The following is a 43,870-nucleotide window of genomic DNA, read 5'->3' as shown; positions in this document are numbered from 1 at the left end:
TTGCAATTGCTAACAAAATCGAAACTGGTTCTGTTCAAATTAACGGACGCACAGAGCGCGGCCCTGACCACTTCCCATTCATTGGTGTAAAAGGTTCAGGTATGGGCGCACAAGGTATTCGTAAGAGCCTTGAGTCTATGACACGTGAAAAAGTAACTGTATTAAACTTAGTTTAATCTTATAAAAAGAAGCTGATCTATTTTTAGATCAGCTTCTTTTCTATATAACTACTTCCGAAAAACGGAGTATTTAGTTCTACTTCCGATTTGGTTTTCCAAATCGAACTAAAACATGCCATAATAATTTTAATTCCTGAAGCACTTCTTCATAAGTTCCACGATCTCTCCAAGATAATGGATTGCGTTTCAAATCCACTACAGCAGAGCCAATTATATTTGCATTGATACAATTATTCCGTGCAATGCGTCTTGCTAAAGATGGCATTTTTGAACCTCTAAAATCCATCGGAACTTCGTCTACCATAAGTACAAAACCGATGTGCCAATACAAATCAATAGCATACTTCAGGCAAATTTCTTCTAAAACTCTTCCTACATCCGTACCCTTAAATGAAGGATCTGCAACAAGCACCTCTACGTCTTCTTTAAGAGAAATCTCTCCATGAATCTGCGCTTCAATATAATGATTAAGATTACGGGCTGGCTCTTTGCTTACTAAATCTATAAACGGCCTTTTCAGGTTAGCCAGTAAATGATTAATTAATATTGTTGGAGTCAAATTTCCTTCACCAATTGCAAAATCTCTTACAAATGTCTCTTCTAAAAGAGCAGCTAAAATCATATCAAACTCCTCATAAGTCCCCTTTTCTTTCGGATCTTGATGCGAATCTAAATACGTATATGTAGAGCGCGAAGAAACTTTTGGAGATAAGAGAAAATAACATGAACCAAAACGCGGAGCCGGCCCATCTGGATGTAACATTAAATTTAGCGCTCCGTATTTTGGCCGTTGATTATTCGTTACACCTTCTAATTGATATGCCCCTCCAAATATTCTCTTTTCCCAAAGGTCACGTTCACCACCAGGGTAAGCAGATACGCTTCCATTAGATAGCAATGTTTCAAATTGACTTTTATATATTCCTTGTTCAAACAATGCTTCAGCAACACTTTCCATACTCGAATCTAGTCTGTCTGGATGAAAGTGTAAAGCAATCCTTGCATGAGATTTTAAATTAGCGACAGCCTCTTCAAATATTTCATCTGTAATATTACACATGTTAAGTATATGATTAATTGTTGCTTTAGCCTCACGTTTTTCGTTCTCCGCATATTTTGAAATATACTCTAAAGCAAATAATTGAGATTTTGATAATTCCATAATCCAATCTCCCCTTTAATTGAACTGCCCTTAAACACTTCAATTAAAAGCTTATTCTTTCCTTCTTATGAAACGAACCTGATTTATAAAAAAGGAATTTACTAAATCTTAATTATGCATACACGCATTTTTCATGGGTAAATGTACACATTCTACAGAAATTTGATACCCTAGCCATCGCTCAGCAATATGTTCAAATGATAAAACAGATCCCGTTGTAAAAAAGCGATGCTTCGGATTCAAATTGTCAGACAAAATTCCTTTGTGCTGTAAAATGGTACTTAACTCTATCGCTGTTTCTTCTGCAGAACTAATAATCGTTACAGCCTCTCCTAGTTCCTTTTTAATATAGGACTCTAAAAGTGGATAATGCGTACATCCAAGAATTAACGTATCTATATCTTCTTTCGTTAATGGAAGTAAAGCTTGTTTCACTTGCTGCGTGACATATGCTATATCTTCTAATCGATTTTCTACAACTGTAGCTAAAGTCGGACACGCATGACTATACACTTCCAAATATGTATCAAGCTCATGTAATGCTTTTTCATACATATTAGATTTTATCGTACCTACAGTTCCAATTACTCCGATTTTCTCTTTCTTTGTTACTTTAATTGCCGCTCTTGCTCCTGGATGTATAACGCCAATAACTGGAATGGAAAGTGCTTCTTGCAGCGCAGTCAATGCAGCAGCTGCAGCAGTATTACATGCTACGACTAGCGCTTTTAATGGAAACTGTTTGAGGAACTCAACCATTTCAAATACAAAAGATTGCACCTCCTCTACACTTCTTGGCCCATACGGGCAACGCTTATTATCACCAATATAATAAATGCTTTCTTTAGGCAATTGTCTTATAATTTCGCTCGCAACTGTTAATCCCCCAACTCCCGAATCTAACACACCTATTACTGAATGTTTATGACATACAGACATTTATTTCATCCTCTTTTCAATCATCTAGCGCCAATAACATGTATTATATTACGAAAATTCAAATATCACATAACAATCCCTCTTACTTTTAATCACAAACTCTTCTCTATAATCTGATTATTAATATATCCATTGACGTATAAAAATACATTTGTTACTCTTAAAGACGTTAATTTAATATTTAAATCCTCATTCGTATCTCGGTGAGGTAGAGGTTGCAATCATTAAGAGTATCATTTCAGGAGATGTAGTGGCATTGATGAAGGAATGAGAAAGGAATGGTTGCCGAAGTAAGTCGTGTCCACCATGCACGCTTGCTGGGTCTGCATTTAATAAGTGCAGAACTGTCACAAACGTTTCGTTTGTGGAGAGCTATCGAGAGGTATGTCGTGGGTTTCTTATAAGATAGAAAGCATGTAGCGGCAGATTACGTGCTTTTTTTGTTTTGTTTGGGACTTCTCTTCTCTACTAAGAAGACATACATATCTCCTCGCTTGACTTGGTTATACTAACTTTGGAGGTATTTTCTATGCAACAAAAAAAATGGGGCTTTTGGGTACTAACAGCTTTCGTTGTCGGTAACATGGTTGGCGCTGGTATTTTCATGGTGCCAAGTACGTTGGCACAAACAGCAAGCCCACTCGGTGTCACTTTAGCTTGGTTAACAACAGGGTTTGGTGTTTTAATGCTAGCTCTTGTTTTCGGTAATTTAGCAATTCGTCGTCCTGATTTAACGACAGGACCACAAAGTCATGCATATGCTTTATTCTCAACACCAAAAAAGAAAAAAATGGCTGGATTCAGTATGGTATGGGGATATTGGGTTGCAAACTGGGCAAGTAACGTTGCCATCATTACATCATTTGCGGGATATTTATCACTCTTCTTCCCAATTATGAAAGATACGCGACTACTATTTTCAATCGGTTCTTTTAACATAGAAGTCGGAAAACTAATTACATTTACGATTTGTTCCATCTTACTTTGGGGAACTCATATTATATTAACAAATGGTGTAAGCGGCGCTGGAAAACTAAACTTCTTAGCAACAACAACGAAAGTAACTGGATTCCTTTTATTCATCGTCGTTACGTTATTTGCATTCGAAGCTTCTAAGTTTGGACAATGGTACACGCCGATGATTGATAAATCAGGTGTATCACATGGTCTTCTTTCACAAGTAAATTTAGCTGCTCTTACAACGCTTTGGGCGTTTATCGGAATTGAATCGGCCGTTCTTTTATCAAACCGTGCTGTTTCTCCAAAAACGGTAAAACGTGCAACAGTTGCGGGATTACTTATTACAGTTGCGATTTACTTAGGAATTACAATTTTAACAATGGGTGTACTTCACGTTGATAAATTACAAGCTTCTGAACGTCCATTAGCAGATGCATTAAACGCTGCAATGGGTCATGGCGGCGGGAAACTGATGGCATTACTTGCTCTTACTTCCCTGTTCGGTTCTATCTTAGGCTGGATTTTATTAAGCTCAGAAGTACCATATCAAGCAGCAAAAGAAGGTTTCTTCCCTTCCTTCTTCACGAAAACAAATAAAAAAGGAAGTCCAATTTATTCATTACGATTAACAAACATTATGTCACAAGTGTTCCTATTCTCAACATTATCAGGAACCATTGCGGAAGCTTATACATTCGTTATTACCGTATCAACACTGGCCTACCTCATTCCATATCTCGTTTCACCAATCTTCCAGTTAAAACTAGTCGCAACTGGTGAAACATATAAAAATGAAATGCGGGCAAGAATTACAGATGGCATAGTCGCAGTTATCGCACTTTGCTACGCACTATGGGTTATTAAAACTGGCGCATCCGATATAAAAACGTTCCTTCTCGGAATTGGTTTATTCGTAATTGGATTTGCTTTCTATCCATTAATGAATCGTGATCAGAAAAAAAATAACGAAAAGAAAAACGGGCAAGTTGCATAACGCAATTTGCTCGTTTTTTCTTTTGTAAAACATATATAATAGAACAAAGAGGTGAAAAACATGTCAATCGAATCGCTATGGAGCAGTCGCTTCCAACAACATATTCAAAATATCATTACATACTTTGCACGTATGATTAACGGTTTACTATATAGCTTTATCTTTATTTCATGCGTTGGTGCATATTATTATGCTCAGTTTCTAAAAGCATCTCCTTCTAAAGGAATATCTTTAATAATTATAACGATTGTACTTACATTCATTATAACGAGATGCCCTATCCGTACATTTATTCAAAAACCTGATGCTGTCTATTTACTAGCACTAGAAGAGAAATTAACATCTTATTTCAAAAAATCTCTTCTATACAATTACATCATTCAGCTTTTCCCATTGTTATTTACGTTCCTTATTCTCGTTCCACTTGCTATGCAATCATTGCAATTAACGGTTCCTTTTTTATGTACAATCTTTATCATGTTAATGATTACGAAAGCCTGGAACATGTACATACATTGGATGTGGCGTGATAGTCACGAAAAAAACATATGGCTAATCATTCGTATTACTTGTAACGCCTTAATCATTTACATGCTGTTTTATTCCGCAAATGTTCTCATATTGGGCGGACTACTCTTACTACTTGCTTTCCTACTTCTATATACGAAAAAACAGCCTACAAAACGAATACCTTGGGATTACATAATCGAGCAAGAAGAAAAAATGAACGTTCGTTTTTATCAATTTGCTAGCATTTTCACAGATGTTCCGCAACTGAATAAACAAGTAAATAAAAGAAAATGGCTTACAAATTGGATTGAACCTTTATTACATAAAAAACGAGCAACTTTCTTCTACTTACATACACTAGCATTTTTACGTGGAAATGATTATTTCGGTATATATATTCGCTTAGGATTGATCGGTGCTTTCGCCTTATATTTCATACCAAATATATACGTAAAAGGCGCTATCGCTTACATCGTTCTATATATGATTTCTATGCAGCTCCGTTCACTGTGGAAATATTTTTCAGGAAATATTATTGTAGCATTATATCCAATCCATACTGAAGAAAAGATGAAGCAATTTCTTAGCTTAATCTTTATATTGCTAAGCATTCAACTCATTGTATTTTCGAGTGTTATACTCATTGCTACAGGTCAATTTTTACATAGCCTTATCATTATGATTGTCGGGTTACTCTGGATCAAATTTATTATTGTACCAAAAACGAAGCAACGCGTTTCTTCGTTTTAACGAAAAGAAATATCTTAAAAGCCAAGGAGCAAATAAATTATCTCCGTGGCTTTTTTATTTTGCTTCCTCAAACAAGAATCACTGAAACAACCGATATTTTATGATTTTTACATACAAAAACGATAATACATGTTTACCTCCTAATAAAAAGGGTATTTATTAAATTAACAGGGCAAAGAAAGTGGAGGGAATGAAAAAATATGAATTAAAGTTTCACTTTATAAAAGGCATTGCTCAAGGATGATTCTGGAACCGACAATATAATGTAAGGAGCTGACTGCAATGAGTAAAAAAATTGCTATTTTAATAACGGATTATTTCGAGGACACAGAATACACAGAGCCGGTAGCAGCTTTTAATCAAAAAGGATATGAATTAACAACCATCGAAATGGAAAAAGGGAAAACAGTACACGGTAAGCAAGGAAAAAGTGAAGTCGTAATTGATAAAAGCATTGATGATGTTTCTCCAGAGAACTTTGACGCCCTCTTCATACCAGGTGGATTTTCCCCTGATATACTCCGTGCAGATGAGCGTTTTGTACGCTTTAGTAAAGCATTTATGGATGCGGACAAACCCGTTTTCGCTATTTGTCACGGACCCCAACTACTCATCACTGCACAAACACTTGAAGGACGTGATGTAACTGGATATAAATCTATTGAAGTCGATTTAAAAAACGCTGGCGGGAACTTTCATGACAAAGAGGTTGTCGTATGCCAAAATCAATTAGTCACAAGTAGACAACCAGAAGATATACCGGCGTTTATTGAAGAATCGTTGCGTATATTAGGATAGATATTATAGGTTAACCAAAATAGCTAAATGGCTATTTTGGTTAACCTTTTTATTTGTATAAAAAAACAAATAAAACCTCTTTTTCAATGATTTTGTGTGACACGCTCTTTTCTCGTCCCAAAATTTCTAATCACTTTTCATAGTCATTTTTCATATAGTGAAAATGACTATATAATTCCTATCCATAAGTTAAATAATGATTTCGCACATATAAACAAAAAAGATGGGAGCCTAACTATGAACAATAAGCCACCTTCTCCGCCCCAAGACAACTCCGAAAATAATAGCCGTGACATTACACTGCAAACATTACGAGTCATTGGACTCATCGTACTTATTAGTGGTTATATCCTCGTTGCTCTCTCAGAAGTAGGTGAGCTGAAAACCTTATTAACAAATCCGAATGCTAACCCTGATTTGGCTGAAGTTGATCCGTTTTAAAAATTATATAAAAAGCGAGTCCCAGTATAACTGGTTCGCTTTTATATAGTTTCATCCAATTTGAGAAACATTTCTCTCATCCTCATACTTCTCTCTTCCAATTGCCTTCATAAATAATAAAATACTGCTCATACCAACGATAAAATACAGAGCACTCATACCCCAAGATGCAATAAATGAACCTAGCATAACACCTAATGCTCCGTTCATTTTTGCCATTTGAAAGACCATTCCGTTAATCGCCATATATGAACCTCTTGCCTCATTTGGTACCATATCTGCCATAATAGACTGTCGTACTGGTACATACATCATCTCACCTACCGTTTGGAAAAGCCCTGCGATTAATAAAATCCATAGACTATTGCTCGTTCCAAGTATTGTAAATCCAATTGTATAAATGAATAAACCTACATATAAGATTTTCAAATCGTTGAAGCTTTTCAGTAATTTAATAAGAAGAGCTGAACATAATACAACTAAAATTGTATTCTCTGCAGAAATCCAGCTCAGCATGCGAATACCTGTTAAATCAAATGTAACACTATTACCGAAGAAAAAGTGCACCGTTTCAAATTCCTTCTGTAAACGTACTCCTAAATAATTATTAATTTGAAACTCTAAAGATAACGTACATATACTTGCTGCACAAAAAATTAGAAACGCTTTATCTTTCATCACGACTTTATAACTATCTGCCATATCTTTTAATACATGTTTCTTCTCTACCGTTTTTCTCGCTACATACACTTCTTCCATATATACAGCCATCACATATAAAGTAATAACTGCAATAACTGTTAATCCGATAAACAATTGTAATCTATAGTTTTCAAATAGTAATCCACCAAATATCGCTCCAATTGCAATGGATAAGTTAATAGCCCAGTAGTTTATGCTGTACATCACTTTTCGATTTTCAGGTGTACTCACATCAATTAACATCGCCTCTGTCACAGGATTCATAAGTCCAGACCCTAAACTATTCACTAACATAAACACAAATGTTAGCCATGGTGAGTCAACGTAATCCGAATTCGCAACTCCCATACAAGCAATGGAAATGACTTGTATACTTTGACCGATAATCATAACCTTTTTACGCCCAAGTCGATCCCCGACATATCCACCGTATAAACCAATTACTAATGAAGCTATGACATTAATGAGTAGTAAAGCACCAGCAATCGCACTACCTAACTTTATTGAAAAATAAATCGCCATAAATGGAAAAATCATCGTGGACACAGTACGTGTTAAAAACGAAGTTATAATTCTAATTTTTATATTTCGATGCATACTCCAAAATCCCATTGTTTCCCCCTCCTTATGTTTACTTATTTTACTTTGAAAAAAAGGAAGAAAAAGGTTAGAATATTCTAAAGAGTTTCCCCTTTTACGATAGAAGGAAGTGTATATATGAAAATTATGGACTATTACATTAGACTAAGACTACATGCACAAGATCAAAAATATATGCGAAATAGCTTACAAGAATTAGCGGATGTTTTATATTGCAGTACGAAAAACGTAAAGATTTTATTAAAGAAAATGAGCGAGGAGCAATTAATTAGCTGGACTCCAGGTCGAGGCCGCGGAAATAAAACGGAAATTCTATTTGTACATAATTTCGTAGAAGCAATTGAATCCCATACAGATGAACTGTTAGCGCAAGAAAAATTAAAGGATGTTTTTCTTCTTTTAAAAGAACCCCTACCCCTTGCACTTCAAAAAAAGATAGAACATAAACTACATCATCATTTTGGATACGAACCTTCAAATGATATGTACGACGTATTAAAGATTCCTATATCGAGAAAGATTTTCCCATTAGATCCGGCTTTTGTGGCTGTAACTACAGAGAGCCATCTTACGAGTCAAATTTTTGATACGTTAGTCGTCTATAACGATGTTACTGAAAAAATGGAGCCTCACATTGCGCATACGTGGGAATTAAGTGAAGATGGACTTACGTGGACCTTTTATTTACGAAAAGATATATATTTTCATAACGAAACAATTTTAACTTCTAAAGATGTACAATTTTCATTTGAAAGACTAAAGCAAGTTCAATCTCCTTTTGAATGGTTAACAGAAGAAATTGTTCAAATTGAAACGCCATCACCACTGCAAATTCGATTCCATTTAGCGAAACCAAATTTATTTTTCTTACACTATGTAAGTTCAATGCAGCTCGCCATTTTACCGCGTGATACGAGTATTCAAAATCATCATTATATAGGTACTGGACCTTTCAAACTTGCTCATTACTCTGAAGATAATATCGTACTCGAAGCGTTCACCCATTATTTTAAAGAGCGCGCATTATTAGACCGTATTGAATTTTGGGGTATTCCTGACCATGTGCAAATAGATGCTGATTATGAACTACCAAACCAAGAGGAAAATGAAAGGCATGATATACAAATAGAAGAAATAGGTTGTATTTATGCTAGCTTCAACTTTACAAAATCTGGTCCTCACCACGACATTTACTTTCGAAAAGCTTGGAGAGAACTATATGATGTTGAAATGATACTTCGTAACATAGAGGGTAGACGAACAATTGCTGCATCAAGCTTCTTCCCTGAAATAAGTCGCCAAGCTTCTAAAAGATCTTACTCTTTAGAAAAAGCGAAAGAGTATTTAAAAAAGAGTACATATAATGGAGAAACGATACATATTTACTTCTTCGCATTTAAAGATAGTGCAAATGATGCATATTTCTTAAAAGAACGATGTGAAAGTTTAGGTATACAAGTAGAGCTTCACCCATTTCCCGTTTCAGATTATATGAACCGTTCTATCGATCAACATGCCGATATTATTTTCATGGGAGAAGTGTTTGCTGCCAATCATGAACTTGCCTTCTTAAATGTATTTAAAAATAAAAGTTGCTTCGTAAATCGGTTCATGGACCCACACTACGAAAAACAAATTAACTGTTTACTAGATACATTTTTACTAGAAGAAAATAAAGAAAAGCGTTATGAACTCATGTATGAGATTGAAGAGTTTTTACAAGTAGAACACATCATTTTATTTAACTATCACGTTTTAAAAAGAAAAACATACCCTTCTTCTTTAAAAAACGTAACAATTGATTCATTCGGTTGGGCAAATTTTGCGAAGTTATGGGTACAGCCATCCACGTATTAAAGTGTGAGTTTTTATAAAAGGAGAAGGTACTACATCCTTAGTAGTACCTTTTTCACATACAAATATAAACTATTATTTAATTACTCCATCTAAGTGATCTTTCAAGTTTAATAAAAACTTCTCAATATCCGGATTCTTCACCACATCATAACAAGCAAAACTCTTTAACGGACTCATACCGAGAAACTTTTGCACGCGGTGTAAATGACTAAGCGCTGATTCTAAACTTTCTCCTTCAAAGAACTTCGTCTTATCTCCAAATGCTTTTTCAGGTGCATTCCAAGTTGTAGAGAACATATACTCTTTCTCTTCTAATAAACCACCTGTTCCGTATTCATCTGCACCTTTAAAGAACAAACCATATTCATATACTTCATCCATATACGTTTTAAATAATCCTGGAACACTAAACCAATAAATTGGTGTTTGATAAATAACAACATCCGCCCATAAAAACTTATCTTGTTCTTCTTTAATATTATACCCATCTTGAATCGTTGTTGTTTTCACATGATGATTCTCGCCTAATACCGTTACCATATGATCCACTAACGTTTTATTTAATCGTCCTTCCTTTGTACCGTATTTTTCATGTCCATTTATAATAAATATATTTTTCATTACTTTTCTCTCCCCTATATGATCTACCCTTCAGCTATTAAGCCGAGTTGCTGCTGTAGTGTAAGATTATCTTCTAAATGCCAATCTTCCGTTATCTTTCCGTCTTTCACATGTAAAATATCAATTGCAAAAAAATTAATTTTCTTACCATTATGCGTTCCTGTAAAAGAAAGACGTGCTGTTACTTTATCACCAACAACTAATAAGTCTTCAATCTCGCAATGTATATCAGGCACAACTTTACGAAAATTTTGCGCTGCAAACTTTAATCCTTCAATGCCTTTTGGTCGCCCTTTCGGCAATGTATTATCGAAGAAATCTTTAGTAACAGTCTGCGGAATAAGTTCCTCCTTACCTGTATCCCAAAATGCATAAAAACGCTGCGCCGCATGAACCATTTCTGTCGCTTCTTTTTTACTTAGTGAGGGATCAATTGTCATTGCTTTTGGCTTTGGCATTTCTTTTAATAACTGAACTTCAGTTTTTTGTTCCACACCACATGCTACAAGCACAATACAAATAACAAACAAACTAAGAAATCCAAATAACTTTTTTATCACCATGGAAATCACCACCTCCTTATATAAATCCTTTTTGTTTCGTATTGCTATTGTATATGCACTAACTTCCTTTATGGAAGTAGTAATATTTTTTTCATATAGTTACCAAAAGTATAGTTTTGTGATACTATAAAGCAAATTCATCCAAAAAAATTTTATGGAGGCTAGTTCCATGAACAATATAGATCCAGTTGAATTAACGAAAGGTTTACCTGGCATACCTTGTCCTATCGCTAAAACGCTTGATGTAATTAGTACAAAATGGACGTTTTTAATCATTCGTGATCTTCTTATCGAAGGAACATTACGCTTTAGTGATTTACAAAAATCAATGGATGGTATTAGTCCAAAAACATTATCGCTTCGACTAAAAGAATTAGAGTCTCAAGGCATTATAACGAGAAAAGTATATCCAGAAGTTCCGCCTCGTGTAGAGTACACATTAACGGATAAAGGAAAGCAATTAGAGGGGATTTTTATTGAATTAAAACGGTTTGGATTACGTTTATAAAACAAAAACCCCTTACCGTCGTAAGGGGTTTTATTACTTCGCAAAACTTTCAGCCAACTGTTTCTCTCTCCACATAAATGTAATGCCGAGACCAACTATTAAAACAACGCCTGAAAATGCATATGGATAATGAATATTCATATCAAATAATATTCCGCCCATCGCTGGTCCTGCGATATTACCTAAACTCGTATAAGTCGAGTTCATACCAGCGACGAATCCTTGCTCTTTTCCGGCTGCTTTTGATAAAAATGTCGTTAAAGCTGGACGAAGTAAATCAAATGCTAAGAAAATGAAGCAAGTAACGAGAAGTACAATCCAATAATTAAAGACTACAGTTGAGACGAATGCTAATACTGCACCTACAATTAAACATATTTGAATTAACACTTTCTCACCGAACATGTCTACCAATTTGCCAAACATAAATACTTGCACAACTACCCCAAAGATTGAACTAATTGTAATAATTGCTGCAATATCTTTCGGCGAGAAACCAAATTTATGATCAGAGAACAAGCTAAACACTGTTTCATACGCTGATAATCCGAATGCGAGTACAAATACGATAATAAATGCAATTGCATACATTGGATGTAATGATTTCTTTAAATCACCAATAAAACTTGATTCCTTCGTATTAGAAGAAATCTCTGCAAGTTCTTCTTTCGTTAACGGTTCTTTTAAAATAAATATCGAAATCACACATGCTATAAAGGCAATCGCTGCTGCAACGAAAAACGGCACACGTATACCGTATTCTGCAATAAATCCGCCGATTCCAGGCCCTATAATGAATCCAGTACTAATCGCTGCAGATAAGTATCCCATCGCCTTTGGACGTTCCTGAATAGATGTAATATCCGCAACATATGCCGTAACACCAGGCATAATAAACGCAGCACTAATTCCGCCTAACACCCTTGCTACATAAAGCATCCACACATCTTTTCCTAATCCAAAAAGAAGCTCTGAAACACCAAAAATAAATAATCCAATGATTATCATTTTCTTCCTACCGTAAAGATCAACCCATCGGCCTGTAATAGGTGAAGTAATGAGCTGTGCCATTGCAAATACTGCAACGAGATATCCCATCGTCTTCCCTGTTAAACCCATATCATTCATAAAGGACGGCATAACCGGAATGATTAATCCAATCCCTAGAAAAGCGATAAATATATTACTCAAAAGAATGATCAATACCATCTTTTGTTCTTTTATCGGTTTCTTCACTTTTTAACACCTCTTCCCGTAAGTTCCTCTCAAAAAATAATGCCCAAGAAGCTTTTTCTTTATCCTGCTCTTTGTGGGCTAGTAATGAGTGAAGATGCCTCCACTCATTAGAATTTCACTCTATCCTTCCACACATACATAAGTATTAGGTGAATGACTATCATTCAGTTTTCCTCAAAAATGAACCTACCTTTTCAGACAGGTTCATCTTACTACTTCTTTATATGTAGTGCATGTGTTAAAAAATCTAGTACTTCTGCCTTTTGTAGCTCGACTTGCTCATCATCTTTATGATCATATAAATAAACTTGTTCCGCTGCTGATTCAACAAGAGCGATAAATAACTTCGCTGTTCGTTCTGCGTGAACCGAATCACGAATTTCACCAGCTTCTTTCGCCTCACTTAAAAATTCGCTTAACCACATATAAAGAGGCTCATACACAGCTTCCCACTCTTTTATATGTTCCGTAGATGCAAGACCTGCATACATTAAAGCTTGTATTTCACGGTATTCCTCTATAAAGTGAAACACCGCATCGATTACTTGTGCCACTTTATTTGAAAAAGGTACATCTTTTTGTACTTTCTCTTTCACTGCAAGTATCATCTTTTCAACCATCACTTCTGCTATTGCAGGCATAACAGATAGCTTAGAAGGAAAATATAAATAGAAAGTTCCTTGCGCAATGCCAGCTAATTTCACGATATCAGAAATCTTCGTTTTTTCGACGCCCTTTTCCTGAAACACTTCAATAGCTGCATAGACAATTTTCTCTTTTTTATTCATCATCTAAACCCTTTCACACGCATATTGAATGACTGTCACTCATTTTATAAAATAACTAGCTGTACTGTCAATTATCGTGCACTTTTTATAATAAAAATCTCCTAACGATTTGTTAGGAGATACAGTATATCTTTACGAAAGTGCCTTTAATCCTGTCACTCCACATACAATAAAAGCCACACTAATAATACGCGCTTTGCTTTTCGACTCACCAAACAAGAACATGTTTAACAAAACTGCACCTGCTGTTCCGATACCAATCCAAACCGCATACGCGACACTTACTTGTAAAAATAAGAAGGAAGTATACAAAAATGCGAAGGATGTAGCAAACCCGCCTATATAAATTGCACCATTGGCTAATGTCTTATCTTTACTATACATTTTAAGTCCTATCACACCGACTATTTCACTAATTGCAGCACAAAATACGAAAAACCAACCCATTTTTAAGCAGCTCCTTCCAGAGTTTCTTCTTTATTGTCAGCTAACTTTAAACCGATAACGCCGGCTACAACCATTAGAATGAAGAATAATTTTCCTACGCTGAAACTTCCGCCGAAAAGAAATACATCCATTAAGAAAGTACCTACCGTACCAGCTCCGGCGAAAACAGCATATACAGTCCCTGTTGCAAGATGTTCACACGCTTTAGAAAGGAAGTGAAAATCAATAGCAATAACTCCTAAAATAATAATCCAATGCCACCAAGTATTAGCCGTATTAAAACCAAACACCCAAAAAATTTCAAAAATACATGTTAATATGACATATAACCAAGCTCTATTTTTCATACCTCTCACCTCTTATGACTGACTATCAGTCATTTTTGTTTTAAAAAAATATACTCTTTCATCACTACTATATAAACAACTATCATCCTCATTTACCATTGTATTTGTTCCATTTTTAAACTAACTGCATCCTGTCACACAAAATGACTGAATGTCATTCATAAATATTGTACACGAATATTTTATAAACTGTCAATGATGAAAGATTATTTAAATTATCGTTCATCCGATTGTATATTTCTCAATAATCTGTCAATAATACTAGTAACATAATATTTTCTCCACTCCCCCTTGGAGAGATCCCTTGAATGGAGCAGTTAGCTTTTGCTAGCTGCTCTTTTTTATTTATCCGTACACTATGATGAAATACTCATAGATCAAATCCATTTTTCATCACATAATAACATCTATTTATTTTCCAATGAGCCTTTGTATGCACTAATTTTATTCTCGAGCATCTTCTCTGTAACCTCTAAGTTTTCTCTTTGAATCTGAATAGATTTCCTGTGATCTTCTAGAAGCTGTAAACGAGCTTCTATTGTATGCTCCCCTTCTGTATATAGTCTAGCGTATTCTCTTATTTTCGCTATTGGCATTTGCGTTTGTTTTAATTTCATTACAAACTGCAACCACTTTATATGTGACTCTTCGTAAAGTCGATTTCCATTTGTATCACGATTTGCAATTAATATATTTTCCTTTTCATAATAGCGTAGTGTATGTGTGCTCACTCCTAATAACTTTGCTACCTCACTAATTGTGTACATACTCAAACTCCCTCCATATGCTTACCCTATATTTTATGACCGAATCAAATTTATAAAAAACATTTGACTTAGAGTATACTCTAACAAATACAATCTAACCATAAATGAATTTGAATTTAGGGGGATTTTATATGAAATACACGGTTATTACTGGCGCAAGTTCCGGAATTGGTTATGAAGCAGCTTTAGCATTTGCATCTCGCGGAAAAAATTTAGTACTTGTAGCTCGAAGACAAGAAGAATTAAACGGATTAAAATTGAAAATTAACGAAATGCATCCTGAGTTGGATGTTGTCATTCGAAAAACTGATTTATCTGTGACTGAAGATGTTTATAAACTTTATGAAAGCCTACAAGCTTTTCAAATTGAAACGTGGATTAACAACGCAGGTTTTGGTAATTTCGCCTCAATTGCTGAACAAAATTTAAATAAAATAGAGACGATGTTGCATGTCAATATAGAAGCACTAACAATACTCTCTTCTCTTTTCGTTCGAGATTATTCAATGGTTGATGGAACACAGCTTATTAACGTTTCATCTGGCGGCGGATACACGATTGTTGCTGATGCTGTTACGTATTGCGCTACGAAATTCTATGTAAGTGCATTTACAGAAGGGCTGTCTCACGAACTGAAAGAACAAGGCGCAAAACTGCAAGCAAAAGTTTTAGCTCCTGCTGCAACTGAAACAGAATTTGCGAAACGTTCATTTGATATTGATGAATTCCAATACAATAATGTTGTACCAAAATTCCACACTGCAAAACAAATGGCACAATTTATGCTCGACCTTTATGATAATGATAAAGTTGTAGGAATTGTCGACGGTTTAACGTATAACTATGAACTTAAAGATCCACTTTATAATTTTGCCGTGAGACAAAAGAATTCAAATTCTTAATAACCTGTCCATTTCTTATGGAAATATATGTTCCCACTATATATGTAAATAATAGCGGGAACTTTTTCTATAAATTTCTCATCCAACATACCGCACCATCGCCACTTCATCACAATAATCCACCTTTGGGCAATGTCTACAATCAACCCATACTTTCTCTGGTAACGCTTCTTTATTTACAAAATCAAATCCACACTTTTGAAAAAATACTGTTTCATATGTTAAGGAAATTACTCTTCTTACATTTATTTTCGTAGCTTCCTCCATTACATGATTTACGAGCATACGCCCTATCCCTTTCCCTGCATATGTATGCGAAACTACTAACGATCGTATTTCTGCAAGATCTTCCCCTAACACATGCAATCCAGCAACTCCAACAATTCTCTCGTCTTCTTTCATAACATATAAACATTGCAAATATTGATAAAGAGACAAAAGAGATCGCGGTAAAACAACTCCCTCTTTTGCATAAACCTCAATAAGACTATAAATTTCTTTCACATCACTCGTCACCGCATTACAGATTTTCATATTACATCCCCTTGCCCTCGATATTAATATTTATAACTTCAAATGAATTTTAATTCATAATTTTATATAATAATACATCTCTCTTTTCTCCTCGTCAATCAATTTATACAAACAAAAAACCAAGGAATCTAATCAATGCTCGATTCCTCATTTCGTATCGGCAATACCGTCGAATATTTAATTTCACGAAGTGCTAAACTTGTCTGTATCCTTGTAATACCAAGCTTATTCAGCTTTCTAATAAACTGCTCTAGTTCTTTACGATCACGATTTGCAACCTTTAATAAATAATCGTACTCTCCTGTTAAACAGTGACATTCTAACACTTCTGGCATCGATTCTAATTCTTTCTCCAACACTTCCAACTTGTCAAATTGATGAATATTCGTACTCATAAAAATAAAGCATAATAAATCAAATCCAAGCTTTTCTTGATTTAAAATCGCAACTTGCTTATCGATAAAACCTTCCCCATCTAACCTTTTTATTCTTGCATGCATCGCAGCCGGTGATAAATTAACGCGACGTGCCAGCTCTGCATTACTTACTTGTGACTCCTTCTGCAATATATCTAAAATTTGTACATCCAAATCATCCAACACTTTAATAACAGACGACTCCATTACAATTCCCCCTTTTTTCTTACCGATGATTATTCGAAAAAATACCTTATAATTTACCCAAAACTGAATATCATTCCGTAAATATCATTCATAGATAAATATTTTATCAAGTTTTAACCATTATACAAAAGAATATATTACACAATAAAGAAAAATGCTAAAATTATTTACAATTCGTATTGATTACAAAAAAGGGGATTTTAGCATGCCTTATTTTTACGTCTTTTTACTATTACTAACGAGCTTATTATGGGGAGGAAATTTTGTCGTTGGAAAATCACTCGTCGATCATGCATCGCCGATGACACTGACAAATTTAAGATGGATGATTGCGATTGTTTGTTTATTACCAATGGTATGGTTTAAAGAAAAGAAAATCCTTCCACCACGTACCGCAATACTTCCGTTAATATTGATGGGAATTTCAGGGGTCGCTCTTTTTAACATCTTTCAATTTTTAGCATTAGAAAAAACATCCGCTACGAATGTAGGTCTTATCTCTACATTGAATGCAATTTCAATCGCATTATTTTCAGTATTATTTCTAAAAGAAAAAGTAAATACACTTCAAATCCTATCCATGATTCTTTCATTCTTCGGGGTTATCCTCGTCCTATTAAAAGGTGATTTCTCGCTTTTATTTTCACTACATTTTAATAGCGGTGATTTATGGATGATTGCAGCAGTTTGTATTTGGGGAATCTATTCTGTTTGTAGTAAATGGGCAACAAAAACAACTACACCACTTATGGCAACGTTGTACTCTGGTATTTTCGGCGTTATTTTATTACTACCGTTTAACATAGGTAGCTTCACTGTTTCAAATATAAATACTTCTTTCATCACATCACTTTTATATACTGGGCTTATTTCGACAGTTCTTTGTATGGTATTTTGGAATATTGGCGTACAAAAATTAGGCGCAACTACATCAGGTATTTTTCTAAACTTCAATCCAATTTTCACAGCCATTTTAGCATTCATATTTCTCGGGGAAGAATTAACGTGGATACAAATTTTAGGGACAATTGTCGTTGTAACAGGATGTTATTTATTTTCTCATTTCAAAACTGTTGCCGTTCAGCCTGTTAGACCTTTAATGCGCAAACATTCTTAATAAAAAAGCATCGTCATCTGGGTTGGCGATGTTTTTATTTACTCTTCATTTCTTTTATATACTGCTTTTCCTCTTCTGGCGATAAACGTTCCGTCGCCTTGCCAGTATCTCCACCTTGAAGGCTCCATAAAAAGTTATGCTCCTCAACAGTTTGAGAAAAATCTCCTTTTTCCCATCTATTTATAATAGAAAATAACTTCATTTTATATTGAAAACCTGTACTATTTTCAATATCTCTTTTTACATTAGAAATTTCCTTTTTTGTCATCTCTACAAATCCCCATTTTTCAGAGGATTTTACCTTTTGGTGCACCATTTTATGCATAGTAGAAATAATTTCACCTTCACTAATTTGCGGAGCTTCTTCTGCAGCTTTTTTCTCTTTTTCGTTTGCCGCTCGCTCGGTTTGAATATTTTTATTTTCTTTTTCCACATATGCAAGCAATTTCTTTCCGCCAACTATAGACGAGAAAATTACTATAATTGTAATGCATATACCTACGATCCATTTAAAAAGCATTATCTCTTCATCGCTTCCCTAACAATATGACTATCTACATACTGCTTAAACTTCACGATTTTTCCGTTCTCAAGTTGCCATACATGAACAAATTCTGCTTCAAATGATTTTCCTGTTTCTTTATAAACTCCAGAATACATACCTTCAGCAATAATTACATCTTTTCCGTTTACTTCATGATATGTATTTACACTTGCTTTATAATCATCCCATTCTGATCCTAAACGGCTAAATACATTTTCCATTATAGCTTCTACGCCTGTATATGTTCCGCCATACGGGAAACCTTCTGCCTCTGTCCATTCCACTTTTTCAGAGAGGGCTTCTGCTAAATGCTTTGCATTCGAAGAAGCTGATCCTTCATACGTGCTTTGAATAATTTCTAAATTTGATTTAGGCATATTACTTCCTCCCGTTTATTTATTTTTACACAAGACATAACCAATGTAGTTACACCTTGTGTAAAAAAATATTTAAATTGTTTCATTCGTAATTCATTAGTTGTAATCATTATAGTTACAATAATTCTTCAAGTCAACAATTTATAAATAAAATTTACTTCGTTTTCATTACTTTCTCTTTTAAGAAACGATCTACATATCCTTCTGCTTTTACTACGAATAAATACGCACCCATTGATAATAATGCAAGATCTAATTCATATCCTGGATTCTTTCCATCTCCTAATAAACCTGCTGCTCCATTTACCTTTACGATAGCTCCAGCTAAAATAAGAGCGAATAACAATCCTACATATCGTACACCTAAACCGATAATTAATAATATACCACCAACTAATTCTACAGTTGCTACGCCGTATGCAAGGCCACCTGGTAAACCGATGCTTGTAAACCATCCTGCTACATTATCGATACCTGATTGAAACTTTGCTAAACCATGTGCAAAGAACGTAACTCCTAACACGATACGAATAATTAAATTCCCAATATATTGATTCATTTTGAACTCTCCTTTTCGTTTTGTTATGGTGAACTTTTATTCACAAGTCAAAACAATACGGTATTTTATTTCATTCGTCAAATACTTTTTTTAAAGAAAACAAAAAACATTATCCCTTTTACGGATAATGTTTTCCTACAAAATAGCGCTAATTCAAGCTTTTATTCTATCGCATAAAAAAAGTTGAAACATTTTTCCAGCGCCAATATAAGGCAGTAAAGAAACGTCCTCTTCCACAACCATTCCAACAACATTCACTTTCTCATCTACAGGTAAATCATGTGTGGCAACTTGCATCTCCCCTGCATATCTACCGTACAATTCATTATCAATTGTAATACTGCCTTTCTTTCTTACAATTGTATGCATCGGCTGTAACACCACTCTATTTCCTTCCCTTGATTCTACAGATCGAATAACATCACGAGCCGGATCTAGTCTATTTGTATGCACTTGCTCCACCACTTTTAATACTTCTTTATCAGTTATAAATGATTTGTAACGCAATGGAATAATCCCTCTACTCGCACTAGCTACTTCTTGCATACTTTCCAAACCTGCGCTTATATCTCCAATCAATACTTTATCAACACCACAATCTTGAACAAGTTCTAAGTACGCTTCAAGCGGGCGCATATTGCGATGTTTTTCTAACGTTGGTAACCCTTCATATAACGGACCACGTTTTTCCGCATCTCCTGGAATAAATGCCATCGTTTTTATTCCGCACTCCTGTAAATATTGATTTTGCTTTTGTAAGAAGGACCTTGCTAGTCCTGTCTCTGGACGTGGGTAAAAATTATGCCACGCTTCTACATTCTCTACTCGTATATGTTCTGTAAGTAACTCTTTCCAAAATGACTTTGTAATCGTACTCGCATTTAAAGCTACTTTCATCTTATGAGATACGCTTGCAATTTCTTTTGGCGCAATGCCGTAATCCATTCTTAAACCGGTAATGCCCCAGTCCAATAGCTCTTCCACATTTTCATATGTTAGCCCTAAATGGTGTAACGATTTTGGAGAAACATCAACCATTAACTCCATTTCATGTGCAAGAGCTTGTTTCCCTAATATTTGAATTAACTCTTTATACGTATTTGGATCATCTTCTGGAATGTGCAGTGATGTAAAAATAGATGTAAATCCATTTTCCTTCGCTACTCTTAGCCACTCTTCTTGTTTCTCTACTCGTTCTTTTGAAAGATAAATGGAAACTCCGATCATATAAATCTCCCTTTCTATTAATAGAAAAAGAGAAAGGAATCCCTTTCTCTATATGTTTTCTGCCATTTCTTCTTTAAATCCGAAGAAGTACGTGAAGATAAATCCGAAAGCATATGCAATTACTAAACCTAAGAAATATAGTAAATATTTATTGTCAGCAATTAACGGAATTAAAGATAGCCCTGATACACCAATTCCAAGTGAAGCCGTTTGCATAACTGCTTGGAATGCACCACCGACAGCCGCTCCTAAACAAGCAGTAATAAACGGTTTCCCAAGTGGTAATGTAACCCCGTATAATAACGGCTCACCAATTCCTAAAAAGCCAACTGGCAATCCACCTTTAATCACATTACGAAGTCGTTTATTTTTTGTTTTTACATAAATTGCAATCGCTGCGCCCACTTGGCCAGCACCAGCCATTGCGAGTACTGGTAATAAAGGTGTTACGTGCGTTTGATTAATAAACTCCATATGAATCGGTGTTAAACCGTGGTGTAATCCGACCATAACGAGAGGTAAAAATGTTCCCGCAAGCACTGCGCCAGCAAATGCTCCGCCAATATTTAAAATAGCATTAATTCCGCTCGTAATACCATCTGATAAGAAACCTGCTAATGGCTGAATGGCTAACATCGTTACGATACTTACAACTAATACAGTAATAAGTGGTGTCACGATAATATCAACTGCATTTGGCACTGCTTTTCGAACTTGTCTTTCCACTACAACCATAAGCCATGCTGCAAAAATAACTGCAAACAATCCGCCCCGTCCGGGCACTAATGCTTCACCAAATAATTTTACGTTTGCCATCGCCGGATTGAAAATTAAAATACCAGCAATTGCCCCAAGAACCGGTGTCCCGCCAAACTCTTTCGCTGTATTCCAGCCGACTAAAATTCCTAAGAATGTAAAGATACCGCCGCCAATGAGTAGTAACATTTGTAACCATGTTGCATTTGGATCAGCACCAGCGTTTTTCGCAAAGTTAGCAACCCCGTTTATAATTCCTGACGCAACAAGCCCCGGAATTAACGGAATGAAAATACTTCCTATTTTTCGTAAAAAGTTTTTCACTGGGGTATTATTTTTCTTCTTAATCTCTGACTTCATCTCTTGCCCAATATCTTCAAGGTGATGATCTGCTACCTCACCAATTCGTAGTCCTGTCAAACCTTCTATTTTAGCTGCTACTTTATTTACTGTTCCTGGGCCAACGACAACTTGAAGCGTCTCATCTTCTATAACACCCATAACACCTTCAACTTTTTTCAAAAGGTCCATGTTTACTTTACTTTCATCATGAAGCGTTAAACGTAGTCTCGTCATACAATGAGCAATACTACGAATGTTTTTTATTCCCCCAAGTTGCTCCGAAATTTCCTTGGCCATTCTCTCTTCTTTCTTCATAATAGAATCCCCCTCCCTATTATTTTATAGTGCTTTCTTCACAAACCCTTTTGCGTATTTTAGTTTCTCCAGTGCTTCCCCATACTCACACTGCAACAACACCATAACAATGGCAGCTTTTACGTTACGTTCTGCCTTTTCATAATACTCTGCCGCTACTTCATAACTAGCGCCTGTTGCTTCCACAATAATTCGTTTTGACCGTTCTACTAACTTTTCATTTGTGGATTGAACATCTACCATTAAGTTTTTATATACTTTTCCTACACCAATCATCGAAGCTGTTGAAATCATATTCAGCACTAATTTTTGTGCTGTACCAGCTTTTAAACGCGTTGATCCTGTTAATATTTCTGCACCTGTCTCTACTTCCACATTTAACTTTGCATATTTACTTATTTCAGCATTTTTATTACAAGAAATACTTGCTGTACTCGCTCCTACGCTCTGTGCGTATTTCAAGCCGCCAATTACGTAAGGAGTTCTACCACTTGCAGCAATTCCAATCACTGTATCTTTCTCATTTAATCCAATACTTTTTAAATCTTCTTCTGCTAACTCTTCGCGATCTTCGGCACCTTCCACCGCCTTAGTAAACGCTTTCAATCCACCTGCTATAAATCCTTGCACCATTTTATCATCCGTGCCAAATGTCGGCGGACATTCCACTGCATCTAGAATACCTAAACGACCACTCGTACCAGCACCAATGTAAATTAAGCGTCCCTCTTCTTCAAAAGATTTAATAACAGTCTGTACAACCTTTTCAATTTGTTCTATCTCTTTTTCAACTGCTAACGCAACAGTTCGATCTTCTTCATTCATACTTTGCAACACTTCTTTTATGCTCATTTCATCCAGATTCATTGTTTTCTCATTACGATGTTCTGTCGATAAATTTTCTAACATATTTCCACCCTCTTTGAAATTATATTTCACACTTTTATTATAACTTCAAGAAACTAAAAATCAATAACTCTTTATTATTTTATGAAATAAAATTTCACAACATGACATATTTTTGTCAAAGATAATAAAGTGAAACTTTAATCAGTGGGGGTTTTGTTCATCCCCACTGATTATTAGCCCGCACCAATCGGGCTTTTACGGGCAGTTGATCCCCCACCTAACTTTCTTTGCTTCCGCTGAATTTTGAAGTGGGGGTCTTACCGCCCGGCAAATAGCGGGATAAAAAAAGATGAGTCTCCTCATCTTTTCTTCTACTTTAACTTCCGTAACCGCAACGCTTCTTCTCGCGTCTCCATAAATTGATCCAATACTTTATTACCAATTCGGTTGAAAGTAATCACATATAAAGCATCAATCATATTCAGTTGCGTCATTCTCGACGCAATACTTGCAATACGATGATCTTGTTCTACATCTGGCATACAAAGACGAATGTCCGCTTCTTTATATAAGGGGGATGATTGATCTAGCTTCGTAATTCCAATAACAGTTGCACCTTGTCTCTTTGCATACTGCGCCATTTCAAGCACATCTCTCGTTCGACCAGATGTTGAAATCGCAACAAATATATCGCCTTCTTTTAAATTCGTCACAAGCGGCAACATCATATGAAAATCAGATAGCATCATCGCTGTAAATCCAAGCCGTGTAAATTTATACGCCCCATCCATTGCTGGCGTAGCTGATCCACCTACGCCGTAAAATATAATTTTGCCCGCATTGACAATACGATCTGCAGCTTTCTCAAGTTCCTTCTTATCTATCGCAGTAACGCTCGCCTCAATTGCAGCTTTATTCACATAAGTAACTTTATTAAATAAATCGTACGGTCCATCTTCCGTATTCATCACTGAAAAATCGTTAATATTATAATCAGCAATCGTTAATTCACGAACGAGTGCTATCTTAAATGCTTTAAAACTTCCGATCCCAATCGACTTACAAAAACGAACGACACTCGCTTCACTTGCGCCTGCATTCGTTGACACTTCTTTCGTCGTTAAATTCGGTACAATCTCTGCATTCTCCATTATGTACATGGCAACCTTCTTCTCAGCTGGTGAAAATTGATCCATATTACTTTCAATTTTAAATAGTAATGTTGAAGCTTTCACTATTTAACCTCCACTTCTTACGGTTGCGTTCACTTATTTTCTCTTGCTTCAAGAAGGTAAAAACCATCATCGCCAGGAGGATGAAACACATTTACAATACGATTCCCTTTTTGATAAACAGTTCTTTCTCCTTCTGTCCACTTCTCTTTCCAACCGTTCATCCAAATCGCAACATCAGGTAAAAAAGCAGTATATTTCAGCTTCTGACCGTACTCACCATCTGCTTCTTCCGAAAAAATAGAAACCGGAAAATCTTTCACTTTTGATTCTTTCCATGCAGTAAATGGTATACATACTGCAATAAGTACGATTACACCGATAACCTTCTCCTTCGTAATCTTCACACTTCCCTCTCCTTGTCATATCACATACATAGATTTTACCATAATTACAAACCCTTCATGCTATATGATCATTGCTTTTGGGAATAAAAAAAGAGCTTACCTACATCAGATAAGCCCTTCCTCTCTATACAAAATATTTCTTCAAAAGTGGCGGTGTAATAATCGTCGTCAATATAACAACAATAACAATCGCTGTGAAATTTTCTTTCGCTAATAAATTCGCCGTAAGTCCATTTGCTGCGATGATAAGTGCTACTTCACCACGTGATACCATCCCCGCGCCAATACTAATAGAAGATTGGAGATTAAAACCTGTCAATCTCGCTCCTAAACCTGATCCAATTAACTTTGTGAAAATCGCAATGAGGGTCATAATAATAATGAACCAAAGCTGGCTTCCAATGCCTTGAAATGTAATTTCCATTCCGATACTTACGAAGAATACTGGAACAAATATTGCATAAGCAATCGGTTCAATTTTATGTTCCACTTCATGCTTATACTCTGTTTGAGAAATAGCAATTCCTGCTGCAAATGCTCCAATAATGCCTGCAATTCCCATCATTTCACTGTAATAAGAAAAAGAGAAGCAAATAATAAGAGCCGCGCTAATTAACGCTTCTGTTACACGAAGCGGGACAAGCATTTTCATAATCCAAGGAACGACTTTCCAAGCAATAAAAACAATACTTACAAAGAAAATAATTTTCTTTGCAATGACAAGTGTTATATTTACATCTTGTGTTCCTAAAAAACTCATTACAAATGCCAATAAAATAACGACAATGACATCATCAAATACGGCAGCACCTAAAATTGTTGTACTTTCTCTCGTATTCATTTTTCCTAAATCACGTAGCGTCTGCACCGTAATACTAACCGATGTTGCGCAAAGTAATAATCCTAAAAAAATGGCATGGGACTGCATTAATCCAAACAGCAATCCTGTTACATAACCACCGATGAAAGGAAAAATAATTCCACCAGCCGCTACTGCAAATGACGATTTCAAATTCCGATTTAACTCTTCTAAATCTGTTTCAAGTCCCGCCATAAACATAAGTAACAAAACACCAATCTCACTCAGTTCATCAATTAGTTCAGAACTATTAATAATACCGAGTACAGCTGGACCGATAATAATACCGACAATTAACTTACCAAGTACAGAAGGCTGACCAAGTCTCACACTAATGTCACCAGCTAATTTCGTACAAAGTAAAATGACGACAAGTTCAAAATAAAATAACATAGCATCTGCTCCTACTTTAACTTTAATCAGTGGGTCGTTAACCCCCGTCCATTTCTGCAAGTAGTTTCCCCTATTGATCCGCATTTTATTTGTCATATTTTTATTTGACAAAATATTCTGAATTATATTAAGATTAATCCAGCAATTTTAAAAAACTACATACCATAACTGCACCTCCACTTCCTTACTTACTCTTTTCTCATGGGCTCATACTATAGCCGCCGTTATGGAAATGAAAAAATGGAGGGAGAGTCCAAAGTGAAGTCATTATTACGAAAAAAAGCGCTTAGTACTGAATCACCAAAGCAACTCGAGAGAACATTAACTGCACTCGATTTAACGTTCTTAGGGATCGGCGCCGTAATTGGGACAGGGATCTTTGTATTAACAGGTATTGTTGCAGCAAAACATTCTGGTCCTGGTATTATGCTATCATTCCTTATTGCTGCATTTACTTGTGCTTGTGTAGCCTTTTGTTATGCTGAATTTGCTTCTTCTATTCCTGTCTCAGGAAGTGTGTATACTTACGCATACATGACAGTCGGAGAAGTCGTCGCCTTCATCGTCGGATGGTGTTTAATGCTCGAATATTTACTTGCAGTCGCAGCAGTAGCTGTCGGTTGGTCTGGTTATTTGCAATCATTACTACAAGGGTTCAATATACACCTGCCCGCCATAATCGCCTCGGCCCCCGGCGTAGGAAAAGGTGGTCTCATCGATTTACCAGCTGTCTGCATTTTACTTCTTATTACCGGCCTTTTAAGTTTTGGTATACGTGAAAGTGCACGCATTAATAATATTATGGTTCTTATTAAACTAGCTGTTATCATCGCCTTTATCGTAGCAGGCGCAAAATATGTAAAGCCTGAAAACTGGACACCGTTCATTCCATTCGGATACGACGGTATTATTACCGGAGCTGCCACTGTATTCTTCGCCTTTTTAGGTTTTGATGCAATCGCAACCGCTGCAGAAGAAACGAAAAAACCGCAGCGTGACTTACCAATTGGTATTATCGGTTCTCTTCTTATTTGTACTGTTTTATATATGATTGTATCTTTCGTTTTAACAGGTATGGTTCCTTATACGCAATTAGACGTTTCTGATCCAGTTGCATTTGCATTGCATTTCGTTGGTGAGGATACAATTGCAGGACTACTCGCTGTTGGAGCGATGACTGGAATGACAACCGTCCTTTTAGTCGTTATGTATGGACAAGTTCGCGTTTCGTATGCGATGAGCCGTGACGGTCTACTTCCAAAAGCGTTATCACGTGTAAATAAAAGAGTAAAAATCCCTTTATTAAACACGTGGATTACTGGCGTTGTTGCCGCTTTATTAGCAGGACTTTTAGATTTACATTTGCTAGCGAATTTAGTAAACATCGGTACGTTAACAGCCTTTACATTCGTTTGCTGCGCAGTACTTATTTTACGAAAAACACATCCTGACTTAAAACGCGGATTCCGTACACCTTTCGTACCTGTATTACCAGTTGTCGCGATTCTTTGCTGCTTATATTTAATGATCAATTTGTCTAAAACAACATGGATTAGCTTTGCAGTTTGGCTTATAGTCGGCTTATGCTTCTATTTCTTCTACTCTAGAAAGCATAGTCACTTAGCTACCGAAAAAACGAATGATGAAAAGAAAAAAGCATAACAAAATAGCTCGCCGTTTTAGCGGCGAGCTATTTTTCTGTACTATTATATTTTTTCGTTAACGATTGTAAAATGAAAAATATGCCGATGCAAGCTGTAAACCATGCCCAATTTCCTATTGGCGTTGCGTATTTAACCATTCCAATACCTACAAGCAATAGGAAAATAATCACCTGATATATGAGCTTCCACTTTTGCATATATTCCCTCCTTTACTTCGTTCCCTTCTTTTTATTCTTCCAGGCATTCAAACTATCAAAGAAAAAGTTAATAAATAACGTTCCTAGTCCTGCTAATAAGAAAGTCATTAAAAATAAAACCCAAATACTTTTCTCTTTTAAGAAATAATATCCTACAAGGAGCACAACCGCGATCCATACATATTCAAGAATTCTTTTTAGCTTTTTCTGTTCCAAATTATTCGCTCCTTCATTCTATACTACTTTTAGTATAACAAAAAAGAAGCCTATCATGATAAGCTTCTTTTCCTCTCTCTTATTTGTTCATACTTTTTTCAACGAGTGAAATCGCATGCTCTAATGTACGATTCATCGTTTCTACCTGTGCATCTTTTACTTTTACATCTTTCACTACAGCTTCGGCCACTGTAATTTTTTGACTCAGTGCTTTCACTGAACCGTCCGTTACATTTGCATCTTGCGCTTTTTTCACTACTACTTTTGCAGATTCAATATTGATTTGTACTTTTTCTTTCGGTGTTTTCGGTTGTTCTACTACTTTAGATTGTACAAATGTTATATTAGCTGTTTTTAATTCGTTATATGTTTGAACGATTTGCTCTCCCGTACTCCCTACATTTTCAAACACTTGTTTTGCATTATTATAGCTTTTCTCTAATTCTTGAAATGCTTCCTTTGAATATTGACCTGGCTTATCTCCAAATCCATACGTTCCAGCTAACACTTCTTTTACTTTTCCAAGCTCTTCAAATAACGCATTTACTTGCTCTAACTTCGTACGGTTAGAGAACTCATTGTACGCCGCTAATACTTCTGAAGAACTTAACGCTTTACTATATAATTTCGCAAGCGCGATTTGTCCATTTAACGGAATACCACCATATCCGTTACTATCAGGATCCGCTCCAAATGCAAATGGTACGTTTGGATGATACACTTTCCCAGTAGCTGGCTGACTATTTACTTTTTTACCATCTACGTAAATTGCCACTTCACTTCCGTTATACGTTCCTGTTAAATGATACGTTTTGTTCGCTTCCAATTGAACTCCAACACGTTTATAGCTGCCACCAATATGAGCCCATAATTCAACATATCCACTTCCTGTAGATTCAAATCCAATTCCGCCGCTCTCTGTATTTTGCAAAATACCTTGTCCACGGATTTGATTCATTGAAAATACCGTTTCTAGCGTAAATGTATTTGCTACTTTCTCTTTTTGTGCCGCTGAAAATAGAAGGTATCCAAATGTATTAGATTGTCCGTTTAGCTTCATCACATTCTTTTTCAATGCTTTATCATATTCAATAACCACATTGCCCTTCACATCACCTTTTGTACCAAATGGTGAATTGTCTTTAAATGTACCATCTGCAAAGTTTACATCGAAAACATCAGCTTTTGGTACTTTCACATTCGGGTCAATATTATCTTTTTTCGTAGTAATTTCCGCAGTTAACGGCTGTGCGGTTTCATTGCCAAATGAATCGATTGCAACGACTTCAAGTGTATATGTTTTCCCGCCATCTAATCCTGCAAGTGTAAATGTAAGGTCTTTTGGCACTGGATCACGATAAAACTCTGAGAATGCTAACAATTTATTCTTTATTTCTCCCGTCTGCTTATCTCTAGCTTGTACACGATAAGAATGAACAAGAAGGTTGTCCAATGCTTGCGGGAATGTTACTGTTGCCGCATTTTCTGTTACATTTGATACAGCAAGCTTTGCATCCTTAGCAAAGTAAGGCTTTTCTTTATCACGATCTTCTACATGTGTAAATGTTTCTTTCTTTGCTGGTAATTTAATTTTCCAAGGCTCGCCTGTCCAAGAATTCGTATGGAAATCACGACGATTAATCGTTACTTCTTCATCATCTACTTCTACTAATAAACCTTGGCTTAACGTACTAGCTCCTGGCGGGATATTCCCTTGTACTTTACCACCTTCAACTTCCATATAACTTACTGAAGATGTACCAACTGATGTAAAGTCTTTTTGATGAATCGATCTTGGATCGTCTAACGGATAATGCGAATGACCCGAAAATGTAATAACTTGTGGATATTCCTTTAATACTGTATTAATTTTTGCGCTATCTTGTGTTCCCCATTCATGACTACCGTACACTGTATCTTTAATATGTTGATGTAAAAATACGAAAATTGGTTTTGTTGGATCATCTTTTTGCGCTTTCGCCATTTCTTCTTTTAACCAATTAATTTGCTTGTCTGAATAATATCCATGAGTTGTTCCATTCTCTGGAGACATAACAAGGAAGTGATAACCTTTTACCACTTTATGATAATAAATTGATTCCATACCTGTTTTTTCTAAAAACCTCTTTTGTGCTCCAGCTTCTGATAAGCCGTTCCAATAATCATGATTCCCTAGGGAGTTCATTCGTACCGCATCTTTATTTGCATTTTCATTATATACTTGCATGAAACGATCATACTGTTGTACCGATCCTGAATCAGTAAAATCTCCCACAATTACGAACGCATCTTGCTTCGGTGCTAATGTATTAAACTGTTCAATCGCTCTTTTCCAGCGAAACGTATCATCCGTTCCACTATTTTTAATATGCACATCACTTACAACTGGAAAAACTATCTTCTTCTCACTTGATGCCTTTTCTTGCTTTTTCTCTTCTGCCTTGACTGATGTACTCCACGGAAATGATACGAACGCTAATACAAAAACCATTAATAATCCAATAAGGCCTTTTACTTTTCTTAAAGCAGTTCTGTCCACGTGAATCCTCCTCATAATAATTGATTCATTACAAGGGCTATTTTATCTAATACATGTTAATGTCGTTTAAATAACAAATGAATTTTATTAGATTTTTGTAAATATACAGTTAATTAGAAATTAAGTCCAACATTCCTCGTACTATTGTATACAACCACCTTTTGTCTAAAAGAGTCTGATCATTCTTTTCCTATGACTATTCACATATAATCTTTTCTATAACGCTAATGATAAGTTAAGGTTTAAGCCTATTAGACAATCTTAATTTTTAATATTTCCTTCTTTTTTTAACACATCGGCCATGCTTTTACATTTAATATTAGTAAAAGACAACTTAAAAGGAGGGGTTGTATTGAAGAATAAAAAAAATATCGGTTGTTTCGCTCCTTTATCTATTATTTGTCCAGACCCTTGTCCAACGCCCCCTCCTCCAAATCCAAATTGCGAGCGAGTAACAAATGAATTTGCAGGGAATTTCCTCATAACTAATAACACCATCCCATCTGCCAAAGATGCATCACAATCAATGATACTATGGCAAAGTGATGGGATATTACTTATATCAGGTACTGTCTCGTTTTACAATAGTACTAGCAGCACCGAAGCAATTACAATTCAAATCGTTGGAACAGTAACCAATATTTTCACTGTGTTTCCTGGTAATACAATATCGTACACAGGAAAAGACTTACACTCGGTCAGTATTATCAATATAACAAGTAATCCTTCACTATATTTAGAAGGCAAGTACTGTTGCGAATTTACATGTTGCTTATAGAATACCAATTTCATTACTTTCTAAAAAAAAGCATACCATTTACGGTATGCTTTTTTATGAAATTGGATAACGTACTGTAATACAAAACTCGCCTTGATTAACAGTCGTTCCTGTCGTAGTAATTCGGACAGTAGTAAAATATCGGACAGTGAAAGTACCACTACTTTGTGGTTGTACAGTAATTGTATCAACTACTGTTGCACCTACTAAAAAATCAACTGTAATCGGGTTGGCACCGACATCATACTTCACGTAACCTGAACCATATACTTCTTGCGTGATATTATTTGTATATACAATTTGAGTACCAGCACCTGTAATAGACCAGTCTGTACATACTTGGTCTTGCACAAGTGTTTTATTAGAACAACAAGACAAACTGGAACTTCTCATTCCCATTTCGATCCTCTCCTATTCTGCTATGAAAGTGGATAACGTGTTGTAATACAAAATTCTCCCTGATACGTTCCAGCAGGTGTTGCAGGTAACACAACTTGTATACTATCAAAGCGGCGATACGTAAAAGCAATACTCGTTCCTGGGTTTAATGTTTGTGTATCAATTGTACCCCCAGCAGAATCAAGCGCTTCTACAGTAATTGGGCCTGGTCCAACATCATATTTAACAAAACCAGTACCAACTACGTTTTGGTTAATATTATTTGTATAGAGAACATTATCAATTGCTGTTGCAACTACAGTAGCAGACCACGGACTACACACTTTATCTTGCACATAATTTTTATCTGGACAACAAGTTAATGCTGACCCTGAGCACTCACAAGACATAGTTGTTTCCCCTCTCTCTTTTATATTCCCTATATGTGTATGTCCCTCAGAGTCTTTTGCCTGTACTATTCATCTATTTTCAAAAAATATTCAAATGACTAAATAGATTCCGTTTTATTTCTTTTCTTCATATATTTATAGACAAAGATACTAGCAACGATAAGAATAACGCCTCCTAATATTGGTAGCATATATTGCCCAACAACGTCCGCTGCCTTTTCCCAATGCGGACCTAATTTCATTCCAAAATAAACATACAAAGTCGTTAACGGGAACATTGCTACAAATGTATAAATACTAAATTTCCATATGTTCATTTTTGCCATACCACACGGAACAGAAATAAGCGTTCGAACTCCTGGCACAAAGCGTCCAACAAATGCTACAACCGGTCCATATTTCTCGAAGAAATCATCTGCTTTTTGAATTTGTTCTTCTTTAATGAAGAAGTATTTCCCGTATTTTATTAATAGAGGACGACCGCCGTAATAACCGAGTGCATATAACGTTAAAGGTCCTGTCGTTCCGCCGAGGGTTCCGGCTAGTACAGCAAGCCAAAAATTCATATCTCCCTCGTACACCCAATACCCAACCATGGGCAAAACTACTTCTGCTGGAATAAATTCAAACGTTAATGCTAACACAACTCCAAAATAAGAAAACTGCTTTAAAAACTCGATTATATCTAAAATAATTTGCTCCATATTTTCTACCCCAACTCCTATCCTACGTTTACGTTATGCTTTTCTTGTAATTGAACTGGCGCCATTTTTACAATTCGGTTCAAAATAAATAACACAATTCCAATATCATCTAAAATACCGATAAACGGTAAGAAGTCTGGAATTAAATCGAGCGGCATCGCAACATAACCAACTAAAAATGCAATAGATAAAATTTTCTTCTTTATTGAAACCTCTTTTGAAGTGAAAAAGTCAAATAGGAATGGAACAAATCGGCGAACATGAAATACAACTCTTAATCTACTAATAAGTTTTTTCATTTTTATATCTCCTCTCTTTGTATACAAAAAGGACCCTACCAAACGTGGTAAGGGTCCTAAAAAAGACAATAAGGGGCCTCTACCATTGCTGGTAAAGGTCTCACTAACAACGAAACGTTGCCAATAAAGCCGAGGGTTTCTCCCTGTAATGACGACTTTACTGTAATAAGTTACTCCCCTTTATATACACAATTTTATACAATCACATTAAAATATTTACCTAAGCTTGTCAATATTTTTTTCATATGCTATTCAGATTATTACATTATAAAAGACACTATTCTATATTCTTTGTTGAAACAATTTGGATCTTAACACGATCAGGATCATATAAAGTTATTCTTATTTCTTCACCATCACATTCCTCTACAAATGATATATGATAAAACTCCAATTTTTTCTTTATCTGATCGATATTTGTAGTTTTAAGAAATAGTTCCTCTACTGTTGATGTGACAGTCTCTCTATACTCTCCCAGTCCCCGGTTTACAACAAAACAAATTCTCGTTGAACCAATATCATACCAAACACCTGTTACACGTAATTGTGGTCTCTCCTTACTCGGTGTGAAACCTAGAATCCCTTCATAAAAATATAATGTTTCCTTTAAGTTTTTAGATTCTAATACAATGCATGTTGTAATCCTTTCCATCCGCACTCCTCCTGCCCCTTTTAGTTTTCTATATGAGTCATAATTTACAATTATGTATGAATACAATACGTAGTGATGAATATCTCATTAATAAAGGAGGCGTGTAACATGGACAAATACATGAAATCCTACATACCTTTTCATGGACCAAACGATCCTTGCCCTCCAATTGGGAAAAAATATTACTCAACACCCCCTCACCTGTTTATGGGCTTTCAGCCACCTAACTTACCCCAATTCCCACCAAAAGAAGCTTTAAGAAAAGGGACTTTATGGCCTGCTTTTTATGATTATTATGAAAATCCTTACAAAAAAGGACGTGAATAACAACGTGACACAAATATTGCCTGATGAATATTACAAATGGATTGAAGAACTACAAGAACTAGACTTTGTATTAGTTGAACTTACCCTCTATTTAGATACACATCCTAACGATACCGCCGCTATAAATCAATTCAATGATTTCTCCTATAAACGAAGAATATTACAGCAAAAAATTGAAGGAAAATACGGGCCACTTCAACAGTTTGGAAATAGTTATTCTAACGCTCCATGGGAATGGAGCAAAGGGCCTTGGCCATGGCAAATATAAAGGAGAGACACTATGTGGATTTATGAGAAAAAATTACAATACCCCGTTAAAGTAAGCACCTGTAATCCAGCACTCGCAAAATTATTAGTTGAACAATACGGAGGTGCAGATGGTGAACTTGCAGCTGCCCTTCGCTACTTAAATCAACGGTATACGATTCCCGACAAAGTCGTTGGCTTGCTGACCGATATTGGCACCGAAGAATTCGCACACCTAGAAATGATTGCTACAATGATTTATAAATTAACGAAAGATGCAACACCTGAACAAATGAAAGCTGCCGGATTAGATGCACAGTACGCTAATCACGATAGCGCCTTATTTTATCATAATGCCGGTGGTGTTCCTTTTACTGCTACTTATATTCAAGCAAAAGGTGATCCTATCGCAGATTTATATGAAGATATTGCCGCTGAAGAAAAAGCACGAGCAACTTATCAATGGCTCATTGATTTATCAGACGATCCCGACATAAATGACAGCTTACGCTTTTTACGCGAACGAGAAATTGTCCATTCACAACGCTTCCGAGAAGCAGTTGAAATTTTAAAAGAAGAACGCGATAGAAAAATATATTTTTAATACACGTATCCTAGCGATATGTGTTTTTTTATGTTAAAAGTTAAATTCTTCCTATTAAACATATAAATAGTATATTTATTCGATTTAATGCATTATTTTTTAATATTTTCAAAATTCCCTATTGCTTTCTAGTCATCAGACCTTTAAAATAATAACAGTTACTCGACAAATTATTTGAATTTTCGACAAAAACACTCATTAGGAGGATTTTCTTTATATGCATACAACTTTAAAACCAGCGCAAATACTTTCGATTAGTTTATTACTATTCGCAGTTTTTTTCGGTGCTGGTAATATGATTTTCCCGCCCCTTCTTGGTCTTTCTTCCGGAGAAAATATGTGGGTTTCCATTACAGGATTTATTATTACAGACGTCGGTTTATCTTTACTTGCTATCGTTGCTGTTGCCCTTGCTGGTGGTAGTTTTAACACTTTAGCGAGCCGTGTTCATCCAAAATTCGCAGCAGTATTCGCTATCATTATTTATCTTTCAATCGGCCCACTATTTGTTATTCCACGAACTGGATCTGTATCTTACGAAATCGGGATTGCACCACTTTTCCCAGATCAATGGTATTCTATGTTAGTTTTTAGTGCGATTTTCTTTACAGTCGTTTACTTCTTATCATTAAATCCATCCAAGCTAGTAGATCATATCGGTAAAATATTAACACCAATTTTACTTGTAATTATTGCAATTATGGCAACAAAAGCGATTCTTTCACCAGGAACGTTTGCAGAGCCTATCGGTGACTATAAAGACATCCCGTTTTTCAAAGGATTTCTTGAAGGATTTTTAACGTTAGATGCAATTGGCGCTCTCGTACTATCAACAATTGTTGTAAATGCAATTCGTCAAAACGGTATACAAGAGAAGAAATCTATCGCAAAATATACAATCATTTGCGGAAGTATTGCTGCTCTATTCTTAACAATCGTTTACTTCTTACTCGGTTATATCGGAGCTTCAAACGGAAACTTAGGGCAATTCGAAAACGGTGGTCAGCTATTAGCTACTGTTATGTATCAATTCTTTGGGACAAGCGGTAATATTTTATTAAGTATCGCCATTATCTTCGCTTGTTTAACGACGGCAATTGGTGTTGTAAGTGCATTTGCAAATTACTTCACAACAGTGCTAACAAATGTTTCATACAAAAAGCTTGTACTATACGTTTGTATCTTTAGTTTCGTTATTTCAAACTTAGGATTAAGCTTATTAATTAAAATCACACTACCTGTATTAATTATTTTGTACCCAATTACGATCATTTTAGTTTTCGTATCATTTATCGATAAATATACGAAACGTAAACCTTCTGTCTACATTGGAGCGATGATTGCAGCGTTTATTATTAGCTGTATTCATGCACTTGATAATGTGGAAATGATACCAAGTTTTATCGCTAATATCGTACACACCATTCCTTTTTATAACCTAGGAATTGGCTGGATCATTCCAGCAATAATCGGTGGTATAATTGGATACTTTATTCCGCAAACAGAAGCTACAGGTGAAATTTCTACAAAATAAAGAAAAGAAGCAAGCATGAAATCCATGCTTGCTTCTTTTTATTTTCTATCATTAAATACTGTATTCGTGTACGAACGAACCGTTAACATATAATAACCAAAGTAAATCACGATATATACCCCTATACTACCGAGCAGAGGAAGACTATATTCAAACATTCCTCCAAATCCCATCAAGCTTAAAAACGCAAAGAACGTATGACATATCGCAAGCATGAATGGTGCTAAAAATATTGCACCGACTTGCTTTCTTACAGACTCCCTTGCTTCCTTCTTCGTTAATCCGATTTTCTTTAACATTCCGTATGCCGGTCGCTCTGCCATTGCTTCTGTTATTTGTTTAAAGTATAAAATACAGCCTGTTGCAAGAATAAAGACAATCCCTAAAAATACACTTGCAAATAATAATACTGCACCATCTTGCAATTCAGATTGATTCGTCTTCTCAAATGATTGGAATTTCGCTTCTTTCGGAATAATAGCTCCTATTCTTTCCGTTAACTCTCTACTACCGTTCCCTTCAACGATAAATCCACTAACTGTTGAAACATCCTTTCCTTTCTGCAACTTATTAAATAATGACTCTTGAACAACAAGCCCCACTGGTGCAAGTTTCGCACTAACAACTGTTTCTTCGCGGTGATCAACGATTGTTAAACCACTCTTCATTCCTTCAAAGGACACATGATTTCCTTCAAGAGAATTCTTTTCGATGTTATATGATTTATACGGATCTAATAAAACAACTTCCTTTTCAGAACCGAGAATAACTTGTTTATGACCTAACATAGAAGCTAATTTATTATAATCTGTCACTTTTATAATTTGTACATTACCATTACCTATTAAATATCCTGTTAACATTTGTTCTCCATCTATATTTCCTTGCATAGAGAGCATAGTTATAGACGTTTCATTTTTAATTCCTAACTCATGTTTTTGAATCTCTTCACTGACTTTCTTATCTAATTCCTTCCCAGTCGTTACATACTCATAACTAACTGGATTCATAAGTTTCGCCGTTTTCTTCGCTCCATAATACATACTAGAACTCATACCAATTGTGCATAGTGTTACCGCACTTAATAAAGATAATAACGCCAGCATCTTTACATTTCCTTTTATTCTAAAGAACAATGAAGAAATTGATAAAATGTTCGTCCCATTCCAATATTTCTTCTTGTCTTCTTTTACTTTATGCAGTGATTTCACTGTGTACTGCTCAAATAATAAAAACGTACCTTTTACAATTAATCCAAAAATGACTAACCCTGTAAGGAGTAACATCACTACTCCAAAAATTAAAGTTGAAAATGCCACCACATACCCTATAAAAAGTAATACAATTGCACTTTTCGCTTTCTTACTTGAATAAGTAGGTGCCTCTTCTTTCTGATTTTCCCCGTACAATAATTCAACTAAACGATGTTCATAAATTAACTTTTTACTTTTCCATGATGCAATAAAGAAAATGGCACCTATCGTTATAAGAACTTCTACTATTGATACAAATGAAATCGTAAATGTAAAAGTAAATGCACTTCCCATTAACTTCACAAGAAGCCCTGCGCATATATTGGCTATAAACAAACCTGAAATGATACCTAATACACTTGCCGCAGCACCAACTAATAACGTTTCATAAAAGAGTAATTTCGCAATTTCTTCTTTACGAATACCTAATAAACTATATAGTGCAATTTCTTTTTTCTTCTTTCGCAAAAAGAAGCTATTACAATAAAAAATAAATATCGTTAAAAAGATAATTAACAAAATTTGTGCAAACGTAAACGTCGTTTCCACTTTATCCGACTCTTTCAAAAGAGCTACTACACTTTCATTTCGTTTAATCGATACGAATGTAAAATAAATAATAATGCTGCCTACTAATGAAATAAAGTATAGAAAATAATCTTTCACATTTCGTTTTATACTACGTTTTGATACTTCTAAAAAATCCATCGTATACCTTCACCCGCTCTCGCATTTCTCTATACATGAAGTGTATACGAAATTGCATTTCTCCCCTATCGATTTTTATTACATCTCTCTTACGATATTGTAATATAACAAAATAAAAGAACCTAGTTTCCCAGGCTCTTCACATCGTATGTTTAAAAGTAAATAACTCTTCTTTTGACTGCACAGCAGATTGTTCCTCTTCTACAACGTCCTTCTTCATCTCTCCCCCTAACCTTACTTTCATCATCGCCTCTTCTATACTTTTCACAATCATATTTCCTGAAAAAATAGTAAGCCCGAAAAATGTAATTGGGACGAGTGGGATCCATGGATTCACTGTTAATGATCTAAAATAGACTCCAATTAAACCTGACCATTCATGCGTATAAGATTCCACCTCTTTTATTTGTCCACCAAACATTACAGTCCCACCAAAGAACACTTCAAGTAATCCTAAGTGCAGTAAAATAGTAAGAGTCTGCGTAAACTGCTGAAGAAATACGAGTATAAACGGCATATAGAGATGCGGAAAAATATGTTTTATAACAATATGTCTTCTCGATCCACCTAATATGCGCGCGGCATCAACAAATTCTTCCGTTCGCAATTTACGAACTTCCTTCGCCACATACAGTGCAATAACTGGCATTACAAGCAGTACAAGTAATACCACTTGAAACGAAGCCCTTTCAAAAAAGGTTGTTGTCTCCTCTCCGCTTCCAAATGCATTTGCAGATTGAAGAAAAAAATACGCAATCATAACTGTCGGAATAACTGTAAAACTATCAAAGAAAGCCTCAATTTTTGAAAATCCTCTTTTTATATACGTTCCGAGTACGACACCGAAAAACACACCTATTACCATTCTAAGTGCCGCAATTAAAATAGATATACCAATCGTCCACTTCGCGCCCTCAATGACTAAATGTAACAGGTCATACCCTTTCCGGTCTGTCCCGAGTAAAAATTGTAATGAAGGTGGAAACGGTGGCACTTGTGGATTTTCATCCGCATCATATTGCAATGTAACTTGTCTAATATGTCCATCATTCCATAACGTATTTCCGATGCTCAAAAGAACTAATAGGAGAAGAAACCCAATGCTTATCCAAAATCTTTTATCACGTTTTATATACGTCCACATATTATAATCTCTCCTTCATCGCAGCCGGAATGAGATAATGAAACAATTTAAATAAAATAAAAATCGGAATATATATAAGAAGCACACTAACGATGAAAACCTCAACTCTAATACCGAAATACGATTTCAAAAACATAAAAATACCACCCGTATTAAAAATCCATTCTATAATATATAAATTAGATAACATAAAAAAGATATTCGTTTTCGCAAAGAAAAGTGTACTAAGCAACACATTTCGTAAAATATGACGATTTAAAATATGAAAGCGCCCCAGCCCTTTCGCCTTAGCAAATAGTACATAATCTTTTTCTAGTTCATTTTCAAAACGAAGCACGACCATTTTTACAAACATAATCGTAGTCGGGATGCTCAAACACAATATTGGCAACCCCCTAATCGACTCGCCTCCAATTGAAGCAATTTGAAAAGGTAAAAAACCTGTTTGTTTAAAAAACCATACAACTAAAATTTGTGATACTAAAATAAGAAGGATATCTGGAATGGATTCTAGGAAGATAAGAAATGATTTAATTCGATGTTGTATACGCGGTGAACTACTCATAATTACATAAACAATACAAAATGCTACAAATAATGAAATAAAAAAAGCAGCTAAAAAAATAATAATCGTTTCTTTATAATGGACGAACAGCTGCGGAAATAAAAATTTACCTTTCACATATTGCAAATTGGAAATATCCATTAAGTTCACAAACACTTCTTTTAAACTCTGTATGTACCTTGATGCATGCAGCTCAAATCCATAAAATAATTTCGGCAGTGCCCCTAAACAAATAATACCCAAAATCGAAATAATAAATTGAACCGTCACTTCCATCCCATTCAGAAAAACTTTTTTGACCACGTTTTCCCTTCTCTCTCTATATAATTTACCCCCTAATTTTATTCTTAATTTTCTGAATTGTAAATGTTTATACAAAAAAATCACTAGGTTATGATCCTAGTGATTCTTTATGCGCATGCCCTTCTCTTTTCGCAAACGGCATATACAAAATAAAACATCCAATAAGCGCAGCTACTTCTAATGAAATAATATAGTAAGGATGCGGCCCTAACATATCGAGTAATGAAGCAGTTTCTGGCTTACGAGCTAAAAACATATAATTGCCTCCTGTTTTGTAGTTCACAAAAGAAACGATTGGAATTACTATGTTTAAAAATATCATCGTACGCTTAATAGATTGCAAAGTCGGTCTATAGCCTTCCACCCAAGTCATAAAGAGTGGTGCCCAAATGAGCAATATATGCGCGCTAAAATATTCAATGAAACGAAAATGCGGAAAAGCATATTGCAAGTTTGGTGTTAAAATGGCTTGTGATGCACCAATAATTCCGGTAAAAAATACAATCTCATATATACGGTAACTTTTCGTTACGATCATAATCGACGCTAATAATAAACTAATTGTACATAATTCAAACGGTAATGAAGTAGCTAGCTCAAAAATCCCTGCTTTCCATTCCCACATATGAAGCCCAATTTCACTACCTATAAATAAAAATGCAATTGCATATCGAACCTTTATATTCCACTCACTTTGACGTAATACATCTTGGTATTGATACAGAAAAAATATCCCCACCAACATAATAAATAATATAAGGACATGTTGCCTTGAGTATGGAATAAACGATTTTAATGGATGCGCACTAAAATAAGCTTCCATCTTCCTTCCTCCTCTCCTCCATACAATATTATTGTAAGAAAGAAACAACGAGTCAATTCATTTGCTTATACTAGGACAACCTCTACCTTACATTTACATATTCATACCTTACAAAACTGTAAGGTTATTGTAAGCTAAAACGATTTGTCAGATTCTTCTCCTCTTTTATACTTAATGTAGATACTAAAACGAACGAAAAGGTGATAAATAGATGAAGAAGAAAAATAAAGTGTTAATTACTAGTGTAGTAGCAATCGGAATTGCAGCTGGATCATACTTTGCATTTGCTGGAGGCAGTTCAGAAGTAGCAATGGCATATAGCGGTTATAAAGTTACGGAAAAACAAATCCAAAACGCACAAAAATTTGGTGGCGAAATTATTCCAAACGGAATTGAAACTATTTCATTCGATCCAACAAAAGGAACATATGAATTAGCTGTTAAAAAAGGCGATGAAGTGAAAAAAGGTCAACTTCTGTTTAAATACAATGATCCTACTGCTAAACAAGGTGTAACAGAAGCAGAAATGCAAAAGAAAATCGCACAAAAAGAAGTAACATTGTTCCAAAAACAAATTGATGCAGCGAAACAAAAATTACAAAAAGACAAAAATGCAGGCCTTCCTGCTGAAGCATTAAAAGCATCAGAAGCTGAAGTTGGGCAATTAGAATCACAAATTGAAATGAAAAAGTTTGAAGTTGAAAAAGCTGATGAAATGATTAAAGCAGCAAAAGAGAAAGTAAACACTCTTTCTGTAACAAGTCCTGCTGATGGCGTAATTGATGATATCGTAAAAACTGCTGACGAAAAAACAGGTATGAGCGGAATTACTCTTCGTCACGCTGGTCAATTTAAAGTAAAAGGTCAACTTTCTGAATATGAGCTTGCTAGTATGAAGGTTGGGCAAGAAGTAACTGTTTCATCAAAAACTGTCGCTGGTAAGACTTGGACAGGAAAAGTAACAGAAATCGGTTCTACACCATTAAAGAGTTTGGACGAAAATAAAACTGTTTCTAACTATCAATTCACTGTCACATTAGATAATAGTGACGAACTACAAAACGGATTCCACGTTTACGTAACAAGTAAATCTGGCGAAGCAACTGGTACAATTGTTCCAAAAAGCAGCATCGTGAAAAAAGGCGACAAAAATGTTGTCTTCGTTGTAAAAGACGGTAAAGCGAAAGAACAAGCAGTTACTGTTGAATTCGAGACTGATAGCGAAGCAAAAGTTTCTGGAGTGAAAAAAGGAGAACAAATTATCTCTAAACCTGAAAAAGACTTAAAAGATGGTATGGAGGTTGTCGTTGAATGATTAACTTAAAAGGCATCACGAAATCCTTCCAAAATGGTGCAGAATCCGTTCAAATATTACACGGAATTGACGTAACACTGAACCAAGGAGAATTCACTTCAATTATGGGTCCATCTGGTTCTGGTAAATCAACATTAATGAACATTATCGGCTGTTTAGATAAACCGACGACAGGTACGTACGAACTAGCTGGGCAAAACATTTCAAACATGTCTGAAACAGAACTTGCACGCGTTCGTAATAAAGAGATCGGATTCGTATTCCAAAACTTCATGTTATTACCGAGACTTACAGCACTTCAAAATGTAGAGCTACCTCTTATTTACGCTGGAGTTGATAAAAAAGAAAGACGTGAGCGTTCATTAGCCGCTTTAACAAAAGTAGGCTTAGCTGATCGCGCTACTCACCTGCCGAACGAATTGTCAGGTGGACAAAAGCAGCGTGTCGCTGTTGCACGTGCAATCGTAAATAACCCGAAATTCATTTTAGCCGATGAACCGACGGGAGCACTTGATACGAAAACAAGTACACAAATTATGGACCTCTTTTACGAATTAAACAAACAAGGCTCAACAATCATTATGATTACCCATGACCGTGAAATCGGGGAAGCTGCAGCACGTCAAATTGTAATTCGTGACGGAAATATCGTCCAAGATTGGAGAGGTTAATTTTGAACACGAGTGAAAATATACGCATGGCCCTTTCCTCTATCTTTGCTCATAAAATGCGTTCTATCTTAACGATGCTAGGTATTATTATCGGTATTAGCGCCATTATTACTATCATTTCAATGGGTGATGGTACAAACGCAAAGTTTAAAAAAGAGTTAGGCCAAGGAAAAGATAATGAAGTAACGATTTACTACAAAAACCCTGATTATGGACCAGATAACGCTAAAATTACATCTGATATGCTGAAACGTCTTCAATCTGTTCCTGGAGTTAAAGATGTTTATCCAGATGTAAGTATGAAAGTAAAAGCATCTGCTGGTTCAAAAGATGTCTCTCTTGATTTAAAAGGTGGAACAGGCGCCTTTATGACAGATTCAAAAATAAAATTAGTT

General features: G+C 35.5%; 52 protein-coding genes and 1 riboswitch. Of the genes, 18 read left to right on the top strand and 34 right to left on the bottom strand.

What is annotated here, in order from left to right; all coding sequences use genetic code 11:
- A partial coding sequence (locus MR170_RS17250) for an aldehyde dehydrogenase family protein (protein ID WP_242308766.1) occupies window positions 1-176 on the top strand: 176 nt, incomplete at its 5' end.
- 79 nt (window positions 177-255) lie between these two features.
- Here MR170_RS17250 and MR170_RS17245 read toward each other — a convergent pair.
- The gene (locus MR170_RS17245) at window positions 256-1,341 is read right to left on the bottom strand and encodes a DUF3626 domain-containing protein (protein ID WP_242308764.1); all 1,086 of its coding nucleotides are present in this window, start codon (window positions 1,339-1,341) and stop codon (window positions 256-258) included.
- A gap of 108 nt (window positions 1,342-1,449) precedes the next feature.
- Window positions 1,450-2,280 (bottom strand): glutamate racemase, encoded by an 831-nt coding sequence (gene racE / locus MR170_RS17240; protein ID WP_242308763.1) that lies wholly within the window; start codon window positions 2,278-2,280, stop codon window positions 1,450-1,452.
- Window positions 2,281-2,481: 201 nt separating this feature from the next.
- Window positions 2,482-2,663, top strand: a riboswitch (Lysine riboswitch).
- 146 nt (window positions 2,664-2,809) lie between these two features.
- Here racE and MR170_RS17235 point away from each other — a divergent pair.
- The 4 genes from MR170_RS17235 (at window position 2,810) to MR170_RS17220 (ending at window position 6,733) form a co-directional block, all read left to right on the top strand.
- Window positions 2,810-4,234 carry an amino acid permease gene (locus MR170_RS17235; protein WP_001186292.1) on the top strand — a complete coding sequence of 475 codons (1,425 nt, stop codon included), beginning with the start codon at window positions 2,810-2,812 and terminating at the stop codon, window positions 4,232-4,234.
- 60 nt (window positions 4,235-4,294) lie between these two features.
- Window positions 4,295-5,494, top strand: coding sequence for an ABC transporter permease (locus tag MR170_RS17230; protein ID WP_242308762.1), 1,200 nt, complete (start codon window positions 4,295-4,297; stop codon window positions 5,492-5,494).
- Window positions 5,495-5,776: 282 nt separating this feature from the next.
- Window positions 5,777-6,292 carry a type 1 glutamine amidotransferase domain-containing protein gene (locus MR170_RS17225; protein ID WP_016082721.1) on the top strand — a complete coding sequence of 172 codons (516 nt, stop codon included), beginning with the start codon at window positions 5,777-5,779 and terminating at the stop codon, window positions 6,290-6,292.
- A gap of 237 nt (window positions 6,293-6,529) precedes the next feature.
- Window positions 6,530-6,733, top strand: a complete 204-nt coding sequence (locus MR170_RS17220; protein ID WP_242308761.1) for a hypothetical protein — start codon at window positions 6,530-6,532, stop codon at window positions 6,731-6,733.
- Window positions 6,734-6,784: 51 nt separating this feature from the next.
- On the opposite strand, the gene MR170_RS17215 is transcribed toward MR170_RS17220, so the two are convergent.
- On the bottom strand, window positions 6,785-8,047 hold the full coding sequence (locus MR170_RS17215; RefSeq protein WP_242308760.1) for an MDR family MFS transporter: 1,263 nt from the start codon (window positions 8,045-8,047) through the stop codon (window positions 6,785-6,787).
- A 105-nt stretch (window positions 8,048-8,152) separates the two neighbouring features.
- Here MR170_RS17215 and MR170_RS17210 point away from each other — a divergent pair, with 105 nt between their 5' ends.
- Window positions 8,153-9,892: an SgrR family transcriptional regulator gene (locus tag MR170_RS17210; protein ID WP_242308759.1), complete on the top strand. Its 1,740-nt coding sequence runs from the start codon at window positions 8,153-8,155 to the stop codon at window positions 9,890-9,892.
- A 72-nt stretch (window positions 9,893-9,964) separates the two neighbouring features.
- On the opposite strand, the gene MR170_RS17205 is transcribed toward MR170_RS17210, so the two are convergent.
- Together MR170_RS17205 and MR170_RS17200 are read right to left on the bottom strand one after the other, a co-directional pair.
- Window positions 9,965-10,513 carry an NAD(P)H-dependent oxidoreductase gene (locus MR170_RS17205; protein ID WP_242308758.1) on the bottom strand — a complete coding sequence of 183 codons (549 nt, stop codon included), beginning with the start codon at window positions 10,511-10,513 and terminating at the stop codon, window positions 9,965-9,967.
- Between the two features lie 23 nt (window positions 10,514-10,536).
- Entirely contained in the window at window positions 10,537-11,076 is a 540-nt protein-coding gene (locus MR170_RS17200; protein WP_242308757.1) for an ester cyclase, read from the bottom strand.
- A gap of 169 nt (window positions 11,077-11,245) precedes the next feature.
- Between MR170_RS17200 and MR170_RS17195 the strand changes: the two genes are divergently transcribed.
- Window positions 11,246-11,584, top strand: coding sequence for a winged helix-turn-helix transcriptional regulator (locus MR170_RS17195; protein ID WP_242308756.1), 339 nt, complete (start codon window positions 11,246-11,248; stop codon window positions 11,582-11,584).
- Between the two features lie 33 nt (window positions 11,585-11,617).
- Here the strand turns inward: MR170_RS17195 and MR170_RS17190 are convergent, their stop codons facing one another.
- The 5 genes from MR170_RS17190 to MR170_RS17170 all read right to left on the bottom strand — a co-directional run bounded on the left by MR170_RS17190 (window position 11,618) and on the right by MR170_RS17170 (window position 15,169).
- Complete coding sequence (locus tag MR170_RS17190) at window positions 11,618-12,820, bottom strand: MFS transporter (RefSeq protein WP_242308755.1); 1,203 nt, start codon at window positions 12,818-12,820, stop codon at window positions 11,618-11,620.
- 212 nt (window positions 12,821-13,032) lie between these two features.
- Window positions 13,033-13,611: a TetR/AcrR family transcriptional regulator gene (locus MR170_RS17185; protein ID WP_003269603.1), complete on the bottom strand. Its 579-nt coding sequence runs from the start codon at window positions 13,609-13,611 to the stop codon at window positions 13,033-13,035.
- A gap of 129 nt (window positions 13,612-13,740) precedes the next feature.
- Window positions 13,741-14,055 (bottom strand): DMT family transporter, encoded by a 315-nt coding sequence (locus MR170_RS17180; RefSeq protein ID WP_016082728.1) that lies wholly within the window; start codon window positions 14,053-14,055, stop codon window positions 13,741-13,743.
- Between the two features lie 2 nt (window positions 14,056-14,057).
- Window positions 14,058-14,402 (bottom strand): DMT family transporter, encoded by a 345-nt coding sequence (locus tag MR170_RS17175; protein ID WP_242308754.1) that lies wholly within the window; start codon window positions 14,400-14,402, stop codon window positions 14,058-14,060.
- A gap of 407 nt (window positions 14,403-14,809) precedes the next feature.
- Window positions 14,810-15,169, bottom strand: coding sequence for a MerR family transcriptional regulator (locus MR170_RS17170; RefSeq protein WP_242308753.1), 360 nt, complete (start codon window positions 15,167-15,169; stop codon window positions 14,810-14,812).
- Window positions 15,170-15,300: 131 nt separating this feature from the next.
- Between MR170_RS17170 and MR170_RS17165 the strand changes: the two genes are divergently transcribed.
- Window positions 15,301-16,071, top strand: a complete 771-nt coding sequence (locus MR170_RS17165) for an SDR family NAD(P)-dependent oxidoreductase (RefSeq protein WP_242308752.1) — start codon at window positions 15,301-15,303, stop codon at window positions 16,069-16,071.
- A 78-nt stretch (window positions 16,072-16,149) separates the two neighbouring features.
- Here MR170_RS17165 and MR170_RS17160 read toward each other — a convergent pair whose 3' ends face one another.
- On the bottom strand, window positions 16,150-16,605 hold the full coding sequence (locus MR170_RS17160) for an N-acetyltransferase (protein WP_242308751.1): 456 nt from the start codon (window positions 16,603-16,605) through the stop codon (window positions 16,150-16,152).
- A 128-nt stretch (window positions 16,606-16,733) separates the two neighbouring features.
- Window positions 16,734-17,228, bottom strand: a complete 495-nt coding sequence (locus tag MR170_RS17155; RefSeq protein ID WP_242308750.1) for an Lrp/AsnC family transcriptional regulator — start codon at window positions 17,226-17,228, stop codon at window positions 16,734-16,736.
- Window positions 17,229-17,433: 205 nt separating this feature from the next.
- Here MR170_RS17155 and MR170_RS17150 point away from each other — a divergent pair, with 205 nt between their 5' ends.
- On the top strand, window positions 17,434-18,345 hold the full coding sequence (locus MR170_RS17150) for a DMT family transporter (RefSeq protein WP_001146242.1): 912 nt from the start codon (window positions 17,434-17,436) through the stop codon (window positions 18,343-18,345).
- A 34-nt stretch (window positions 18,346-18,379) separates the two neighbouring features.
- On the opposite strand, the gene MR170_RS17145 is transcribed toward MR170_RS17150, so the two are convergent.
- From MR170_RS17145 to MR170_RS17105, 9 genes are all read right to left on the bottom strand, one after another.
- Window positions 18,380-18,865, bottom strand: a complete 486-nt coding sequence (locus MR170_RS17145; RefSeq protein ID WP_065224696.1) for a PRK06770 family protein — start codon at window positions 18,863-18,865, stop codon at window positions 18,380-18,382.
- A complete protein-coding gene (locus tag MR170_RS17140; protein WP_242308749.1) occupies window positions 18,865-19,266 on the bottom strand; it encodes a nuclear transport factor 2 family protein in 402 nt (133 codons plus the stop codon). The genes MR170_RS17145 and MR170_RS17140 overlap by 1 nt, the downstream gene beginning before the upstream one ends.
- A 154-nt stretch (window positions 19,267-19,420) precedes the next feature.
- Complete coding sequence (locus MR170_RS17135; RefSeq protein ID WP_001077751.1) at window positions 19,421-19,825, bottom strand: DoxX family protein; 405 nt, start codon at window positions 19,823-19,825, stop codon at window positions 19,421-19,423.
- A gap of 153 nt (window positions 19,826-19,978) precedes the next feature.
- Window positions 19,979-21,052 (bottom strand): DUF871 domain-containing protein, encoded by a 1,074-nt coding sequence (locus MR170_RS17130; protein WP_242308746.1) that lies wholly within the window; start codon window positions 21,050-21,052, stop codon window positions 19,979-19,981.
- A gap of 48 nt (window positions 21,053-21,100) precedes the next feature.
- Complete coding sequence (locus MR170_RS17125) at window positions 21,101-22,465, bottom strand: PTS transporter subunit EIIC (protein WP_242308745.1); 1,365 nt, start codon at window positions 22,463-22,465, stop codon at window positions 21,101-21,103.
- 24 nt (window positions 22,466-22,489) lie between these two features.
- Window positions 22,490-23,374: an N-acetylmuramic acid 6-phosphate etherase gene (gene murQ, locus MR170_RS17120; protein WP_000892345.1), complete on the bottom strand. Its 885-nt coding sequence runs from the start codon at window positions 23,372-23,374 to the stop codon at window positions 22,490-22,492.
- Window positions 23,375-23,685: 311 nt separating this feature from the next.
- Window positions 23,686-24,549, bottom strand: a complete 864-nt coding sequence (locus MR170_RS17115) for a MurR/RpiR family transcriptional regulator (protein ID WP_000648168.1) — start codon at window positions 24,547-24,549, stop codon at window positions 23,686-23,688.
- 29 nt (window positions 24,550-24,578) lie between these two features.
- The gene (locus MR170_RS17110) at window positions 24,579-24,893 is read right to left on the bottom strand and encodes a hypothetical protein (RefSeq protein WP_000704960.1); all 315 of its coding nucleotides are present in this window, start codon (window positions 24,891-24,893) and stop codon (window positions 24,579-24,581) included.
- A gap of 124 nt (window positions 24,894-25,017) precedes the next feature.
- A complete protein-coding gene (locus MR170_RS17105) occupies window positions 25,018-26,241 on the bottom strand; it encodes a cation:proton antiporter (RefSeq protein WP_050427771.1) in 1,224 nt (407 codons plus the stop codon).
- Between the two features lie 105 nt (window positions 26,242-26,346).
- On the opposite strand from MR170_RS17105, the gene bcaP reads away from it, so the two are divergent.
- Window positions 26,347-27,807, top strand: a complete 1,461-nt coding sequence (gene bcaP / locus MR170_RS17100) for a branched-chain amino acid transporter BcaP (RefSeq protein WP_172452147.1) — start codon at window positions 26,347-26,349, stop codon at window positions 27,805-27,807.
- 28 nt (window positions 27,808-27,835) lie between these two features.
- On the opposite strand, the gene MR170_RS17095 is transcribed toward bcaP, so the two are convergent.
- The 4 genes from MR170_RS17095 to MR170_RS32480 form a co-directional block, all read right to left on the bottom strand.
- Entirely contained in the window at window positions 27,836-28,006 is a 171-nt protein-coding gene (locus MR170_RS17095) for a hypothetical protein (RefSeq protein ID WP_016082737.1), read from the bottom strand.
- Window positions 28,007-28,018: 12 nt separating this feature from the next.
- Window positions 28,019-28,222 (bottom strand): hypothetical protein, encoded by a 204-nt coding sequence (locus tag MR170_RS17090; protein ID WP_000435797.1) that lies wholly within the window; start codon window positions 28,220-28,222, stop codon window positions 28,019-28,021.
- A 79-nt stretch (window positions 28,223-28,301) separates the two neighbouring features.
- Window positions 28,302-30,761, bottom strand: a complete 2,460-nt coding sequence (locus MR170_RS17085; RefSeq protein ID WP_242308744.1) for a LamG-like jellyroll fold domain-containing protein — start codon at window positions 30,759-30,761, stop codon at window positions 28,302-28,304.
- A gap of 261 nt (window positions 30,762-31,022) precedes the next feature.
- The gene (locus MR170_RS32480; protein ID WP_338083732.1) at window positions 31,023-31,271 is read right to left on the bottom strand and encodes a hypothetical protein; all 249 of its coding nucleotides are present in this window, start codon (window positions 31,269-31,271) and stop codon (window positions 31,023-31,025) included.
- Between MR170_RS32480 and MR170_RS17080 the strand changes: the two genes are divergently transcribed.
- The gene (locus MR170_RS17080; protein WP_346749467.1) at window positions 31,156-31,539 is read left to right on the top strand and encodes an S-Ena type endospore appendage; all 384 of its coding nucleotides are present in this window, start codon (window positions 31,156-31,158) and stop codon (window positions 31,537-31,539) included. The genes MR170_RS32480 and MR170_RS17080 overlap by 116 nt on opposite strands.
- 54 nt (window positions 31,540-31,593) lie before the next feature.
- Here the strand turns inward: MR170_RS17080 and MR170_RS17075 are convergent, their stop codons facing one another.
- From MR170_RS17075 to MR170_RS17055, 5 genes are all read right to left on the bottom strand, one after another.
- Window positions 31,594-31,938 (bottom strand): DUF3992 domain-containing protein, encoded by a 345-nt coding sequence (locus MR170_RS17075; RefSeq protein ID WP_000525819.1) that lies wholly within the window; start codon window positions 31,936-31,938, stop codon window positions 31,594-31,596.
- A gap of 20 nt (window positions 31,939-31,958) precedes the next feature.
- The gene (locus tag MR170_RS17070; RefSeq protein WP_001277540.1) at window positions 31,959-32,327 is read right to left on the bottom strand and encodes a DUF3992 domain-containing protein; all 369 of its coding nucleotides are present in this window, start codon (window positions 32,325-32,327) and stop codon (window positions 31,959-31,961) included.
- A gap of 98 nt (window positions 32,328-32,425) precedes the next feature.
- Window positions 32,426-33,031, bottom strand: a complete 606-nt coding sequence (locus MR170_RS17065; RefSeq protein WP_000435017.1) for a DedA family protein — start codon at window positions 33,029-33,031, stop codon at window positions 32,426-32,428.
- Window positions 33,032-33,048: 17 nt separating this feature from the next.
- Window positions 33,049-33,330 (bottom strand): YkvA family protein, encoded by a 282-nt coding sequence (locus tag MR170_RS17060; protein ID WP_000733844.1) that lies wholly within the window; start codon window positions 33,328-33,330, stop codon window positions 33,049-33,051.
- A gap of 277 nt (window positions 33,331-33,607) precedes the next feature.
- Window positions 33,608-33,982 carry a VOC family protein gene (locus tag MR170_RS17055; protein WP_226608199.1) on the bottom strand — a complete coding sequence of 125 codons (375 nt, stop codon included), beginning with the start codon at window positions 33,980-33,982 and terminating at the stop codon, window positions 33,608-33,610.
- Window positions 33,983-34,090: 108 nt separating this feature from the next.
- Here MR170_RS17055 and MR170_RS17050 point away from each other — a divergent pair, with 108 nt between their 5' ends.
- From MR170_RS17050 to brnQ2, 4 genes are all read left to right on the top strand, one after another.
- Window positions 34,091-34,309, top strand: coding sequence for a spore coat associated protein CotJA (locus tag MR170_RS17050; protein ID WP_016082742.1), 219 nt, complete (start codon window positions 34,091-34,093; stop codon window positions 34,307-34,309).
- A 4-nt stretch (window positions 34,310-34,313) separates the two neighbouring features.
- Window positions 34,314-34,577: a spore coat protein CotJB gene (locus MR170_RS17045; RefSeq protein WP_016082743.1), complete on the top strand. Its 264-nt coding sequence runs from the start codon at window positions 34,314-34,316 to the stop codon at window positions 34,575-34,577.
- 12 nt (window positions 34,578-34,589) lie between these two features.
- Entirely contained in the window at window positions 34,590-35,159 is a 570-nt protein-coding gene (gene cotJC, locus MR170_RS17040) for a spore coat protein CotJC (RefSeq protein WP_002170510.1), read from the top strand.
- 217 nt (window positions 35,160-35,376) lie between these two features.
- Window positions 35,377-36,693, top strand: coding sequence for a branched-chain amino acid transport system II carrier protein BrnQ2 (brnQ2, locus tag MR170_RS17035; protein WP_242308742.1), 1,317 nt, complete (start codon window positions 35,377-35,379; stop codon window positions 36,691-36,693).
- A 38-nt stretch (window positions 36,694-36,731) separates the two neighbouring features.
- Here brnQ2 and MR170_RS17030 read toward each other — a convergent pair whose 3' ends face one another.
- From MR170_RS17030 to MR170_RS17015, 4 genes are all read right to left on the bottom strand, one after another.
- Complete coding sequence (locus MR170_RS17030; protein WP_242308741.1) at window positions 36,732-38,654, bottom strand: FtsX-like permease family protein; 1,923 nt, start codon at window positions 38,652-38,654, stop codon at window positions 36,732-36,734.
- A gap of 139 nt (window positions 38,655-38,793) precedes the next feature.
- Window positions 38,794-39,798, bottom strand: a complete 1,005-nt coding sequence (locus MR170_RS17025; protein ID WP_242308740.1) for an ABC transporter permease — start codon at window positions 39,796-39,798, stop codon at window positions 38,794-38,796.
- 1 nt (window position 39,799) lies between these two features.
- Window positions 39,800-40,666 carry an ABC transporter permease subunit gene (locus tag MR170_RS17020; RefSeq protein ID WP_016082747.1) on the bottom strand — a complete coding sequence of 289 codons (867 nt, stop codon included), beginning with the start codon at window positions 40,664-40,666 and terminating at the stop codon, window positions 39,800-39,802.
- Window positions 40,667-40,754: 88 nt separating this feature from the next.
- Window positions 40,755-41,489, bottom strand: a complete 735-nt coding sequence (locus MR170_RS17015; RefSeq protein WP_242308739.1) for a YwaF family protein — start codon at window positions 41,487-41,489, stop codon at window positions 40,755-40,757.
- A 211-nt stretch (window positions 41,490-41,700) separates the two neighbouring features.
- Between MR170_RS17015 and MR170_RS17010 the strand changes: the two genes are divergently transcribed.
- The 3 genes from MR170_RS17010 to MR170_RS17000 all read left to right on the top strand — a co-directional run.
- Window positions 41,701-42,804, top strand: coding sequence for an efflux RND transporter periplasmic adaptor subunit (locus MR170_RS17010; RefSeq protein WP_242308737.1), 1,104 nt, complete (start codon window positions 41,701-41,703; stop codon window positions 42,802-42,804).
- The gene (locus tag MR170_RS17005; protein ID WP_000609103.1) at window positions 42,801-43,475 is read left to right on the top strand and encodes an ABC transporter ATP-binding protein; all 675 of its coding nucleotides are present in this window, start codon (window positions 42,801-42,803) and stop codon (window positions 43,473-43,475) included. Before MR170_RS17010 ends, MR170_RS17005 begins: the two co-directional genes overlap by 4 nt.
- 2 nt (window positions 43,476-43,477) lie before the next feature.
- Window positions 43,478-43,870 (top strand): ABC transporter permease (locus MR170_RS17000; RefSeq protein ID WP_242308736.1); only part of this gene is annotated, 393 nt, incomplete at its 3' end.

It is taken from the genome of Bacillus cereus group sp. BfR-BA-01524 (assembly GCF_022662595.1).
GTDB classification, from domain to species: domain Bacteria; phylum Bacillota; class Bacilli; order Bacillales; family Bacillaceae_G; genus Bacillus_A; species Bacillus_A thuringiensis_S.
This window is presented reverse-complemented; position numbering and strand designations above follow the sequence as displayed.

Excerpts from the sequence above, each read along its gene's own strand:
- MR170_RS17245 (WP_242308764.1), bottom strand. The coding sequence starts at position 1,341 with ATGGAATTATCAAAATCTCAATTATTTGCTTTAGAGTATATTTCAAAA.
- racE (WP_242308763.1), bottom strand. The coding sequence starts at position 2,280 with ATGTCTGTATGTCATAAACATTCAGTAATAGGTGTGTTAGATTCGGGA.
- MR170_RS17235 (WP_001186292.1), top strand. The coding sequence starts at position 2,810 with ATGCAACAAAAAAAATGGGGCTTTTGGGTACTAACAGCTTTCGTTGTC.
- MR170_RS17230 (WP_242308762.1), top strand. The coding sequence starts at position 4,295 with ATGTCAATCGAATCGCTATGGAGCAGTCGCTTCCAACAACATATTCAA.
- MR170_RS17225 (WP_016082721.1), top strand. The coding sequence starts at position 5,777 with ATGAGTAAAAAAATTGCTATTTTAATAACGGATTATTTCGAGGACACA.
- MR170_RS17220 (WP_242308761.1), top strand. The coding sequence starts at position 6,530 with ATGAACAATAAGCCACCTTCTCCGCCCCAAGACAACTCCGAAAATAAT.
- MR170_RS17215 (WP_242308760.1), bottom strand. The coding sequence starts at position 8,047 with ATGGGATTTTGGAGTATGCATCGAAATATAAAAATTAGAATTATAACT.
- MR170_RS17210 (WP_242308759.1), top strand. The coding sequence starts at position 8,153 with ATGAAAATTATGGACTATTACATTAGACTAAGACTACATGCACAAGAT.
- MR170_RS17205 (WP_242308758.1), bottom strand. The coding sequence starts at position 10,513 with ATGAAAAATATATTTATTATAAATGGACATGAAAAATACGGTACAAAG.
- MR170_RS17200 (WP_242308757.1), bottom strand. The coding sequence starts at position 11,076 with ATGGTGATAAAAAAGTTATTTGGATTTCTTAGTTTGTTTGTTATTTGT.
- MR170_RS17195 (WP_242308756.1), top strand. The coding sequence starts at position 11,246 with ATGAACAATATAGATCCAGTTGAATTAACGAAAGGTTTACCTGGCATA.
- MR170_RS17185 (WP_003269603.1), bottom strand. The coding sequence starts at position 13,611 with ATGATGAATAAAAAAGAGAAAATTGTCTATGCAGCTATTGAAGTGTTT.
- MR170_RS17180 (WP_016082728.1), bottom strand. The coding sequence starts at position 14,055 with ATGGGTTGGTTTTTCGTATTTTGTGCTGCAATTAGTGAAATAGTCGGT.
- MR170_RS17175 (WP_242308754.1), bottom strand. The coding sequence starts at position 14,402 with ATGAAAAATAGAGCTTGGTTATATGTCATATTAACATGTATTTTTGAA.
- MR170_RS17170 (WP_242308753.1), bottom strand. The coding sequence starts at position 15,169 with ATGTACACAATTAGTGAGGTAGCAAAGTTATTAGGAGTGAGCACACAT.
- MR170_RS17165 (WP_242308752.1), top strand. The coding sequence starts at position 15,301 with ATGAAATACACGGTTATTACTGGCGCAAGTTCCGGAATTGGTTATGAA.
- MR170_RS17160 (WP_242308751.1), bottom strand. The coding sequence starts at position 16,605 with ATGAAAATCTGTAATGCGGTGACGAGTGATGTGAAAGAAATTTATAGT.
- MR170_RS17155 (WP_242308750.1), bottom strand. The coding sequence starts at position 17,228 with ATGGAGTCGTCTGTTATTAAAGTGTTGGATGATTTGGATGTACAAATT.
- MR170_RS17150 (WP_001146242.1), top strand. The coding sequence starts at position 17,434 with ATGCCTTATTTTTACGTCTTTTTACTATTACTAACGAGCTTATTATGG.
- MR170_RS17145 (WP_065224696.1), bottom strand. The coding sequence starts at position 18,865 with ATGCTTTTTAAATGGATCGTAGGTATATGCATTACAATTATAGTAATT.
- MR170_RS17140 (WP_242308749.1), bottom strand. The coding sequence starts at position 19,266 with ATGCCTAAATCAAATTTAGAAATTATTCAAAGCACGTATGAAGGATCA.
- MR170_RS17135 (WP_001077751.1), bottom strand. The coding sequence starts at position 19,825 with ATGAATCAATATATTGGGAATTTAATTATTCGTATCGTGTTAGGAGTT.
- MR170_RS17130 (WP_242308746.1), bottom strand. The coding sequence starts at position 21,052 with ATGATCGGAGTTTCCATTTATCTTTCAAAAGAACGAGTAGAGAAACAA.
- MR170_RS17125 (WP_242308745.1), bottom strand. The coding sequence starts at position 22,465 with ATGAAGAAAGAAGAGAGAATGGCCAAGGAAATTTCGGAGCAACTTGGG.
- murQ (WP_000892345.1), bottom strand. The coding sequence starts at position 23,374 with ATGTTAGAAAATTTATCGACAGAACATCGTAATGAGAAAACAATGAAT.
- MR170_RS17105 (WP_050427771.1), bottom strand. The coding sequence starts at position 26,241 with ATGACAAATAAAATGCGGATCAATAGGGGAAACTACTTGCAGAAATGG.
- bcaP (WP_172452147.1), top strand. The coding sequence starts at position 26,347 with ATGGGCTCATACTATAGCCGCCGTTATGGAAATGAAAAAATGGAGGGA.
- MR170_RS17095 (WP_016082737.1), bottom strand. The coding sequence starts at position 28,006 with ATGCAAAAGTGGAAGCTCATATATCAGGTGATTATTTTCCTATTGCTT.
- MR170_RS17075 (WP_000525819.1), bottom strand. The coding sequence starts at position 31,938 with ATGGGAATGAGAAGTTCCAGTTTGTCTTGTTGTTCTAATAAAACACTT.
- MR170_RS17070 (WP_001277540.1), bottom strand. The coding sequence starts at position 32,327 with ATGTCTTGTGAGTGCTCAGGGTCAGCATTAACTTGTTGTCCAGATAAA.
- MR170_RS17065 (WP_000435017.1), bottom strand. The coding sequence starts at position 33,031 with ATGGAGCAAATTATTTTAGATATAATCGAGTTTTTAAAGCAGTTTTCT.
- MR170_RS17060 (WP_000733844.1), bottom strand. The coding sequence starts at position 33,330 with ATGAAAAAACTTATTAGTAGATTAAGAGTTGTATTTCATGTTCGCCGA.
- MR170_RS17055 (WP_226608199.1), bottom strand. The coding sequence starts at position 33,982 with ATGGAAAGGATTACAACATGCATTGTATTAGAATCTAAAAACTTAAAG.
- MR170_RS17050 (WP_016082742.1), top strand. The coding sequence starts at position 34,091 with ATGGACAAATACATGAAATCCTACATACCTTTTCATGGACCAAACGAT.
- cotJC (WP_002170510.1), top strand. The coding sequence starts at position 34,590 with ATGTGGATTTATGAGAAAAAATTACAATACCCCGTTAAAGTAAGCACC.
- brnQ2 (WP_242308742.1), top strand. The coding sequence starts at position 35,377 with ATGCATACAACTTTAAAACCAGCGCAAATACTTTCGATTAGTTTATTA.
- MR170_RS17030 (WP_242308741.1), bottom strand. The coding sequence starts at position 38,654 with ATGGATTTTTTAGAAGTATCAAAACGTAGTATAAAACGAAATGTGAAA.
- MR170_RS17025 (WP_242308740.1), bottom strand. The coding sequence starts at position 39,798 with ATGTGGACGTATATAAAACGTGATAAAAGATTTTGGATAAGCATTGGG.
- MR170_RS17015 (WP_242308739.1), bottom strand. The coding sequence starts at position 41,489 with ATGGAAGCTTATTTTAGTGCGCATCCATTAAAATCGTTTATTCCATAC.
- MR170_RS17010 (WP_242308737.1), top strand. The coding sequence starts at position 41,701 with ATGAAGAAGAAAAATAAAGTGTTAATTACTAGTGTAGTAGCAATCGGA.
- MR170_RS17005 (WP_000609103.1), top strand. The coding sequence starts at position 42,801 with ATGATTAACTTAAAAGGCATCACGAAATCCTTCCAAAATGGTGCAGAA.